The following is a 55686-nucleotide window of genomic DNA, read 5'->3' as shown; positions in this document are numbered from 1 at the left end:
CCCCCGTTCTCGAATACGACCCCGACTACGGTTACATCTCCGCTGCCGTCGACCTCCGCCTGCGTGCCGACGACCGCCTCGGCCGGTTCCTGGACCGCGGCGGACGATTCGAGGTCACCACCGTCGACCTCGACAACCTCGACGAGATCGCCGGGGCGGCCGACCTCACCCTCGTCGCCACCGGCAAGGGCGGACTGTCGACGCTGTTCCCGGTCGACGAGTCGCGCACCAAGTACCGCGAGCCGCAGCGTCGACTGCTGCAGGTCACGTTGACGGGCGTCGACCACGGACCGGACGTGTTCGCCTACCGCTCGCAGGCGGGCGGAGGTCACTCGCTGTACAACCTCGACAGCGAGAACGGTGAGCTGTTCGTCGGTCCGTTCCTGCACAAGGACGAGGGTGCGACCTGGTCGTTCATCGTCTTCGCGAAGCCTTGGGGCGCCTGGGCGGCGCGCATCGACGACGTCCACGACGCGGTGGGTGCCCGTCGTACCATCGCCGGCATCTTCGCAGAGTTCTTCCCGGAGGACGCGCCGGTCATCGAGCAGCTCGAGGTCATCGAGTCCGACCCGGTGTCGTGGCTCAAGGGTGCGGTCACCCCGACCGTGCGTCGGGCCGTCGCGACCACCAGCGGCGGTCACGCGGTCGCGGCCATCGGCGACACCGCGATCTCGTTCGACCCGGTCGCCGGTCAGGGTGCACAGAACGCGCTCATCCAGGTCGCCGAGCTGGTCAAGGCCGCGCGCGCCCACGACGGTGAGTTCACCGCGGACTGGCTGGCCGAGGAGTTCGAGAAGCATTGGGAGCGTCGTGGTCACGCGGCCACCGAGGTCACCCGCCTGTTCCTCGGCGACCCCGACTTCGCGACCCACCTGGAGCTGTCGTTTCCGGCTGCCGCCGTCGATCCGAACGTCGCGCAGGCACTGCTCGGCCTGCTGTCCGACCCGAATCCGCTCCTCGGTCTGCGGACCCGTGAGGATGTCGAGAACTTCATCACAGCTGTGGCGGGAGAGCCGTACGACCAGGTCCTCGCCAGGTTCGCGCCGGCCGGTCAGTTCAGCGGCGCCGCCCCAGCGCCCGTGACGGTCTGACCCTTTCGTCGCACGACCACCGGGTGCACCGCACCCCGACTGCGTTCTCCAGAACGCGGCCGGGGTGCGGTCGCGTGTGACACCCGAACCGGAACTGTCACATGAGATGTGATACGAACAACAGCGTCCGTTGTGCCGGAATCAGAGGGGGAGCGCGTGAAGACGGGTTGGACATTGGCCGACGCGCCTCCACAGACCGGGCGGGTCGCCGTGGTCACCGGAGCCAACGGGGGCATCGGCCGTGAAGCCGCCCGCGGGCTCGCCACTCTGGGCGCCACCGTGGTGCTGGCGTGCCGCAACGCCGAGACCGCCGCCGCCGCACGCGACGACATCGTCGCCGAGGTACCCGGCGCGGAGGTGGAGATCCTCGACCTCGATCTCGCCAGTCTCGACTCCGTCCGCGCAGCCGCCGAGGAGATCCGGCGATGCCATCCCCGCATCGACGTGCTGGTGAACAACGCCGGCGTCATGCGCGCTCAGCGCGACCTGACTCCCGACGGTTTCGAGATGGACTTCGGTACCAACTATCTCGGTCATTACGCGCTCACCGGGTTGCTGATGGACCGGTTGCTCGCCGCCGACGCCGCGCGGATCGTCACCGTCGGCAGTCACGCCCACCGCGCGGGCAACATCGATTTCTCAGACCTGCCCATGGACCGCACGTTCACCAGTGCCGGGGCGTACTCACGAGCCAAGCTCGCTCAGATGCTGTTCTCGCTGGAGCTCGATCGCCGGCTGAAAGCGGCTGGGGCCACGGCGATCTCGCTCGCCGCCCACCCCGGTGGCACGCGGACCGGGGTGATGCGCGAGCAGAACAAATTCCTGCAGTGGGCGTATCACGCGCCGTCGCTGCGGTGGCTCACCGATCGGTTCATCATGGATCCGCCCGAAGGGGCCCTGCCGATCCTTCGGGCAGCCACCGATCCGAAGGTCTCGGGCGGCCAGTATTACGGTCCGACAGGGAGTTTCGGCCTCGCCGGCCCGCCGATGCTCGTCGAGCCGTCGCCGAAGGCCAAGGATCGCGCGGTCGCCGAACGGCTGTGGGATATCGGCGCCGAGCTCACCGGCATCAGTATCGATCTCGGCTGAAGGGGATTCCCGAAGAGGCTTCTCGAGGGAGGGAACCCGAGGGTGGATTCACCCAGGTCGATACCGACACCGCGCCGGCTCAGCGCTTGAAGCGGCCGGCGAAGCTTCGTAGCGGGAGATCGGCACTGGTCACGATCCCGGGCGGGGCCGCGACCACCGATCGGATCGAGTTGAGTGCGGGCAGGCCCGTGACGGTCATGCCGATCGACGCGAAGTTCTCCGGGTTGGAGAGGTCGAATCCCTTGCGCGGGAAGATCATGTGCTTGGAGTAGATGTTGGGGTCGCCGGTCACCTGGGTGATGTAGCAGGCCTGAATGTTCCACGACGGGTCGGTGTGCGGTGTCATCTGCCATTCCAGATGCGATTCGACGCGCGGCACACCGTCGACCATTCCCTGGTACTTGATGTAACTACCGCCCAGCGACCCGGCGGGGAGCTGGTACCAACCGAGGTCGACGTCCTTGGTGCACGCACCCAGTTCGTAGGAGAACGCCACCTCGTCGAGTTCGAGATCGAAGGCGTCGGCCATGAGGTACACCGAGTCGGCGAAGACGGCGGTGTACTTGTAGAGCGAGTCCGGGATGGACGGGTCGTCGACCGGCAGGCCGTAGCCGACGGCCTTCCAGGTGTCGACCGAGTGGTGGCAGGAGACGTCCACCGACTCGGTGACCGTGACGTTCTCGATCTCGGCGACGTCGGCGGTGTGCACGATGCCGAGGATCTGTGCCAGACCGGGATTCATGCCGGTTCCGTAGAAGGTGGCACCGCCCTTCGTGCAGGCATCGGCGATGATCTCGCTGACCTTGCGGCCGGAGTGGTGCGGATGGTTGGTGTCCCGGTGGAAACCGGTGATCCAGTCGGCGGTGGTCACGATGTTGATCCCGGCTTCGAGGACCTGGACGTAGAGGTCCTCGTCGGGGAACACGCCGTGGAAGGTGAGCACGTCGGGTCGTGCGGCGATGATCTCCTCGACGGTGCCGGTCGCGATCACACCGACCGGTCCGATGCCGACGATCTCGCCGGCATCACGGCCGACCTTGTCCGGTGAATAGCAGTGCAGACCAACCAGTTCCAGGTCCGGATGATTGCGGATGCGGTCGATCATCTCGGTGCCGAGGTTGCCGGTGGCCACCTGGAAGACCCGGATCGGTTCGGGTGTGGTCATCGTTTGGTCCTTTCGGGACGGGCGTGGAGGTCAGGATTGCGCTGCCGCGCGAAGTGCGTCGAGCTCTGAGCGACGGATACGGACGAACTCGTCGGCTGACGCGCCGCCGTCGGGATAGAACTGTCGGGCCCATTGCCGCAGCGCGGTGAATCCGGCGTACTCCTTGCGGGACAGGGCGGGTGGATCGGAGTAGCGCTGGTGCGCCCAGATGTCGATGTCGGCGGCGAACTGTTCGATGACCAGGTCGGCCATGGTCTTTCCGTATCGGGTGATGTCGCCGGTCTCCTCGCCGGGCTTGCGGCCGATCCAGACGGTGAAGCGCACGTCCGAGGTGTGCTCGTCGACCGGTGTCACCGCGGGCATCGTCCGGTTGTCGACCATGCCCCAGCTCCGGGTGACCGAGCAGCCGAGGCCGGCGTTGATGGATTCGACACCGCTGGTGGCGTTTTCGAGGGTGGCGCCCTCGTCGAAGGCGATGGTGAAGTCGACGTAGGACACCGGACCGGAGAAGTCGTGCCGGGTAAAGTCCGGCATGAACGGTGTCTTGTGGACGAACTTGAAATGTGCGAAGTCGACGCCGTTCTCCATGATGTACTGCGGATGGATCTCCAGGCCCGGTCGGAAGAGCGTCGCGGCGGGCACCGGCGGGTAGTAGTCGTCGGCGGTGGCCTGCCCGTTGTCGCTGCCGAAGTCGGCGAAGATGTCCGGGACGTCGAAATGCGGTGACCGCCCGTCGACGTCGTGCCAGATCCAGACGGCTTCGTTGCGTTCGACCACGGGGTAGCTGCGGATGCGCCGACCCTTGTTGGGGTGGTTCTCGTAGGGGATGCAGACGTTGCGTCCCTCCTGGTTCCACTCCCAGCCGTGGAAGGGGCAGACCAGGTTCTCGCCCTCCACGTGACCTCCGTGGCCGAGGTGGGCGCCGAGATGTTCGCAGTAGGCGTCGAATACGGAGATCCGGCCGGACCGGGATCTCCAAGCGACCATGTCGCGACCGAAGTACTTCATCGTGTGCACGGTCCCGACGGCGATCTCGGTCGACCATGCGACCTGAAACCATCCGGTGGGTGTCATCGACAGCGGCGTTCGCGCCATGCGGTCACGGTAGGACGCGCCGGGCATGAATACAAGAGGGTTCTGTGAAAAGGTTCAAACCCGCGTTCAAATGGAGGTTTGAGGGGTGCCTCGACCGGTTACTCGGGTGTCCAACAATTTCCCTTCGAAACTGTTGGAACATTGAACGCCGGTTTGTATCATTGGACCGGTGCTGTGACGTGGCTTACAGCAATGACGCCGGGAGGCCGAGATGAACGCAGGTGGAGGGATCGGCGCTGCACGATTGGCGCTGACCGGACTGGTACGACCGGCTGAGGCCCGTCGCCGGCTGCGTAATCAGCAGTTCGAGAACGCGCTGTACAACTCGCGTGCGCCCGAACGCGCCTCCTGGGCCCTCACCGACGACGGTGCCCGGCTTCGGGTCCACCACTACGGTCCGGCCGATGCTCCGGTCCTGGTCCTGATCCACGGCTGGTCGTGCTGCATCGAGTACTGGAACCCGCAGATCAACGCCCTCGCCGAGCGTTACCACGTCATCGCCTATGACCAGCGGGGCCACGGGGAGAGCACGTGGGGCGGCCGCACGTTCGACGCCGACGTGCTGGCCGACGACCTCCAGTCGGTGGTCGACCAGTCCGTGCCGGTCGGGTCGAAGGCCGTGTTCGTCGGCCACAGCATGGGCGGCATCACCGTGCAGTCCTGGGCGTACCGTCACCGCGACCGGGTCGAGGAACACGCCTCCGCGCTGGTTCTCGCGAACACGACGTGGGGCGGGATCGTGGACGAGACGCGCGTCCTGCCGCTGCTCAACAACCTGTGGAAGGCGCCGGCATGGCTCCCGCAGGCAGCCCTCTCGGTGCCGTTCCCGCTGCCCGGCGGCCGGTTCGCCCGCAGCCTTGTCCGGACCCGCATCCTCAACGGCCGGTCCGCGACCGTCGACCACGCCGCCTTCGTCCTCGCGATGACACGCTCCTGCGACCCGGCCGCCCGCGCGAAGGCCGCGGTCGGGCTCACCCGGCTGGCTCTCGGACCCGTGGGTGCCGAGGCGATCACGGTGCCCACCACGGTCATCGGTGGACGCCATGACCTGTTGCTGCCGCACGCGATGACCCAGCGCATCGCCCACACGCTCTCGATCCGGGGCTACCTCGACCAGCTCGTCGTGCTCGACACCGGTCACGCCTCCAACGTCGAGGCGGCAGACGACTTCACCGCGGAGATCCATCGGGTCATGTACTCGGCATCGACACCTCCCCGGTTGGAGGGTGCCGCGAGCTGAGCGGCCGGGTCTCCGCGGAGCGGCAGGGTCGAGGGTGGGTTCGCAACGGATACCATCAGCGTCCATGCCACCCGTCGAAGCCGGTCGGCCGTCGGTTACTCCGGCGGCTGCCGCCCGCCGCGTGAACCGTCGCGGCCAGGCCACCCGCGACGCGATGCTCGACGCCGCGATCAGTTCGCTGGCCTCGGGTGACCCCGCGTCGGTGTCGGGCAACCGCATCGCCAAGGACATCGGCGCCACCTGGGGTGTGATCAAGTATCAGTTCGACGACATCGACGGCCTCTGGGCGGCGGTGCTGCACCGGACCGCCGAACAGCGTGGCGACCTACCTGTCAGTGTGAAACCCGAAGCGCCACTGGGCGAACGGGTGGAGGCGATCATCGAGCTCATGTACGAGGGACTGACCGCGCCGGAATCCCGCGCGATCGAGACCCTGCGGGCCGCCTTGCCGCGCGATCCCGACGAACTCCGGCGACTGTTCCCCAAGACCGCCGCAGAGTTCGCCTCGTGGGGGCCGTCCTGGACCGAATCCTGTCAGCGCGCCTTCGCCGACCTCGACGTCGACCCGGAACGTGTCCGGGAGGTCGCGGCGTTCCTGCCCGGCGCCATGCGAGGTCTGGTGTCGGAGAAGCAACTGGGCAGTTTTCAGGATCAGGTGCTGGCCCGCCGCGGTCTCGCGCGGGCGATCGTCGCACTCCTCGCCCCTGCCCGGTTCGGCTAGCCTCGCCAGGCGTCCGAGGTCCGCGAGACGACGGTCTCGACGGTGAGGATCACGACGCACAGCATGGCGACCGTGCCCGGGATGAAGACCAGCAGGAGGACGGCGAACACCGACAGGAGCACTCCGGGTCGTCGGGTGTGAGGTCACGCATGGCATCCATCGTCGCCCAGGTCGGGGCGGATCGGAGTGAGGCCGCGTGGCTCGTTTCAACCCGGCGTGAATTTAAGTACGACCTCGCTGGCGAACTCCGCATCCAACTGTATACAACTAAATGCAGTTGTCGCCGTGCGATCACCTGGCGTCGTGAAGCGGACATCCCAGACTGGATCAACCAAGGAGTGAAGGTGGAGATGGAGACGACGACCATCGAGTCGTCCGAGGTGAAGACAGCCATCGCACGCCTTCGGGAGAAGGCGCCGTTCGTCTACGGCCTCACCAACTACGTCGCGGCGAACCTCAGTGCCAACGTGCTCCTCGCGCTGGGTGCCGGCCCCGCCATCGGGTCAGCGCCCGGGTGGGCCGCTGCGTTCCCCGCCGGTGCCGGCGCCGTCTGGATCAACGGTGCGGCCCTGATGTCGTCGGTGACACCCGACGAGCTCGACGAGGCGGCCGCGACGGCGCACAAGGCCGGTACTCCATGGGTGCTCGATCCGGTGGCGATCGGTGCCGGTGCGAGCGAGTACGACGCGATCCTCGCGTCGCTCGCCCGGCGTCTCGACGCGGTCATCGCGGTGTCCGGTGAGGTCGACTATCTCTGCGACCCGGCGGGTCGCGCGACCGCCGTCCCCGGTGGCGACGCGAAGATGCCGCAGGTCACCGGGACCGGATGCAGTCTGGGTGCACTCAGTGCGGCATTCTGCGCGGTCGTCGATCCGTTCACTGCCGCGGCCGCCGCACATGTGGCGTTCGCAACCGCCGGCGAGCGGGCCGGTGAGCGTGCGACCGGCACCGCGTCCTTCGCCATCGCCTTCGTCGACGAACTCTCCCTCCTCTGACGCCGACCGCCTCCGACGTCTGCCGAACCGCCCATCGCCGATCACTCGCAAAGGAGCGAATGAGATGCCCAGCAGGAAGATTCATCTGGCCGCGTTCATGAACGCCGGCCCGCAGGGGACGGTCGGTTGGCGGCACCCGGACGCCGGTGACGGTTTCCTCACCGCCGAGCACTACCAGCACATCGCGCGGGTTCTCGAGGCGGCGCGCTTCGACATGGCGTTCGTGCCCGATGCGCTCGCCGTACCGCGCAGCCTGGGCGGCTCCTTCGCTCCGGCCGTCAGATTCGGTTCGGGCACACCGCGTCTGGACCCGATGACGGTTATCACGCTGATGAGTTCGGTGACCACGAAACTCGGGGTGGCCGCGACGATGTCGACCGGCTACCAGGAGCCCTACAACCTCGCTCGCAGCATGGGCACCCTCGATCACCTGAGTGGCGGTCGCGCCGGGTGGAATGTCGTGACCAGCTTCCAGGATGCGGAGGCGCAGAACTTCAACCAGGACAAGCTTCCCGACCGTGAGGAGCGCTACGCGCGAGCAGAGGAGTTCCTCGAGGTCACCACCCGATTGTGGGACTCCTGGTCCGACGACGCGTTGATCCGAGACAAGGCGTCGGGCCGCTTCGGTCATCCCGATCAGGTGGAGGCCATCGATCACAAGGGTCGGTTCTTCCGGGTTCAGGGACCGCTCGGCGTCCCGCGCCCGCCGCAGGGCTATCCGGTCATCGTCCAGGCCGGCGCGTCGCCGACGGGCCGTGACTTCGCCTCTCGCTGGGCCGATGTCGTGTTCTGCAGTCACGAGTCGCTCGACAGTGCGGTCGCCTTCTACCAGGACATGAAGCAGCGCGCGGCAGCCCACGGTCGAGATCCCGAGCAGCTCAAGATCCTGCCCGCCGCGACCACCGTCGTCGGCACCGACTACCGCGATGCGAAGGCCAAGCACGAGGCGTTCTTCGATCTCGTCGACCACGAGGCGGGCCTGTCGCGGCTGGCCTATCACGTCAACGTCGACCTCACGAAGTACGACCTCGACGGTCCGCTGCCTTCGCTCGAAGTGGTTGGTGTGGAAGGCCATTACCGCGAGGTCGTGGAGTTCGCCGAGCGGGAGAACCTGTCCGTCCGCGAGATCGGGCGCTGGTACGGCGCCCGCACCGAGGGCAACATGATCGGCTCGGCCACCGACATCGTCGACACGATGGAACAGTGGCTCGACGCCGGTGCGGCCGACGGTTTCATGATCCAGGCGACGCACGTCCCGGCAGCCTTCGAGGACTTCGCCACCCTCGTGGTGCCGGAACTACAGCGGCGCGGGCTGTTTCGCACCGAGTACGAGGGTGACACCCTGCGCGAGAATCTCGGTCTCGCGCGCCCCGAACGCGGTGAATGGCGCAACCGCGCCAGGAGCGTCGCCGACGCCGCAACTGGTGGGGCAGGTGCGTGACCGGTACCGAGAGCGCCCTCGTCTCCGCCGGATGGCTTCATCGCCGGCTGGATTCGACGATCGTCCTCGACGCGAGTGTCGAACGCTCGGTCGACGACAACGGGCAGACCGTGTTCGCCCCCGGTGGTGAGGTGTTCCGCACCGCCCACATCCCGGGAGCGCGGTTCGCCGACCTCTTCGCGGTCTTCTCCGATCCTGCGGCGGCGGTCCCCTTCACGCGGCCGACTGTGGCGCAGATGGCCTCGGCTGCACAGCAACTGGGCATCACGCCGTCGGACGAGATCGTGGTCTACGACCAGCTCAGCGGTGCGTATGCGGCGCGGGTGTGGCTGGTGCTGAGGTCCTTCGGCTTCGACCGGGCCAGGGTGCTCGACGGCGGGTTCGCCCAGTGGGTGGATCAGGGGTACCCGGTGGCCGATGGCGATGCATCGGGTGAGACCACCGAACCGCGCATCGAGGTCCACCTACGCGATCTCACCGGCCGGGCATTCATCGACCTGGACGAGGTCCGGGCGGTGGCCGTCGCCGAACAATCGTCCACGACGCTCGTGTGTGCGCTCCGCACCCCCGACTACACCGGTGAGTCCGGCGGCGCACGTCCCGGCCACATCCCCGGCAGCGTGAGCGTGCCCTACCCCGACCTGCTGAACGACGACGGCACGTTCTCGACCGAGCGAACCCGAAAGGCACTGCAGGCATCCGGGATCGACGCCGGTTCCGAGGTGATCCTCTATTGCGGCGGCGGGATCAACGCGGCCGGAGCCGCCTTGGCGTTTGCCGAGGCCGGATACCCGCTACCTCGTGTCTACGACGGATCGATGAGTGAGTGGCGCGCTCATCCCGAACTCCCGCTGGTGACGGGTCCGCATCCACGATGAGCCCTGTCGCGCCCGGACACGGTCACCGGCTGGGGGGCCCACCGCAACACGTGCGGTGTCACGGCCGGTCTGTCTGCGAGGATCGAGGGGTTCGTCTGCCCGCCCCGCACGACCCCACGGAAGGTGACCGCCGATGAAGAGCGCCCGCGACGCGGTCTACGAAGCGCTGCACGAGCGGCTGACGCACGGCCACTACCCGGCCGAAGCGACACTGATCCCGCAGGCGTTGAGCGAGGAGTTCGGGGTGTCGCGGACCCCTGTTCGGGAGGCGTTGGGGCTGCTCGAACGCAAGGGACTGCTGGTCGCGGCGTCGCGGGGTTTTGTCCTGCGTATCCGCGGCGACGAGGAGATGCTCGAGATCTTCGAGGTGCGGGCCATTCTCGAGTCGAGTGCGGCCGCGGCGGCCGCCGAGCGTCACACGCCGGTCGACATCGCACGACTCAAGGAAGCGTTGGCGCTGAGTTCGAACTACACCGAACCCGCCGATATTCGGCAGGCGCTCAACGTCTTCCACGACAGTGTGCTCCGCGCCGCACACAACCAGACGATCTACGACATGGAACGAGACCTGCGCGACCAGATCAAGGTCAGTGCACCGTGGTTCACCCCGACCGGTCGCGAGAGCTTCGAGAGTTCGGTCAGCGAACACGAGCAGATCCTGTCGGCGATCATCGGCGGATCGGCTGAGAAGGCTCGGTTGCTGATGCTCGAACACCTGAATCACGACAGGGACGTGCGTATCTCGCAGCTGGTCTCCCGGACGATGGGCGTCGTCGCGGGGGAGAGCTCCGCTCCCTGAGCGGCAGTCAGGCGCGTCGGGCGATGAAGCGCGCGGCGTCGAGCGTCATGCCGTTGACCGAGTAGAGCGTGTGCAGGGCGTTCGGGCCGCCGACCGGCGAGCCGTCGCAGATGGTGTCACCGGCGACGCAGTAGCGCACCGTCTTGCCGCGGTAGGGGGTCGACACCCGCACCGGGGGCGCCCCGATGTCGGTGATGAAGCGATCCGACGGGGCTCCGAAAAAGACGATCGCCGCAACGTTGCGCGAGAGGGACGCCGGCAGCGGCGGCGGGACGAAACGGTCGTAGGCGGCGTACTGCGCCGGCAGGTCCAGGCCGGCGTGGACCGCATACCCCGCGACGACGGCGCCCTGGGAGTAGCCGCCGAGAACGACCTTGGTGCCCGGGCACTTGGCCGACAAATACTTCACGCGGTTCTGGGTGGTACGAACCCCGTCTGCGACGGTTCGGGCGAACTTCAGGCGGTTGCCGAACTGGTCACTCGCCGGGTACGGGACGCCGTAGGCGGCCACCGACTTGCCCGGCAGCTGGCTCCGAACGGCCTCGACGAACGACAGACCGGTCAGCCCCAGCGGTGGCGCGGGCTCGATGGTCCCGCGTGCGAACACGACCTCTACGTCGGGGCAGCCCGGCCTGGCCTCGGCCGCCGGGCTCCCGGCGATCACCGACCCGGCGACGGCCGCGATCAGGGAGGCGGCGACGATGCCCAGTCTGGTGATCATGCCTGTCGGCCGGGTCGTTCGTGGGTTCGCGTCGTGGTTCATTCTGATCCCGTCGGTGGTGGAGTCGCTCGTCGTCGCGGTTCGCATGGGGTGGCCCCCGTAGTCGTGACCATTCCAGGTTCCCCGTCATGTGTGCCACCAAACGCGGAATACTGTTCGCCATGCGGAGTCGTCATGTGAGCACGGTGATCGGTGCGTCCGCCGACCTGGTGTACGACTTCGTCTCCGATCCCGACAATCTCCCGAAGTGGGCGGCCGGACTCGCGAGTTCCGAGGTCGTCCGACGCGGCGACGACCTCCTGGCCGAGTCGCCGATGGGCACCGTGACGATCCGGTTCGTTCCGCGGAACACTCTCGGGGTCGTCGACCACGACGTGATCCTCCCGAACGGCGACACCGTGCACAATCCGCTTCGCGTGCTGCCCCATCCGGAGGGGGCCGAGGTGGTGTTCACTCTGCGGCAGCTGGCGATGTCCGACGCGGAGTTCGACCAGGACACCCGCATGGTGGAGGAAGACCTGGAGCGCCTCAGGGCGCTGTTCTGAGAGCTTCCTGCCAGAATCTTGGTCCGGCCGAACGTATTTCGGGGGATTCCTCCCGATTTACCGATGTCGAATTGCCGTCTGACTACATCAACGACTAGATTCCCTCCAGTTATACGAATGTGATTCGGCCGTGATGGTCGGGGGCCTGAACGGGAGCGTCGTGAACAAGGTCGTACGGGTGTCGGTCTGCGCGGCGGTGACAGTTGTCGTCGCGCTCGGTTCGCTGGTCGGCGGGGGTTCGGCAACCGCCGACTCCCTCTCGCGGTATCTGAACCTGCCGCTGGTCAATCGTGATGCGTCGCAGGGGCCGGGCGGTGTGCACCCGGCGCTGCCGACGGATGCCAGCACTCTGCAGCGGTTGGTCGACCAGGCCCGCGATCGCGGACTCGACCCGTCGTCGTATGAGGCGTTGCTGTTCCAGTACTGGCTTGTCGAGACCACGACTCGCGCCGGCATCGACCTCGCATCGTGGAACCCGCGCGACGGCGTCGGCGCCAATCATCAGAATCTGCTGAAGTCCTACCGCTACTACGAGGATCTGCAGCTCGCGCATCGCGAACTGCAGTGGGCCGGGATGGGCGGCCTGGTCGGCGGCGACTTCGGCGGTGGCCTGCTCGACTACAAGGACGCCACCGAGATCTTCGAGTTCAGCCGGCTGCAGCCCGTCGCACACGCGATCGTGGCCCGCGCCAACGAACTCGCGGGACCGCAAGCGGTCAACAGTCTGCCGGGCGGACTGCGCGCGCTGGCTCGCGTGGGCGCACAGATCACCGCCGACGATCTGCGCCAGGTCCAGGGCCAGATCCTGGTGATGCAGAAGAACATCTTCTCCGACCTGATGCCGATGCATCGCGCGTACGTCGTGGGCGGCCTGCCGGCGCTCCGGGAGATGAACGCCGCGGGCCTCTTCGACGACGAGATCATGCGCGCCTGGGAGGGCATCGCCTCCAAGGAACCCGCCGCGGTCGCGGCCGGCAATGCCCGACTGCTGCAGCGTGAACAGGGCGAGGTCATCGCGAAGCAGTGGGACGCCACCCGCAACTACAAGGGCGACGTCGGCGAGGCGATGACCTACGGCAGCACCGTGGCGGCCGCGCCGTCGGTTGCCGGTGTGGTCCCGCCGCGCGACATCCGTCTGCTGACGGTGCCGGGCCGTGCGCCCGACGGCCGTAAGGTGATCGTGAGTCTGCCACTGCCGGAATGGAACTGGTCGGTCTACGAGGACCGCTGGGTCTACATCTCCACCGAGCTTCTGCCGAAGTACCGCAAGCAGGTCGAGTACAACTGGCCGGCACTGAGCGCAGCCATGAGGGCTCCGTACTTCGAGTAGATGGAAACGCACCGACCCACCCGTAATCTGCTGCCGCTGATGCAGTCGGTCCTGACCTCGATCAAGGTGACCTACCAGTGATCTCATCCTTCTCGCGCATCTCCCGACGCGCCCCGCTCGTGGCCGTGCTGGTTCTGGTCCTGTCGGGTATCGGATTGGTCGCACCGGCCACCGCCGCACCCAACCGGACGCCGGGCCTCGACGAGGTGTTGAACGGCTTCGTCGTCGGCGCGCTGCGCGACGGTCGTCTCGCCAGCCCTCAGGAGGTCATCGATCCGCTCGTCTCCGGCGACCCCTTCTACGCCGAGCCGCGCCTGACCGGCCGCGAAAAGCCCAGCATGGTCCGGTTCCTCACCAACCTCTACGGCTGGGGCACCGACCTGTTCGGCATGCAGACCGTGGACTGGCTGGCCGAGAAGCTGGCGAAGTAGCCGACCAAGGCGGGTGAGTGCCGGTGAGAAACCGCCTCGCGGCAGGTCCTTACCCGTATGACCCCACAACGACTGCTGTTCATCCACGGCGCAGGTGGTTTCACCGACGACCGCCGGATCGCCGACGGTCTCGGGGACGCCCTCGGCCTGCCGGTCGACATGCCGGAGTTCTCCAGTGACGACATGTCCTTGCAGGCCTGGGCGGATCCGCTGCGCACCCGGTTGTCGACGTTGGGCGCCGACGACCTGCTGGTCGCGCACTCGTTCGGCGCGACGATCCTGCTCCATGTGCTGGCCGAGCCGGGGTACGCCGGACCGAGACGCGCCGTCCTCCTGGCGATGCCGAACTGGGGGCCGGACGGATGGGACGTCGACGAGTACGACTTCGACGGACAACCGCCGCGCGGCGTCGCGCTGTCCCTGCACCACTGCGTCGACGACGAGGAGGTCCCGATCGGGCACCTGGACCTCAACGCGGCACTGCTCCCGGACGTGCAGCTGCACCGCCACGAGACCGGCGGTCACCAGTTCGTCGGGCAGGTGGACGCCGTCGCTGCCAACGTGCGATGACTTGCCGCCACCGGTCGACCTCACGTCGACTGCCAGACCTCGATCGAAGTCTGCCCGTCGAGCTGACGTCTGCCCGCGCCGGCGGTGGTTGCGCGTACGCGTTCCGGCCCCGACCCTGGTTAGACAGCGACCCGAGGCGTCGGGAAGGCAAGCATGACCGCGAACCGTCCGGCGGATGCAGTCCCAGGCGGGATACCGGCTGCGTCGACGGCGGGCCGATGGCTGATCGTCGCGGCGGTCCTGGGGTCCGGCGTCGCATTCCTCGACGGCACGGTCGTGAACGTCGCACTGCCGGCCATCGCACGTGACCTCGACACCGGACTCCGGGGACAACAGTGGGTGCTCGACGGCTATCTGCTGACCCTGAGCTCACTCCTGCTGCTGGGCGGCGTCGCCGGCGACCGCTATGGCCGTCGGCTGATCTTCACCGGCGGCCTGGCGATGTTCGCGGTGGCGACGATCGGCTGCGGAATGGCCCCGACCGTCGAATGGCTGGTGGTCGCCCGGCTCGTCCAGGGTGTCGCCGCGGCGGCCGTCGTGCCCGGCAGCCTGGCACTGATCAACGCGGAGATCGCGCCCTCGGATCGTGGTGCGGCGGTGGGGTTGTGGGCCGGGATGTCCGGTGCGACCAGTGCACTGGGGCCGTTCGTCGGCGGCTGGCTCGTCGACGCGGCGTCGTGGCGCTGGGCGTTCTTCCTGAGTGTGCCTCTGGCGTTGGGTGCGCTGGTCATCGCGATCAGACATGTGCCGGAGTCGCGCGATCCGTCTGCGCCGAGGCGGCTCGACGTCGCGGGAGCCGTGACGATGACCCTCGGTCTCGCAGGCGTCATCTACGCGCTGATCGAGGGCCCGTCGCGCGGGTGGTCGACCGGAACGATCGTCGCGGGCCTTGCGGGTGTGGCGGTGCTTCTCGCGTTCGCGGTCATCGAGACGCACGTGCGGTCACCGTTGTTGCCGCTGAGACTGTTCCGCTCGTCGCAGTTCACCGGCGCGAACCTGACGACGCTGCTGGTGTACGCAGCGCTGGGCGGAGCGCTGTTCCTGCTCGCTCTGCAACTGCAGCAGAGTCTGGGCTACTCGGCCTTCGAAGCGGGCGCGGCGATGTTCCCGAGTACGTTCATCATGCTGTTCGGGTCTCCACTCGTGGGAAGGCTCGCCCAGACCACCGGGCCGCGGCTGCCGATGACCGTCGGCCCGCTCATCGCCGCCGGCGGCTTCGCGTTGATGGCGCGCGTGCAACCGGGCACGGACTACCTGGCCCAGGTGCTGCCGGGCGTCCTGCTGTTCGGGCTCGGCATGACGGTGACCGTCGCGCCGCTGACCGCGGCCGCGCTGGGAGCGGTCGACGACGCCCTCGCCGGCACCGCGTCGGGCGTGAACAATGCGGTGGCTCGCGTCGCCGGGCTGCTGGCCGTGGCGGTGTTGCCCGCGGTGGCCGGGATCGACGCCGGGCCCGGCGAGCCGCTCGGCGACGGATTCCGGACAGCGATGTACATCTGCGCGGCCTTCTGTGCCGTCGGCGGGCTCGTCGCCGCGCTGACGATCAGCTCCGGTGCGGGCTTCCGGCCGCAGGTCCGGTCCGGGGTGGACACCGCCTGCCAGGACGCCTGCACCCGTGAACGCGCAGCCAACTCATAGCTCGAAACCGCGGTGACCGCGGCTTCGAGCTACAAGACGGTTAGTCAGAACGCTTCCCGGTTCCAGCCGCGATCGCCCACAGCACCAGTACGGGTTGGAAGAACAGACGCGTCAGGCGCTTCTGGTCGGAGTCGAGACCGAAGGCGTCGATGTGCTCGACGTACTGATGGATGTTGCCGGGGAACACCGCGACGAAGAACGCCGCCACGATCCACGAGACGATCTTGCGGTGCCGCGGCAGGGCGATGAGCGCCGCACCCAGCGCGATCTCCACCCCACCCGACGCCAGCACCACGAAGTCCTTGCTGAAGGGAACCCAGTCGGGGACCTGCGCCTGGAACTCCTCGCGCTGCGCGGTCAGATGACCGATGCCGGCGATCGCCAGGATCGCTCCGAGCGCGATCCGGGCGATCGCGCGCCCCAACGGCTGGCGGGCGGTGGTGGGGGACAGGACCGACATGCAGGCTCCTCGAATGGTGACGTGTGCGTTGCGTTCCCGGTGGTTCGTGGCCGTTGCGGTCAAGGACTGGCCGGGAGGGCGATTTGTCTGACTCATCCTTGGGCGGCGACAGTCGAAATTTAGTCGCGGTACCTAGTAAATGTGTGATACATATGTGATCCCGGACACTGTCGTCCGGGATATTTGTCCGCACGGAGGTCAGCCCATGCCCCTCGACTCGATGTCGGTCCGCCGACACCCGTCCATCGTCCACTCGTTCGCCACGACGCGCCTCGGAGAACGGTCATGACGCTGAAGTCGGTGTGGGATGCGCTGAAGGCTTCCGCGGGAGTGGTCATCACGGCGGCGGCGTTCGCCGTCGCGCTGGCGGTACTGGTCGTCGCTCAGGTCGTCGTGCTCGCGACCCGCCTCGTCGACCTTCCCGGCTGAGCGGCCCGCCTGCTGATCGGTCAGGAATCGAGAAGCGGAGGCAGTTCGACGCCCCATAGCGTCGAAGCATGACGAACATCAACGCACTCACCCTCGAAGTTCCCGACCTCAGCGCGGCGGAGGTCTTCTACGACAAGGCTTTCGGACTCGGCGACCGACTTCGGTTCCGAGTAGCCGAATCACCCAGCCAAGGCTTCCGCGGCTTCGTGATCTCGCTCGTGGTTGCCGACCCGACGGTCGTCGACTCCTTCCTCGAACCCGCGGTCGACGCCGGCGCCACCGTGCTCAAACCCGCCAGAAGGTCCTTCTGGGGCTACGGCGGCGTGGTCCAGGCGCCCGACGGCACGATCTGGAAGGTCGCCGGCTCGTCGAAGAAGCCGACCGGTGCACCCGCGCGCAGGGCCGACGACCTGGTCCTACTCCTCGGCGTAGACGACGTTGCCGCCACCAAGCAGTTCTACGTCGAGCGTGGATTCACGGTCGGGAAGAGTTACGGCCGCAAGTATGTCGAGTTCGAGGGCGACCCGAACTCGGTGAAGCTCGCGCTGTACGGCCGCAAGGCCGCGGCGAAGGACGCCGGCGTCGACCCTGCGGGGGCCGGGTCGCATCGGCTGGTGATCGGCGGCGACGCCGGGCAGTTCAGCGACCCGGACGGATTCACCTGGGAGTGTTGAGCCCTCGGTGGCATCACCACTGGGCGGCGCTCGCTCGTTGACCTCACCCCGTTCGCCCCTGGCATAAATCAGTCGGGAACAAACTTCCAGCCATCTCAGTTGAGCCGATCAGACTTAACTCTGGAGGTTTCATGTCGCAGACATATTCACTGCCGGTCCTCTTCGTCCCGGACGTCGTCGTCCTGCCCGGCATGGTCGTGCCGATCCCGCTCGACGATGCAGCTCAGGCCACCGTCGACGCCGCCCGGGCGAGTGAGAGCGGAAGACTGCTGGTCGCCCCACGCCTGGACGACCGCTACCCCACGTACGGGGTGATCGCCTCGATCGTGCAGGTCGGGCGCATCCCGGGCGGCGGTCTGGCAGCCGTCGTCAAGGGTGAGAAGCGCGCGCAGATCGGGGCGGGAACCCCCGGCCACGGCGCCGCGCTGTGGGTCGAGGCCACCGAGGTCACCGACCCCGAGGTCACCGACGAGGTGCGGACCCTGGCCGGCGAGTACAAGAAACTCGTGCTGGCCATGCTGCAGCGCCGCGAGGCGTGGCAGCTGATCGACGCCGTCAACAAGATGTCCGACCCGTCGAATCTCGCCGACACCTCGGGCTACGCGTCCTGGCTCACCGACGAGCAGAAGCGCGAACTCCTCGAGACGCCGGACACCGCCGCGCGGCTGCGGCTGTTGATCGAGTGGACCGGCGACCATCTCGCCGAGTCCGAGGTCAGCGAGAAGATCGCCGAAGACGTCCGCGCGGGGATGGACAAGCAGCAGAAGGAGTTCCTGCTCCGTCAGCAGCTCGCCGCCATCCGCAAGGAACTCGGTGAGGACGAGCCCGAGGGGGCGGACGACTACCGGTCGCGCGTCGACGAGGCCGACCTGCCCGAGAAGGTGCGCGAAGCCGCACTGCGCGAGGTGGGCAAGCTCGAGCGCGCCAGCGACCAGTCGCCCGAGACCGGGTGGATTCGCACCTGGCTCGACACCGTCCTCGACCTGCCGTGGAACACGCGCACCGAGGACTCCACGGACATCAAGGGTGCCCGCGAGATCCTCGACGCCGACCACCACGGCCTCGACGACGTGAAGGACCGGATCGTCGAATACCTGGCGGTGCGTGCTCGACGCGCCGAACGCGGCCTGCAGGTCGTCGGCGGACGCGGATCGGGTGCCGTCATGGTGCTCGCCGGCCCGCCCGGCGTCGGCAAGACGTCGCTCGGTGAGAGCGTCGCCCGGGCGTTGGGTCGCAAGTTCGTGCGCGTCGCCCTCGGCGGTGTGCGCGACGAGTCGGAGATCCGCGGTCACCGACGTACCTACGTCGGCGCACTGCCCGGCCGCATCGTGCGTGCCATCGGCGAGGCGGGATCGATGAATCCCGTTGTGCTGCTGGACGAGATCGACAAGGTGGGCTCGGACTACCGGGGCGACCCGGCCGCGGCGCTGCTCGAGGTCCTCGACCCCGCGCAGAACCACACCTTCCGCGACCACTATCTCGATCTCGACCTCGACCTGTCCGACGTCCTGTTCCTCGCGACCGCCAATGTCATCGAGAACATCCCGTCGGCCCTGCTCGACCGCATGGAGCTCGTCACCCTCGACGGTTACACCGAGGACGACAAGGTGGCCATCGCCCGCGACTACCTGCTGCCCAGGCAGGCCGAGCGTGCGGCACTCACCACCGACGAGGTGACCGTGACCGACGCGGCGCTCCGCGAGATCGCGGCGAACTACACCCGGGAACCCGGTGTGCGACAGTTCGAACGGTTACTCGCCAAGGCTTTGCGCAAGGCAGCCACCAACCTCGCTCAGGAGAGTGCCACGGCACCGATCACCATCGACGAGCCCGACCTGCGCGACTACCTCGGCCGGCCCCGGTTCACCCCGGAATCGGCCGAGCGGACCGCAGTGCCCGGTGTCGCAACGGGTCTCGCCGTCACGGGAATGGGTGGCGACGTCCTCTTCATCGAGGTCAACGCCACCGACGGCGAGCCCGGACTCAAGTTGACCGGCCAGCTCGGCGACGTGATGAAGGAGTCGGCGCAGATCGCGCTGTCGTACGTGCGGGCGCACGCCGAACAGCTCGGCGTCGACCCCGAGTCGCTCAACAAGACCGTCCACGTGCACGTTCCGGCCGGAGCGGTGCCCAAGGACGGTCCGAGTGCGGGCGTCACCATGGTCACCGCGCTGGTGTCGATGGCGACGGGTCGACGGGTGCGCGCCGAGGTCGGCATGACCGGAGAGGTCACGCTGAACGGTCGCGTCCTGCCGATCGGCGGGGTCAAGCAGAAATTGCTTGCCGCGCAACGCAACGGGCTGAAGACCGTCTTCATCCCGCAGCGGAACGAGCCCGACCTCGACGACGTGCCGGCCGAGGTCCTCGACGCCCTCGACGTGCGTCCGATGACCGACGTCGCCGAGATCGTCGCGCAGGCTCTGGAACCCGCAGCAGGAGAACAGGTCAACGCGGCCTGAGGCAGATACAGGAGCGGGGCATCGTTCGGAACAAGCCGGACGGTGCCTCGCTTCTCGTCATCGAAGCCCCACCGTGCGGGCGGTCCACTCCAGCACGCGATACACCACCCAGGCGAGACTCGTCACGGCAGCGGCAGGCACCAGCCATAACGCGCCGACGGCCGCGATGAGACTGGCGGCCCACTGCCGTCCCCACAGTGGCGCGGCGACGAAGATCATCAACAGCGCCACCACGAACGACCAGCCCGGCGACGACACCGGCCACGGCCGATCGAACAGAAGCGCGCCCGCAGAGCCGACGGTCGCGGCGATCCCCACCACGCTCAACAACAACCACAACACGATGCTCCAGCGACGGTAACCACCTGCAACCCAACGGGTCCGGAGTGCCACGGCCGACCACATGATCCAGCGCTTCAACCACGGGACCCCAGAGGTTCGCATCATCTCCCGGAAGAACCGGTCGGACAGGGTGTCGCTGCCGAGCGCGCCCGAATTGACGGTGTCGGTGATGAGTTCGTCGTGGATCAACGCAGCGAGGGAGTGCCTTCCGTACGAGTCCTCGAACCAGCGCATGAAACGCGGCACCGATGCCAGGTCTGTCGGATTGTCCTCGCGCGGAACGAACGTCCGGGCTTTGTCGATCGCCGCACGGGCCTCCGGTTCCTCCATGCCACCGCGAACCAGCTTGGTGAGCAGGTCGTTCTCGACGACCTCGTCCGAATATCGAAAGGTGTTGAGGACGACGAATTGTCGCTCGTTGATCTGGACGACACCGACGCTGCCTCTACCGGTCGGGTCGTCGACCTCGAATCCCGAGGCCGGTGCCACGCGCCAGGGCGCCCACCGTGTGACACTCGATGTGGTCTCACCCATCTCGACCTCCCGACATCGGAATATCCGACGGTAGCGCCGCATGAGACAGCTCTACCGGGAACCCGACGGACGGAGACCCAAGTGCAACCCGACGTTGCGGGATCCGCGACCCGGCGATCACCGTGGGGTGGGGCTCGACGTCCATTCGGCGACGGCATCGGTGTAGAACGCCATCCGTTCCCTGAGCGCGTCGGGCTCGATCCCGAACTCCTCGGGGCTGTACCGATGTCTGCCCTTCCCGTGACGCGGTTGTTCCGCGTTGTGCTCGGCGAGCATCGTCGCCACGTCTGGAGCATCGAGATCGGCTGCTGCATAAACCCGTTCGATGGTCTCTGCGGGCCGGGACACCAGGTCCTGGTAGTCGATGTCGACGACTGTCGCCGATCCGGCCGCGCGGGAGTCGCGGAACTCGAGCGCACGCCGGAACCACAACTCCGACTGCTCGATCTGGAATCGACCGACGTCATGGCCGTCGACCTCGTCGCTGTAGGTCGAGCGGTAGGTCGCGAACAGGCTCGCGCCCGACGCCACGGTCTCCACGACGTCGCGATGCAGATGGACGATGCAGACGCCGGGATATGTCTGGGCAAGGTCGACCAGCTCGGGCGTGTGGGCCGGTGCCTTCAGCAGCCAGCGTCGTCGAGAGCCGTCGTCGAGGATCTGCAGCATCGTCCGATGCGCTGCGTATTCACCGGCGAAGTCCTGGTCTGCCAGCCACCGGGAGTAGCTGTCGAGGCGCATCGTTGAGCTGAATGCCCAGTTGCGCAGGGTCGTTCCCATGCCGAGTACGCATTCCTCGGGGAGCGCCGGTCCGGAATCGTGGACCGCGGCCATCGCCGGATTCAGCAGGTGCAGCGGGTTGGGCTCGGCGGCCTGGGTCTCGATCAACCGTTCGCGTTCTTCCGGGGACAGCTTCGCGACCCGCCACGGGGCGTACAACTCCACGGGCCGCGGTGCGCGGAGCCGGGGGTCGCGGGCCATCAGCCGGTACAGGAACGTCGTCCCGGTGCGCCACCCGCCGATGATCACGATCGGCGGGAGCACCGCACGCTCGGCCACCTCCGGGTTCTCCACCAGGGTCTTGTCGAAGATGGAGCGCGCCCGTAGCTTCCCGATCACCGCGTCCTGCGCATTGCGGACGCCGACTGCGTTCAGACGCCCGTCCTCGGCTGCCGAAGCCAGGTACCGCTCCAAGCCAGGCCGCCACAGCGCCGGGTCGCCCAACCCCTCGACACCGTGCTCGGCAGTGGCCCGTTCGACGATCGCGTCGGTTGCCTCGACCCCCAGCCGGTACCGCTCGGGGCGGGCAAGCCGATCGGCTTCCGCGGCCGCGTAGATGTCCTCGGCGACCTCACTCCGCTGCGGCGGCGTCCACTTCACCATCACTCACCTCGCAGTTCGACGAGCGGGACAACCCGAGCGGACGGCAGGGGAGGGGGCGCGGCCGGCTGCAGGAAACGCATCACGATGATCCCGAAGTCGCGCCCCTCGGAATCGATCCAGTCGCCGACCTCGGGGCTCTCGGCGGCAATCACGAACCGATACCGGCCGTCGACGACGGTGGCGGTGGCACCCGTATACGACACCGGCCGGTACCGGAAGTCGAGGGAGTTCAGAAAACGACTGTAAGCCAGGATGTTCCAGTACCTGCACTCGACGACGTCGCCCTCGATCACCAGCGCCTGGCCCGGTTCGAGTTGCCAACCGCCGCGGACGTAATGGATTCCGGGTTCGGTGAAGACGGCACCACCGGCCATCTCCGACCAGTGCCGCAGGGCATTCGGTGGATCGAGATCGTCCTTGGTCGAGATCTCGAAGATCGTCGGCAGCATCGAGGTCGTGGCCGCGAGGGTGCCCAACGAGGTCGCGAACCTCCCCGGATCGATCGACGGTGGTACGGGTGTCTCGGCCACCGGTTCGATTCTGCACCAGCCCAATTCGTCCCGGTCGACGTCGTCGTGGAAGAACCGTACCCAGATGACACCGGACTTCTCCGGCAACTCCAGCCAGTCGCCGGCCCCCGGTGCGGTACCACCGAGGACGATCTCGAAGCCGCCGTCGTCGTCGAATCCGATGGCGTCGTTGTCGATGCGGGCGGTTGCCTCGGCGCCGAGGCCGCCCGTCCGCTGGTAGACGGTCACCGAGACGTACGACGCATCGCCGCGGTTACCGCGGATGCGGTAGGCGCGGTCACCACGAACCTCGCCGACCCAGTAGCGGAAATCGGGGTTGTCCATCAGGAACTTGTGTCGCCACCCGTTGAACGGCACGAGCTCCGGGCGTTCTCGATCGACCTCGAAGCGCGACAACTGATTCGACAACCCGCGCACCAGGGCGCGGAATCCGTCGGCCTGCTCGGCCGGGTCCAGGTCCGCGGTGTCGGCGGCGACCTTGTCGCCCGCGGAACGGAGTGCGTCGACCAGACCGTTCCACGCGGCGACCTCCGGCCGAGCGTCGTCGGTCACGAGCGCCGGACCCGGGCGTCTCGCCGGGCGCACACCACCCCGAAGGTGGGGTCGCCCACCTCTCCGGGAACCCAAACAGCGACGCGATGCGGACGCCGGTGTGGGGAGTGCGTGGTGCCCTTCGTCCGGGTGGGGCTGGTCTGCGGCATGGGCAGTCCTCGGGAACGGTGGAAGAGGAATCGCTTGTTTCCTGTTGGAGGAAATCTGCCCGGTGCGTACAGGTGTGTCAAGAGTTACGCCGGCTGGGGCCTCTTGAGTGAAATTCGCTCAACTTTTTCCCGCGATCCGGGAACAAAGGCCACCGGGGCCCCGTTACACACTTCGAGAAACCTGAGCGATCCAGACTCAAGTAGGTTTGACTCATCGCCCTGAATTCAGTAGGACATGAGTCGGACGCACTGAAGTTCGGTCCCGCTGGGTTTCGGACATCATCCCCGCGTCATCGAACCGCGGGGCCAAAGGACTTGGGTGCACACCCACAAACTAGGAGGAAGCCAAACATGTCTCGTGCTGTTGGAATCGACCTCGGCACCACCAACTCCGTGGTTTCGGTGCTCGAGGGTGGCGAAGCATCGGTCATCGCCAATGCCGAAGGGTCGCGGACCACGCCGTCCGTCGTCGCCTTCGCGCGTAACGGAGAGGTGCTCGTCGGTCAGCCGGCCAAGAACCAGGCGGTCACCAACGTCGACCGCACCATCCGCTCGGTCAAGCGCCACATGGGTGAAGGCAACTGGACGATCGAGATCGACGACAAGAAGTACACCCCGCAGGAGATCAGCGCGCGCACGCTCATGAAGCTCAAGCGCGACGCCGAGGCCTACCTCGGTGAAGACGTCACCGACGCCGTGATCACCGTCCCCGCATACTTCAACGACGCCCAGCGTCAGGCCACCAAGGAAGCCGGCCAGATCGCCGGCCTCAACGTGCTGCGCATCGTCAACGAACCGACCGCGGCCGCGCTGGCCTACGGACTCGACAAGGGCGAGAAGGAACAGACCATCCTGGTCTTCGACCTCGGTGGCGGTACCTTCGACGTCTCGCTGCTCGAGATCGGCGACGGTGTGGTCGAGGTCCGCGCGACCTCCGGTGACAACCACCTCGGTGGTGACGACTGGGATCAGCGTGTCGTCGACTGGCTCGTCGAGAAGTTCAAGGCGCAGAACGGCATCGATCTGACCAAGGACAAGATGGCTCTGCAGCGTCTGCGTGAGGCTGCCGAGAAGGCCAAGATCGAACTGTCGAGCTCGCAGAGCACCTCGATCAATCTGCCGTACATCACCGTCGACGCCGACAAGAACCCGCTGTTCCTCGACGAGCAGCTGTCGCGCAGCGAGTTCCAGCGGATCACCTCTGATCTGCTCGAGCGCACCCGCGCACCGTTCCAGGCCGTCATCAAAGATGCGGGCATCTCCGTCGGCGACATCGACCATGTCGTGCTCGTCGGTGGTTCGACCCGTATGCCGGCCGTCACCGACCTGGTGAAGGAACTGACCGGTGGCCGCGAGCCCAACAAGGGCGTCAACCCGGACGAGGTCGTCGCCGTCGGCGCTGCCCTGCAGGCCGGCGTCCTGCGCGGCGAGGTCAAGGACGTGCTGCTGCTCGACGTCACCCCGCTGTCCCTCGGCATCGAGACCAAGGGTGGCGTGATGCACAAGCTGATCGAGCGCAACACCACGATCCCGACCAAGCGCTCGGAGACCTACACCACGGCCGAGGACAACCAGCCGTCGGTGCAGATCCAGGTGTACCAGGGTGAGCGTGAGATCGCCTCGCACAACAAGCTGCTCGGCAGCTTCGAGCTGGGCGGCATCGCGCCTGCGCCGCAGGGTGTCCCGCAGATCGAGGTGACCTTCGACATCGACGCCAACGGCATCGTGCACGTCACCGCGAAGGACAAGGGCACCGGCAAGGAGAACTCGATCCGCATCCAGGACGGTTCCGGCCTGAGCAAGGACGAGATCGACCGCATGATCAAGGACGCCGAGGCACACGCCGACGAGGACCGCAAGCGTCGCGAGGAGGCGGAGACCCGCAACCAGGCGGAGTCCCTGGTCCACCAGACCGAGAAGTTCCTCAAGGACAACGAGGACAAGGTCCCGGCCGACGTGAAGGACAAGGTCGAGGCCGCGGTCAACGACGCCAAGGAAGCGCTCAAGGGCACCGACTCGGCTGCGATCAAGACCGCGATCGAGAAGCTCTCGGAGGAGTCGCAGGCTCTCGGCCAGGCGATCTACGCCAACGCCGCTGCGGAGTCCGCCGATGGCGAGGCCGGCGCTGCCGCCGACAGTGATCCCGATGTCGTCGACGCCGAGGTCGTGGACGACGCCGACACCAAGGAGAACAAGTGACCGCAGGATCCCATTCGACGAATGGGTCCGGCGAGGAGCCGGTGACGGTGACCGACCGTCGTCGCATCGACCCGGAAACGGGTGAGGTGCGCGACGAGCCGGCCGCCGGACCCGGCCCGGCCGACGCCGAACCCGTCGTGAACGAGTCCGAGAACGGGCAGCCGGCCGACGACGCGTCGTCGGATGCCCGGCTCGCCGAGCTGACGGCCGACCTGCAGCGGGAACGCGCCCAGTTCGCCAACTTCCGTCGGCGAGCTGCCGAGGAGAAGCAGGGATCGGTTGCCTACGGCAAGCAGATCCTGATCGACAAGCTCCTCCCGGTCCTCGACGACCTCGACCGTGCCCGTGAGCACGGCGATCTCGAGACCGGCCCGCTCCGGGCAGTCGCCGACAAACTGACCGCAGTGCTCAACGCGGAGGGCCTCGAGGCCTTCGGCGCCGCGGGTGAGGAGTTCAACCCCGAACTCCACGAAGCGGTTCAGCACGACGGCACCGGCGACCACCCGGTCATCGGCGCGGTGTACCGCTGCGGTTACCGACTGGGCGAGAAGGTGATCCGCACCGCCATGGTGACGGTCACCGATCCCGAGCCCGCCGGCGACCAGACCGGTGCACAATAAGGCAACAGTCGCCCGTGCATGACGGGCGATCCGACCACCGATCCCTGAGGTGCGAGGAGCGCAAGCGACGAGCCACGAAGGGCGACGAACCCTTCGTGGCTCGCTCCGCTCGCACCTCAGGGAGCGGGTGGGCTCGCTCCGCTCGCACCTCAGGGAGCGGGGGAACAACTGAAACATCCATCCAGACAATAGAAGAATTGAAGGAGGTGACGTCTGGTGGCTCCACAACGTGAGTGGTTGGAACACGACTTCTACAAGGACCTGGGCGTTGCTTCTGACGCTTCGGCTGAAGAGATCAAGAAGGCCTATCGCAAGCTCGCACGCGAGCTGCACCCGGATGCCAATCCCGGCGATTCCGCGGCCGAAGAGCGCTTCAAGCGGGTGTCCGAAGCCCATAGCGTCCTGAGCGATCCGGAGAAGCGCAAGGAGTACGACGAAACCCGTGCCATGTTCGCCGGCGGACGATTCCGCGGTGGCGGCAACGGCTTCCCGGGCGGTGGTTTCCCCGGCGGCGGGACGACGTACACGACCGGCGGCGACTTCGACCTCGGCGACCTGTTCGGCGGAGGTCAGGCCGGCGGTGCCGGCGGGTTCGGCGACATCTTCGACGGACTCTTCAACCGTGGCGGCGGATCCCAGCGCACGTCGACGGCCAGCCGTCCCCGTCGCGGCAAGGACCTCGAGACCGAGACCACGCTGTCCTTCAAGGACGCGGCGCTCGGCACGACGGTCCCGCTGCGGGTGACCAGCCCGTCCCCGTGCACCACCTGTCACGGGTCGGGTGCCAAGCCGGGCACCAGTCCGCGAGTGTGCCCGAACTGCAACGGCTCCGGCTTCGTCAGCCGCAACCAGGGCGCCTTCGGGTTCAGCGAACCCTGCCAGGACTGCCAGGGCACCGGCTCGCGGATCGACGATCCGTGCAGCGACTGCTCCGGCAGCGGAGTGAAGAACCGGACGCGCACGATCAACGTGCGGATCCCGGCCGGAGTCGAAGACGGACAGCGGATTCGGCTCGCCGGGCAGGGTGAGGCCGGACGACGCGGAGCGCCGTCGGGCGATCTCTACGTCGTTGTCCACGTCACCCCGCACAAGCAGTTCACGCGCAGCGGCAACGACCTTCGGGTACAGCTGCCGGTGCGGATCTCCGAACTCGTTCTCGGCGCGACGGTCTCGGTACCGACGCTCGAGGGCTCGGTCGGAGTCAAGATCCCGCCGAACACCACCGACGGCCGGACGCTGCGCGTGCGCGGCCGCGGCGTTCCCAAGCGGTCCGGCGGCGCCGGCGACCTGCTCGTCACCGTGAAGGTGGCGGTGCCGGACAAGCTCGACGACGCCGCGATCGAGGCGATGCGCGCCTACGATCAGGCCGAGCGGGCAAGCGGGTTCGATCCACGGGCGAACTGGGGGAGATGAGTCATGGCCGGCCAGAAGAACTTCGACGCCGACGGCGCGACCTTCATGATCTCGGTGGCCGCCGAGCTCGCCGGCATGCACGCCCAGACCCTGCGGACCTATGACCGCCTCGGTCTGGTCACCCCGCAGCGGACGAGTGGCGGCGGTCGTCGCTACTCGTCACGCGACGTCGACCTCCTGCGTGAGATCCAGCGTCTCTCGCAGGAGGAGGGTGTGAACCTCGCCGGGATCAAACGGATCATCGATCTGAGTAATCAGGTCGAGGCGCTGCAACAGCGGGTCCGTGAGCTCACCGACGAGGTCGCCGCGTCGCGGAACCGCCGCGGAGGCGAGCTCGTCCCGGTGCCCCGGACCAATGCCCTCGTCGTGTGGCAGCCGCGGCGCAGACGATCCGGCGACTGAACGGTCTGACTCGTTCCACGAGGGTGATCGGCAGGGCCCGCGTACGTTGGATGTATGGCTTCCGACACCGTCATCACCGTTGACACGGGCCCGCACCGCGTTTCACGGCGCATCGTCGTTGACGCGCCGGCCGCCGAGGTCTTCGCCCTCATCGCCAACCCGCATCGGCATCCCGAACTCGACGGTTCGGGGACGGTGCGCGACACACCCGTCAAGGGCCCGGAAAGACTCACCCCCGGTGCGCGATTCAGCGTCGGGATGAAGCAGTTCGGCGTCCCGTACACGATCACCTCCACCGCGACCGACGTCGACCCCGACCGGGTCGTCGAGTGGAAGCACCCCATGGGTCATCGCTGGCGCTGGGACCTCGTCGCCACGTCGCCGACGACCACGCAGGTCACCGAGACCTTCGACTACTCCACGCTCAAGGTCCCGAAGATCATGGAACTGATCGGCTACGACAGGAAGAACGGTCAGGGCATCGAGGGCACACTCCGGGCTCTCGCGAACCGCTTCGGCTGATACCACCGCCATCTTGCCGACATCGTGTCGGTAAGATGGCGGAGACCTATCGGACCCGAACCAGGAGTCGACGAGATGTTCGTGATCACCAACCGCATCGATGTCACCGAGAACGCCGAGGCCTTCGAGAAGGCATTCTCGGACTCGATGCGCACCACGCTGAAGGGTGTCCCCGGCCTGCACCGCGCGACACTGATGCGTCCGGAGGCCGAGGGCCTGCCCTACGTCTCCACCATGGAGTTCGACGCCAAGGACGACTTCCTGGCGTGGCTGAAGTCGGATTCGTTCCGCGCCTCGCACTCCGATGACCAGGCCCCGGGCATGCAGGCTCCGTCGGCCGTCGAGCAGCACACCCTGATCGAGACCTTCACCGCCTGACCAGGCCGTCCCAGGGCGGCCGCGAAAGGAAGCCCTCTCCATGGAGTTCGAGGACGATACGCCGACATCAGACGACGAAGCGGTGGTCGTCCTCGGAGTCGTGGCCGCCCCCGGGCAACCGATCGGGTTGGCGCGTAAGCTCGTCGACGCGAACCTGATCGAGCACGTCCAGACCAGCTTCCCCGGAGCCCGATGGCAGATCGAGATCGTCGAGGCATCCGTGGTGCAGCCGCCCGCGACCGATGCCCAGATCGTCGACGCCGCGAGAGACGTTCTCCTCGAACGTGAATGGGACCTGGTGGTCTGTCTGACGGATCTGCCCCTGCACGTGGGCCGGCGCCCTGTCGTCGCGCATGCGAACGCGGTGCACGGCGTCGCGGTCCTGTCGGTCCCCGCCCTCGGCCCGACCGGCCTACGTCAGCGGGCGCGGACCACGGTCACCGGTCTCGTCGGACAACTCCTCGGTGCCGACGCCGACGACCTCCGCGACCACGAGAAGTCCCCGTCGAAGTCGCCGCTGCGGCATCGTGTCCGCCAGCTCGGCACCGACACCGACGAGGCGGGCACCGCCTTCACCGCCCGGGTGCTGACCGGCAATCTCCGGCTCCTTTCGGGGATGGTGCGCGCCAACCGACCGTGGCGCCTCGCGCTCGGACTGACCCGGGCACTGACCGGCGCCATCGCCGCCGGTGTCTTCGCACTGGTCACCGCCGACATCTGGCTACTGGCCGACACCTTCGGCTGGGTCCGCCTCACCGGCGTCGCCGTCGGTTCGATCGTCGCCATCACCGCCACCCTGATCGTCGGCGCCAACCTGTGGGAACGGGGGTCGTCGCGGCAGTCGCGCGAACAGATCGTCCTGTTCAACACCGTCACCGTCATCACCGTCGTGCTGGGAGTCGCGGCGTTCTATGCCGCTCTCTTCGTCCTCGCGACCCTCGGGGCCCTGTGCCTCGTGGTCCCACAGGTCTTCGGCGACGCCCTCGGTCACGACCCCGGGATCACCGACTACTTGGAGGTCGCGTGGCTGACGTGTTCGCTCGCCACCGTCGGCGGTGCGCTCGGTGCCGGGCTCGAGACCGACGAGGCGGTGCGCGACGCCGCGTACACCCAACATCCCGCCGAGTCGGTTTGACGGGGTACCACCGACGGTCCGGCTGCCACGAATTCGGTCCAAGCCGTTAGGCTGCATGGGCAAACGTCGATGTGGAGGTGACGATGACCCAAGATCCGGCGAGTGGGGGACTGCCCGGATCCGTGGTTCTCGGGATATCCGTCGTGGACGATCAGATCGCGTCCGTGGTGCGCGACGCCGATGGCCACATCCTGGCCAGCAACCTCGTCGACCTGCCTGATCCGTCGGCACCCGCGGTCGAGGCCGCGATCATCGAGCTGGTCGATTCAGTGCCGGTCGTCGTCGATCAGATCGGCGTCTCGGTGTCACGCGAGGACGTCCGCAAGCACCTGGCGCAGGCCTTCGGGTCGAGCGGCGCCGGGGAGTCCTGGCACGACCGCGTCGTCGTCACCGGTTACGCCTCGGCACTCGCCGAGATCGCGTGCACCCATGCCACCCGGGGCGGCGTCGTCGCCGTCGTGGACCTCGACCGGGATGCCGCTCCGGCATCCGGTACGTCGGTGGCCACCGTCGACACGACCTCGGGTGCGGTCCTCGGGACCGCCGACTTCACCACCAACCGGCTCGCCCCCGTCACCGATCCGGACGGGGCGTCCGAGCTGGCGACGGCGGTGTCCAAGCTGCCGCGCGGCCGCGACATCACCTCGATCATCGTGGTGGGACCCGGCGCGGAGATGCCCGGTATCGCGCCCGCGTTCGAATACGCCGCACAGCGGCCCGTCACGGTCGCTGGCAACCCGCCACTGGCCTCGGCCATCGGCGCGGCCGACGCCGCCCTGGTGGCGTTGTCGACGCCGGCGGCGGCCCCGCGGGTGTCGACCGGGCGACGCTGGTGGTTCGTCGGCGCCGCGATCGGTGCGGCGATGTTCCTGGGCGCGGTCGGTCTGACCCTGCTGCTGTCCGCGGAGCGCAACACCACCGAACCCGCCCCCGTGACGGTCACCGAGACGCCCGCTGCCGTGACCGTCAGCGCGGACGCGAAGACGGTCACCGAGACCGAAACCCAGACGCAGCAGGCGCGCACGACGACGATCACCAGCACCCCGCGTCCGGTCACGAGGACGACCACGGTGACCGAGGAGATTCCGGGACCGTTCACGATCACCGAGACCGAGACGACCACGGTCGAGGTGCCGGCTCCGGGAGAGCCGGCTCCCTGACGCGGTGACCCGCGGGTCAGTACACCGGGTCGTGCTGGATACGGCTGGCGCGGACCCCGGCGATGATCAGTTTGCGTCGGGTCGCCTCGATCATCTGCGCCGACCCGGCGATGAGCACCTGGTGGTCCTCCCAGTTCCCGGCGCCGACGACCACGTCGGCGAGGGTGCCGATCTCGTGGTCGATCCCGAGTTCGGCCGGCGTCGCCACGGCGGTGATCCACCACGGGTCGCGCTCCTCCTCCGACACCGCGGTGACCTGCAACCACGGGTTGGTGGCGGCGATCCGCCGAAGGACACTCAGGTCGTAGAGCTCGCCGGGGTAGCGCATCCCGTAGAAGATGTGGGTCGGGGGCGAGTCCGCGCGTTTGGACATCTCGATGAGCAGGGCACGCAGTGGGGCGAGCCCGGTGCCGCCGGCGACCATCAGGACGGGCCGGTCCCGGTCGACGTGCAGGGTCCCGTGACTCTGCGACAGGGTCCAGACGTCTCCGACGCTGGTCTCGCTGACGATGGCCGAGCTGACCGTCCCACCCTGGATCGCCCGGACATGGAACTCCAGCTCACCGGCCGGGTTCGGCGGGATCGACGGCGAGAAATTGCGCCACTGCTTGGGCCACTGCGGGATGTGGACCTCGAGGTACTGGCCGACGTTGAACGTCAGCGGCGCATGTGCGATGAGTCGTACCACGGCGAGGTCGCGGCTGATTCGGTACTTCTCCACGACCTCTGCCGTCCACCGGGCCGGGTGGGTGGCGGTCTCGGCAGCCCCGCGCATCACACCGGTGACGAGCATCATCGCCTGCGAGACGGTCTGCTGCGCCTCTTCGTCCCAGTACCCCTCCATCAGACTGGCGAACTCGCCCATGAGCGCGGTGTACATCACGTGGTAGTGCTCGGGTTCGACCCCGAACTTGCGATGGTCGCGGCCGAGCTGGGCGAGGAACTCGACGAGGTCGGCGTGGCCGGACTCCGCAGGGATGGCTTCGAGGACGTGGTCGATCACGCGATGGAAGGCGATCTGCTGTGCGGCCATCGAGACGCCGAACAGATCCCGGAGGTCGGGATCGATCGCGAACATCCGGGTGTAGACGTTGGTCACGAACCGGTCGGGCTGCCGGTTCACCGCTGTTCGCAGGTGATGCAACGTGTGGCGTGAGTGGCTCGCCATTCTCTTAGGACAACCTCCGTCGGCGTTCGTCCCCCGCCTGTTCCGAGAGCTCAACACTAGCGGTCGACGGTACAGAATTCAGGATCCGTCATCGTATGTCGGACTGTGATCCGGTGTGGCAAGGTACCAACATGACGTCCCTCGACGGTGTCCTCCCGGCCATCGTCGACGCGCATGTGCAGCACTGGAATCCGCGGCGCACCCCATGGGCGGCAACCCGCTCGTCGCGGCTGTACGGGTTCGTCCCCCGATTGGGGGACCGAGCCTTCCCGCTCATCGCCTCGCGCGCCGACCGGGAGTTCGTGCTGACACCGCGAACCGTCGCGCGCCCGTACGAGCCGCGGCAGTACGCCACCGATGCCGCTCTCGTCTCGACGGTCGTCGGGGTGCCCATCGACACCGTGGTGCACGTCGAGTCGCATTGGCGCAAGGCACTACCCGCGGGAGAGCAGGCGGCGGCACACAGCACCGCCGTGGAGGAGACGCGCTATCTGGAGCACCTGCCGTTCGGCCACTCCGGCGCTCCGCGTCTGGGGGCGATCGTCGCCCACGGCGACCCGCGCGACCATGACTTCGCCGAGACGCTCGATCAGCAGTTCACGGTCTCGTCCCGTGTCCGGGGCATCCGGCTGGTGGCGACGCGCCATCCCGACCCGCGTGTCCGCGACGGCGGCGACTCCGACAACATCCTGGCGTCGGCCTCCTTTCTCGACGGTTTCGCCGAACTTGCCGCGCGCAAACTCGTGTTCGAGGCGGCGGTCTACTCCCACCAGCTCTACGACGTCATCGTGCTGGCGCGCGAGTATCCCGACACGGCGATCGTCCTCGACCACTTCGGGATACCCGCCGGGGTGTTCGGGCCGATCGGGACACGTACCGGCGCGACGGCCGCGGCGCGCGCCGACATCTGGCGGCTGTGGCGGGAACGGATGACCACCCTGGCGTCGTATCGCAATGTGGTGGTGAAGCTTTCCGGGCTGGCCATGCCGGTTCTCGGTTACGGCCACGAACGGTGGGGCAACATCGGGGGACAGGCGACGCTGGGCGAGATGATCGGTCCGTTCGTCGAACACGTCGTCACCCACTTCGGTTCGGACCGCATCATGTTCGGCTCCAACTATCCGATCGACCGCCCCAATGCGGCGATCGACGTCCTCGTCGGCGCGCTGGTCGACTGTGCGTCCCAGTGGGGAGACGAGGCGTTGCGACGCATCTTCCGCGACACCGCGGTCCGCGTGTACGGACTCGACGAGGGCTGATCCGCGACCGGTCGGTCACGGATGACGCGGACGTCCCCACCATCGTGAGCGGGTCGGCTCGGGGACGGGCACGTCACGCATGAGACGGACCAGGATGTCGACGAGAGCCGTACACGTCGGATAGCGGTTCTGCGGTGACTTGGCGAGCGCCTTGGCGAAGATCGAATCCATCGCCGACGGGAGCCACGGACGGCGCCGGGTGAGGCGCGGCGGTTCGTCGTTGATGTGTGCGTAGGTGATCGCGAAGGACGTGCGCCGCGGATACGGCGGTGTGCCGGTGAACAACTCGACGAGACTGCACGCGAAGGAGTAGTTGTCGCTGGCCGGCGAAAGGTGATGTGCCTGAAGCAGTTCGGGCGAGGCATACCCGATGGAGCCCTGGACCCGGCCGTTGCGTGCGAGTGGTCTTGTGTCATCGAGGAATTGGGCGATCCCGAAGTCGGAGAGGTAGGCGTCGACCGGTGCGGAGGAGCTGGGCGTGGGCCCCTCCGGGTCAGAGTCGAGAGGTCGGGAGAGCAGGATGTTGGCGGGCTTGACGTCGCGGTGGAGGATCTCCTGGCCGTGTGCGTGGTCGAGGGCACCGGCGATCTGCGCGGCGACCCGCAGGATCGCGTCCACGTCGGGTTCGGTGTCGTCGCCGGGAATGAGTGCGGTGGCCGCCGGGCCCGCGACGTACTGCATCGCCAGCCACATCGACGGCTGGTGGCGAGGGCCGAGAGAGCCGGGCGGCGCGGCGATCTCACCGTGGGCGCGCATCCGGACGATGTGCGGGTGGTGGAGAAGCGACGCAATCCCGAACTCGCGCTCGAACCGTTCACGGACCCGGGCGTGATCGGCGGCGTCAGGGTGCAGCACCTTGAGCGCGACCGGCCCGTTCCCGTCGTCGCGATGAGCCCGGAAGACGTCCGCGCTCGCACCACCGCCGACGAACTCGTCGATGGTGAAGCCGTCCACGCGGTCGCCAACCTCGAACACCCTGCCCAGAGTAGAGCGGCGTCGATCTGCGGGTGCGGTGCCGGACAAGGGTGTCGAGACCAGGGTGCCCGTATCAGGCTCGAGAGGTCAGGATCTCGGGGTCAGACGGAAGATCGGGAACTTCCGGCCCTGAGCGGTCTCGGTGTACTTGACGAACTGGTCGGTGAACGCCGTGAACTTCGCCCAGGCGGCGTCCCAGTCGTCATCGGTGATCTCGGCGACCTGCGTCTCGTGGTGTTCGATGCCCTCGGCTGCGGGGGCCTCGACGGCAACCGAGTTGGGGTGCGCGCGAAGGTTGTGGACCCAGGCCGGCGTCGTCGGCGAACCCGCGAAAGATCCGATGACAAGCCAGGAGCCGTCGTCGGCGAGACCGAACAACGGGCTGATTCGCGGCTCCCCGGATTTCGCGCCGACGGTGTGCAGCAGGACGAGGTTCTTCCCGAACCCCGCGGTCTCGACATGTCCGTTGTTGGTGCGGAACTCGTTGATGATGGTCGAATTGAAGTCAGTCACGATCTCCTTGATACGCCTGCGGAGCCCTGACCGGCAGGTGTGCCGAAGTGAAACCGCGGTGCGGGCCTCGAAGAATACGCTGAACGCATGAGTGCCGAAACGAGTTCGTTGGCCGCCGCCCTTCCCGACGGAATGGTGATCACCGACCCCGACATACTCGCCGGGTATCGCCAGGACCGCGCTTTCGACCCGGCCGCCGGTACCCCACTCGCACTGATCCGCCCGACTTCGACCGATCAGGTCCAGACGACGGTTCGGTGGTGTGCCGAGAACCGGATTCCGATCATCACCCGCGGTGCCGGCACCAGCCTGTCCGGCGGCTCGACCGCGGTGGACGGCGCCGTCATGATCTCCACCGAGAAGATGCGCGAGATCGCCGTTGACCCCGCGACGCGCTCCGCCGTCGTCCAGCCCGGGCTGTTCAACTCCGAGGTCAAGGCCGCGGCGGCGGCGGAGGGTCTCTGGTACCCGCCGGACCCGTCGTCGTTCGAGATCTGTTCGATCGGCGGCAACGTCGCCACCAATGCGGGTGGGCTGTGCTGCGTGAAGTACGGGGTCACCACCGATTACGTGCTCGGGCTGCAGGTGGTGCTCGCCGACGGTCGAGCGGTTCGGGTGGGCGGCAAGCAGCTGAAGGACTCCGCCGGGCTGCCGTTGACCAAGCTGTTCGTCGGCAGTGAGGGACTCCTCGGCATCATCACCGAGGTGACCTTGCGGCTGCTGCCGCCGCAGGGGCCGGCGAGCACGGTCGTCGGGGTCTTCGACTCGGTACACGACGCCAGCCGTGCCGTCCTCGCCGTCACCGGCGAGATCCGCCCGGCGATGCTGGAATTCATGGATTCGGTGGCGATCAACGCGGTCGAGGACATGCTGCGCATGGGACTCGACCGCGACGCGGGCGCACTGCTCGTCGCCCAGTCCGACGCACCCGGGGCCGCCGGTGCCCAGGAGGTCGAACTCATCCGGAACGCCTTCGAGTCGAACGGTGCCGGCGAGGTCTTCACCACCGACGACCCCGCCGAGGGCGAGGCGTTCACCGCTGCCCGGCGAGCAGCGATCCCGGCGGTGGAGAAGCTGGGTTCGCTGCTGCTGGAGGACGTCGGGGTCCCGTTGCCCTCGCTGCCCGACCTCATCGACGGCGTCGCCAAGATCGCCGCGGACAACCAGGTGATGATCTCGGTGATCGCACATGCCGGCGACGGCAACACGCACCCGCTGATCGTCTTCGATCCGGCCGACACGGCCGAGGCCGACCGTGCGCAGACGGCATTCGGCCAGATCATGGACCTCGCCATCGAACTCGGCGGCACCATCACCGGCGAGCACGGCGTGGGCCGGCTCAAGAAGGGCTGGCTGCCTGACCAGGTGGGTCCGGACGTGATGGAGCTGACCGCGCTCATCAAGAACGCTCTCGACCCGGACGGGCTCCTCAACCCGGGCGTGATCCTGTAGGCGTGGTCGGCACCACGGCATAGGTGCCGCGCCTCTTCGCCTTCGCCTCGAACAGGGCGTCGTCGGCGAGGGCGAAGTCGCGTCGAATGCGCTCGGTCGCATCCTCGTCGGTCATGTGCTCGCTGTGCAGGGGACCCACCGCGATGCCGAGACTGACGGTCGCCCACTCGCCGTCGCCGGCGTCGACCGGTTGGCCGCGGATGTCTTCGGCGACGGCACGCACCGCCTGTTCGTCGAGCCGCGCCGCGATCGCGAACTCATCGCCGCCGAGCCGGGCGACGACCGCAGGCTCGGGCACGGCGCCCTGGAGGATGTCGGCGACCTGCTGCAGGACGGCATCGCCCACGGCGTGCCCGTGGTCGTCGTTGATCCGTTTGAAGCGGTCGACGTCGGCGATGACCAGTGCGAACCGGTCACCGGGACCCCGACGCAACAGTGTGGTCGTGGCGAGGATGAATCCGCGGCGGTTCAGCAGTCCGGTGAGTGGATCGGTATTGGCCATCCGCAGTTGGTGTTTCAGGGATCGCTGGAGGTCGGAGGTGTAGCCCTGGTGCAGGGTGACCGTCCCGCTCACGGCGACGAGCAGAGCAAGGGTGGCGGCGAACGCGGGCACGGGCGGAGCGCCGTCCAGCCAGGCGAGAACTCCGAGTGTGCAGGTCACTGCGCTCGACAGGGCCAGGTGCAGGTACACGACGCGGGCACGTACGAAATGTGCGCTGTAGGAGCCGATCACGGCGAACAGTGCCGAGAAGTACAGCGCCAGGCGTGGATCGGCGACGGCGAACAGGCACACCGCCACACCGATGTCGGCGTAGGCGACGAAAGCGTCGTTGAACCCTCGGACGTGTGACTTCTTGGTCCACCACATCACGCCCAGATGGACCCGGCTCACCGCGATCGCGGTGGGGATGGTGGTGGCGGCAGCGGTACCGAGGATCAGCGACCGCCACAGCGAACCCTGCGCGCCGCTCGGCGTGAACAATCCGAGCGCGCCCACGACGCCGAAGATCAGCACCAGCCCGGCGATGGTGTACCGGATATGGCGTTCGCGCAGACGCAGCTGCCGGAGAACGTCGAGTGTTTCGTCGTAGAGCCCGCTGCGCCGTGCGATCTCCGCGGTGATCGAGTCGCGACCGAGCCCGCCGAACGGAGTAGATCTCGGCGAACGGCCGACCGTTTCTTCCACCTGATCGAGCTCCGGAAATGGGGGTTGGGGCGAACAATGCGAAGTCCAGATGAGCATTAGCGATGCTTCATCAGAGCAATTGATAGCCGCCGACGCCCGGTTGCGGCAGCGAAAACACCGAAATGTGAGAAAGAAGCACCTGCCGAGGTCCTCCCGTCCCCTCCGCGGGGGACCTCAGCAGGTAGCCCAAAACGCGAATGACATCTGAACACGATGCCATGCAGAAATGAGCATATTGGGTTGAAGGTCAACCTACAATCACATCAATCCGAATAACTGACAGGAGATGGTTGATGAATGGTTCTGGGGACGCCGGACTCCGCGATATAGACCTGCGCCGACTCCGAATGTTCGTCGTCGTCATGGAGGCTCCGAGCCTCCGCGTCGCCGCCGACAACCTGTTCATCAGCCAGCAGGCGTTGTCCTCGGCGATCCGTGAACTCGAGCGACAGCTGGGAGTCGAGCTCTTCTCCCGTTCGCGGCGCAGCCTGACGCCGACGCCGGCCGGGGAGGCGCTCTACCGCGGCGCGGTGCCGCTGCTGGCCGGCGGGGAACAGCTCGCCACGCAGGTCAGACGGGTCAACGCAGGGGCACCCGCACCGTTCGTCATCGGCCATGCACCCGACCTCGCGTCGTCGGAGGTCTTCCGGATCATCGAACCCGTGGTCCTCGCCGACCCCTCGGTGCCGATCACGGTGCGCCCGGTGTTCGCCGACTTCATGCGTGAGGAATTGCTGTCGGGCTCGATCGACCTGGCGCTGGGCCGTGGTGTGTCGGCGCCACCGGACATGGCGACCACGATCGCGACCGAACACGAGCTCCGCCTCGCGGTGCGCAGCGATCACCCGCTCGCCGCGCATGCCCGTGTCGACATGGCCGCCCTCGCCGGTTACGAGATCGTCGTGTGGGGGCCCGAGCACGAATACGAGTACACCGACATCCTCGTCGGGTTGTGCCGGCGTGCGGGATTCGAACCGCGCATCATCCTGTCGACGCTCCTCGGTACACCGCCGCACACGGCGGTCATCGCCCACCCCAAAGCCTGTGCGTTCGTCACCAACGAGCCCGGCTGGATCTACGCGAACTCCATCCGCATCGTCGAGTTCACCGATCCGCCGTTCGCCCCCGTCCGGGCGATGTGGCTGCCCAACACCGCCTCGACGCTGCGCCGGCAGATCCTGGCGGCGGCGGAAGGGGTGGTGTGAGAACGGAAGGCGGGGTGTCTCAGTGACGTTCGAGGATGGCGGCGAGATCGGCGCCGTCGGGGAGCGCGCCGTACTCGAAGCTGCGGTCGGGTCCGAGGCGGCTGGCGATGAACGCGTCGGCGACCGCCGACGGGCTGTGCCGCACCAGCAGTGACGCCTCGAGCGCCAGGGCCATCGACTCGACGGTCGACCGGGCTCGGCGCTGGGCGTCGGCCGGGGCGAGTCGCGACAGCTCGCCGAGTTGCTCCCGGAGTCGGTCGAGGTGCGTGTCGAGAGTCCGGTCGGCGCCGCGGGCGAGGCTGACCTCGGCGTCGAAGGCGGCGACCGATTCGGGTTCTCGGGTCATCGCGCGCAGGACGTCGAGGGCGATGACGTTGCCCGAGCCCTCCCATACGGCCATCACCGGCTGCTCGCGGTAGCGCATGGCGAGGGGGAAGTCCTCGGTGTATCCGTTGCCGCCGAGGCATTCCAGCGCCTCGTAGGCGTGGTGGGGGCCGCGCTTGCAGATCCAGTACTTGGCGACCGCGGTGGCGAGTCGGCGGAAGGCGCGCTCCTGCGGATCGGCATCCTCGTCGTGGGCGCGGGCGAGGCGGATCGCGGTGGTGGTCGCGGCCTCGGATTCCAGTGCGAGATCGGCCAATACGGCGGTCATCGCGGGTTGGTCGGCCAGCGTCGCGCCGAAGGCGGCACGATGCCGGGCGTGCCACACGGCCTCGGCGACGGCCTGGCGCATGCCCGCCGCGGAACCGAGAACGCAGTCGAGGCGGGTCTGCGCGACCATCTCTATGATCGTGCGCACGCCGCGTCCCGGCTCGCCGACCATGACGGCGACGGTGCCGTCGAGTTCGATCTCGCTGGAGGCGTTGGACTTGTTGCCGAGCTTGTCCTTGAGACGCTGGATGCGGAAGACGTTACGGGTGCCGTCGGGCAGGATGCGGGGGAGCAGGAAGCACGAAAGTCCTTCGCCGCCGGCGCCGTGCGCCTGCGCGAGAACGAGGAATGCGTCCGACATGGGCGCCGAGCAGAACCACTTGTGACCGGTGAGGAGGTACTCGGCACCCGGTCCGCCGGTTCCGGCGGGGACTGCGACGGTGGTGTTGGCGCGGACGTCGGAGCCGCCTTGCTTCTCGGTCATCGACATCCCGAAGATGGCCGACTCCTTGGTGGCGCTCAGATCAGGGGAATAGCTGCGGGACAACGCCTTCGGCACCCAGTTCGCGGCGACGTCGGGCTGGAGTTCGAGTGAGGGGATGACCGCGTGGGTCATCGACACCGGGCAGGCGTGGCCCGGTTCGATCTGGCCGAACAGCATGAACGCGGCCGCACGCACGACGTGCGACCCGGGTTGAGGATCGGACCAGCAGCGCGTGTGGGCGCCGTGGGCGATGGATTCGGAGATGATCCGGTGGTATGCCGGGTGGTATTCGACCTCGTCGATGCGGTGACCCCAGCGGTCGAACGTCCGCAACACCGGCGTGATGGTGTTCGCGAGATGGGCGTCGTGCTTGAAGGATTCGCTGCCGACGAGCGCCCCGATCTCGCGGAGTTCGGCGTCGCCCCAGGCGCCGTCGTGCCGCGCGACCGCCTCGGTGAGGACGACGTCGAGCTCGTACTCGTTGACGTCCAGTCGCGGAGCGGACTGGTTGAACACCTCGTGGGTGAGGTGCGGCTGCGGATGGATGTGCGTCGCGGACTGGGTCATCATGCCTCCTGAGGCGTGGGTACGAGTGGCCGGTCCAGAACCCGGTCCGGGATCTGCAGATTCGTGAAGATCACCGCGACCGCGTCCTCGAGTCGATAGCCGAAGTCGGCTCCGGTGGCGGCCTTCTGAACCGCGAGACCGAAGATCGCCGACCAGAACGCCTTCGCCTCGACATCGATCCCGGCACGCAGTTGCCAGCCGGTGCGCACCAGCGTCGACATCAGCGCCTGCTCGCCGCGTTCGTGAAGTGTGCGCAGGGTGTCGGTGATGTGCTCCCGCAGGTCGGTGCGGCGCGACGTCAGCAGCATGGCGGTGGTGAACAGTTCGACGTCCCGCGCGCAGGGACCGAGGAGGGTTCCGACGAGCGTGTTCGTGTAGTCACGGACGGTCGTGGTCTCGGCGGCGGCCTCTTCGGCTCGACGTCCGGCCCGCAGTACACCGGCGCACGCGACCTCGACGAAGAGTTGTTCCTTGGAGCCGAAGTAGTAGGTGACCTGGTTGGGGTAGGCGTCGGCGCGCTGGCAGATCTGAGCGACCGACGCCGCGTCACCGTGCTCGGCGAACACCTCGCCGGCGGCACGCAGCAGCGCCTGGCGGGTTGCCCTGCCGGCTTCCCGGCTCGCGCGTCCGGTGGTTGCCACAGTGGGTTCCGATCGTCGACGTCAGTGTTTGTATGGCAAACAATAAACGCCGGGTGGCGCGCGGGCAAGGGTTGATTTCAGAAACGTGAGTCGGCGTAGTTGTCGGACCAGTGCCCGACGAGCTGCCGGTAGATGTTGTCCTGGTCGACGATGAGGGGCGTCAGGTGTCCATCGCCGACGAGGCCGCCGACGTGCACATGGGACATCGCGGAGGTGGCCGAGTGGATGTCGTCGGGTCCGGCTCCCATGGAGTCGGAATCGGCCACCATCATCAGGGTCGGCACGGCGATCGATGCGAGATCGGCCGTCACATCGGGGCGATGCAACATCATCGATCGCATGGCGTGGAACATCGGTCGGCGATCTGCGTCGACGAATGCCCGCATGATCTCGCACGCCCGATCAGGATGTGCAACAGCTGTTCTCGGTCCGATCAGGGCGTTCTGGAGCTGTGTACGCAACCATCGGTTGGGTCCGGTCACGCGATAGATCTGCACCAGTGGCCAGCACATCGTCCAACGCTCCCGCGGGTTGATGGGCCGGAGGGGCGTCCCGATCGTGGTCAGTGTGCGGAGTCGGCGAGGGTGTCGCGCCGCCACCTTGATGCCGATGTGGCCTCCCCAGGCGTTGCCCACCCAGTCCACGGGACCGTGGAGGGCCAGGGCGTCCATCACCGCGACCGCGCAGTCGGCGACCTCGTCGAAGGTGAAGTCGTGCGTCAGGCCCTCGCTCCGGCCGTGGCACGGGCCGTCGATGGCGATCGCCCGGTGGTCCTCGCGGACCCGGTCGAACAATGGCCCCCACGACGCCGAGTCGACGAAGAGGCTGTGCCACAGGACGACTGGTGGACCGGAGCCTTCGTGTCGGACGTGGATTCGGCCGAGCTGAGTGGGAATCGAATCGGTGCTCATGATCAGGCGCCTGCCTTTCGGCGAGGGAAATGCTTCGGAAACCGAAACTTCGGTATCCGTAGTATCCTCCGTTCCCATGGGCGGGTCAAGAGTGTCCGACGTGGAACGGCAAGCCATCGGTCAGCTGTTGGTGAGGCTCCTCGCGGAGTTCCGTTCCGACCTCGCCGGACCCCGCGCGGAGGCGGGGTTCGGTGACGTTCGCGATGCGCATCTGCAGATCTTCGGGAACATCCGGATGGGCGGAGTGCGGCTCACCGAGCTTGCGTCACGCGCGCAGTTGAGCCTGTCGGCCACGTCGGAACTGGTGAACGACCTCGAGAACCTCGGCTATTTGGCGCGTGAACCGGATCCGTCCGATCGTCGCGCCAAGTTGATCGTCCTGAGCAAGCGCGGACAGTCGCTGATGGCTGCGGCCGGGGTTCGGGTCGCCGACATCGAGCGGAGATGGGCGGCGGTGGTCGGCGACGACGACTTCGCCCACATGTGCGCGACGATGCAGCTGCTCCTGGATCGCCTGAACGCGGCCGACTGAAGGCCCGGGTTGTCAGACCTCGCGGACAGCCCGACGGAGATGAGGTTGGCGCCAGAACAGGACCATGAGCGCGACCAGCGCGGTCACCCATACGTTGACCGACGGCCCACCAGTAGTTGGAGGGTAGACCCGCGAAACAAAGCGAATTCACCAGCCTGAATTGGCTGATCTGTGCAGGTCAGTCGGCGATCTCGGACGCCGGAGAGGACGCGGGACCAAATCACGACCCCGCGTTGTTGTGCACGGTGCCGCCGGACGAGCTCCGCCAGACCGACGAGCGGCCGGCGTCGACAGGAGGAATCGTGAGCAACGAATACCGCAAGACCCCCGAGGCCTTGAACCGCCTCACCGACGCGCAGTTCCGCGTCACCCAGCGCGACGGCACCGAGCGCGCCTTCGACAACGAGTACTGGGACAACCACGAGCCCGGCATCTACGTCGACGTCGTCTCAGGACAGCCGCTGTTCTCATCGACCGACAAGTACGACAGCGGCACCGGATGGCCGAGTTTCACCAGGCCCATCGACGACGCCGCGGTGACCACCAAGACCGATCGGACCCTGTGGATGCGCCGCACCGAGGTGCGTTCGTCGGGCGCCGACAGCCACCTCGGCCACGTCTTCGACGACGGTCCACGAGATGCCGGCGGACAGCGTTACTGCATGAATTCGGCTGCGCTGCGCTTCATCCCGGTTCGTGACCTCGAGGCCGAGGGATACGGCGAGTACACCGAGCTGTTCCCCACCACAACCCACACCGAAGAGGAGACCGCATGACCATCGACACCGGTCAGATCACCGTCCGTCCCGGCACCGAGACCGCAGTCCTCGCCGGCGGATGTTTCTGGGGGATGGAGGACCTGATCCGCAAGCAGCCGGGAGTCCTCGACACCCGCGTCGGCTACACCGGCGGACAGAACGACCACGCCACCTACCGCAACCATCCCGGCCATGCGGAGGCCGTCGAGATCGTCTTCGACCCGAACGAGACGACCTACCGGGACATCCTGGCCTTCTTCTTCCAGATCCACGATCCGACGACCCGCGATCGTCAGGGCAACGACGTCGGGACGAGCTACCGCTCGGCGATCTTCCCGTTGGGTCCGGAGCAGGAGCAGGTGGCCCGGGACACGATCGCCGACGTGGATGCGTCGGGTCTGTGGCCGGGGCCGGCCGTCACGACCATCGAACCGGCGGGTCCGTTCTGGGAGGCCGAACCCGAGCACCAGGACTACCTGCTCAACTACCCGAACGGCTACACCTGCCATTTCCCGCGTGCGGGCTGGGTGCTGCCGAAGCGAGGTGCGTCGACCACGCCGTGATCCACCAGGGCCGGTCGAGGCCGGTGGATCGGTGGAGATGACATGGATTGACAGGTGACGCGATGAGATGCGGGATCGACAGCAGATAGGCGACGAGGCGAGGTGCCACAATCGGGCCAGACGACCGGGCTGACCGAAGGAGCCGACATGACCGATGCCGACGCGGCGAAGTTGCTCGTGATCGGGGCCGTGAACGTCGACCTGGTCGTCGCAGCCGAACGACTCCCGGGGCCCGGGGAGACCGTCGTCGGGCCGGACGTGAGCAGTCACGGAGGCGGCAAGGGTGCCAATGCCGCGGTGGCGGCGGCGCGCGCCGGAGCCGTCGTCCGGTACTGCGGTGCGGTCGGTGACGACGAGATGGGTGCGGGCGCACTCGGTGAGTTGGCGGAGGAGGGCATCGACGTCACCGAGGTTTCCCGCATCGACGGCGTCTCCACCGGCGCGGCGCTGATCGTGGTCGACCCGTCCGGTGAGAACCAGATCGCGGTGGGGGCCGGAGCAAACGCCCGGGTCGCTGCGGATGATGTGCGTGCAGCCGTGGCCCGCGCGGCGGACTGGGGTGTCGGATGCGTCCTGACCAGTACCGAGATAACCCCCGACGCCGCGGTTGCCGCAGTGAAAGCTGCTGCAGAGCACGGCATCACATGTGTGGTGAATCCGGCGCCGGTCCTCGACGAACTCGTCGGGGTGCTCTCGGTTCCGGACATCCTCACGCCGAACTCCTCGGAACTGCGCGACCTGTACGCGCGAACCCTGTCCGAAGGTCGGCACGACCCCACCGAAGCCGAGATGGCCACGGCGCTGGCCGAACACCTCGACGTCACCGTCGTGGTCACGCTGGGTGCCGATGGAGTACTGGTCGTCGACCGTTCCGGCGCGACGTCGGTGCCGGCGGGTGAGGTCGAGTCGGTGGTCGACACGACCGGCGCCGGCGACACGTTCAACGGTGTACTGGCCGCTTCGCTGGCGGCCGGGCACGACCTCGTCACGGCCGCGCGGCGCAGTGCAGCAGCGGCGTCCCTGACGGTGGCTCACGTCGGAGCCCGAACCGGGATGCCGACCGCCGAGGCTCTCGAGCGCGCCCCGTCGGGAAGCTAGCGCGACAGGGGTTTCGGACGTTCCATGTAGCGGTGGTGATCATTGCTCGGCAGGAAGTAGTCACCCCGGCCGCCGGCGCGCAGCAGCGGGCGTGCACGGGCGGTGTCGTAGACCAGGTCGTCGCCGAGCAGCTCCGTCGCGATGTGCACCTTCACGACCTCGCCGAGAACCATCCAGGAGTCCACGGACTCTCCTGCGGCCGAACGCAATTGGAAGGTATCGGTGACCAGGCATTCGAACGTGACGGGGCTCTCGGCGACCCGGGCCGGGCGCACGAGTTCGGAGTCGAGGGCCGTGAGTCCGGCGTGCTCGAACTCATCGGTGTCCGCGGGGAGTGCGGCCGAGGTGGCGTTCATCTTCTCGCCGATCGAATCGGTCGCGAGGTTCCACACGAACTCGCCGGTCGACTTCGCGTTGGCGACAGTGTCTTTCCATCCGACGCTGGCGAATCCGATGATCGGCGGGGTGTAGTTGAACAGGTTGAAGAAGCTGTAGGGGGCGAGGTTTCGCACCCCGGCGTCGGACACCGTGGAGATCCAGCCGATCGGACGCGGCGCGATGATCGCGTTGAGAGGGTCGTGAGCGAGACGATGCCCCTCGGCGGGGGCGTACGAGTGGAACTGGACCATCGCTTCACCGTACGTGACCGGGGTACGGTGATCCGGACATGGACCGGACGAGACGATGGGGGCCGGAGTGACCTTCTCCACTGCTGGTGAGCGCGATTCCGACCGGGTTCGGCGTTCTCTCGCGAACATCCGCGACCTCGGTGGGCTGCCGCTCGTCTCCGGCGGAACGACCTCGCCCGGGGTTCTGATCCGCAGCGACGCGCCGTATCCGGACGACGACGATCCCGTCGGTGTGCCGTGGCCGCCGTCGACCGTGGTCGACCTGCGCGATCCGTCCGAGTCGGGTGCGGTGCGGGTGACGTGGCCGGCCGAGGTGCGGTTGGTGCACCGGCAGGTGTCCTCGGGGGCCCGCATTGACCGCCTCGCCGACACCGCGCTGACCGACATCTACACCGCCATGATGCAAACCGGCGGGGATCGGCTGACGGCGGCCCTCAACGCTTTCGACCCGGCCGGCCCGACCCTTGTCCACTGCGCGGCCGGTAAGGACCGCACGGGCGTGATCGTTGCGATCGCCGAACTCCTCGCCGGTGTCGAGGAAGCCGCGATCGTCGCCGATTATCAGCGGACCGAGCAGAACATCACCGGGGTCCTGGCGCGCCTGCAGCACCGCGACCGGGTACCGAGAGGCATGTCGCTCGATGCACCGATCCTGCGCACGCCGCGGGAGGCGATCGATCTCGTCGTCGACGCCGTGACCGGGCACCGGGGTGGCCCGTGGGGCTGGTTCGAGGCGAACGGCGGCGACGTCGGGCATTTCGAGGGCTGGGTGACGCGATTCGCGCCCGGCGCAGCACCCGGGTAGGACGATTCCGCAGTCGGCCCGTCGGGCGTCAAGGGGTGGGCGCCCGACGGGCCTGGCGGAGAAACGTCGGGGTGGTGCATTTCTCCGCGAGGCGTATGCCCGACGCTCAGCCGCGTCAAACACTCGAGATACCAATGAAGATCCAACGAATCGGAAAGCAGGTCCATATGCCCGGTCACGACGACGCACGGCCGTTCCCCGAGGACGTTGTCGCGGGAGTGCTCGCGCACATGAACGGCGACCACGCCGACGACTCGCTGGTCATCTGCAAGGCACTCGGCGAACGGCCGGATGCGATCGCTGCGGTGATGACCGGCTTCGACGACCGGGTCGCGATCTTCGACGTCACGGTCCCCGAAGGCGCCGTGGAGATGCGGTTCGAGTGGGATCGTCCCGTGAACGACCGGACCGACGTGCGGAAGGCCGTCGTGGCGATGTTCCGGGACGCGCAGGCCCGGCTCGGTATCAACCCGGCCTGATCACACCCGCTCGAAGATCGCGGTGAGCCCCTGCCCGCCGCCGATGCACATGGTCTCCAGGCCGAAACGTGCCTCACGACGGTCGAGTTCACGCAGCAGAGTCGTCAGAATCCGCACGCCCGTCGCGCCGACCGGATGACCGAGCGAGATTCCCGAACCGTTGACGTTGGTGCGCTCGAAATCGGCGTCGGTGAACTTCCACTCGCGGGTGACGGCCAGAGCCTGAGCAGCGAAGGCCTCGTTGAGTTCGATGAGGTCGATGTCGGAGAGGTCGAGGCCTGCGCGGATGAGTGCCTTGGCGGTGGACGGGACGGGGCCGATGCCCATCACCTCGGGTCCGACACCGGCGACCGCCCACGTGACCAGGCGCGCGAGGGGCTTGAGTCCGAGGCGTTCGGCGTTCGCACGCGTGGTCACCAGCGTGGCTGCGGCTCCGTCGTTCTGGCCGCTGGCGTTGCCTGCGGTGACGGTCGCGTCTGGATCGGACTTGCCCATGATCGGCCGGAGACGAGCCAGCGACTCCAGCGTGGTGTCGGCCCGGGGATGTTCGTCGCGGTCGACGATCTTGTCGTCGCCTTTGCGCTGCGGAACCGACACGGGGACGATCTCTTCCGCGAACTTGCCGCTGTCGATGGCGGCCACGGCGCGGCGATGCGATTCGGCGGCGAGCGCGTCCTGCTCCTGACGCGGGATCGAGTATTCGCGCCGAAGGTTCTCCGCGGTCTCAAGCATCCCGCCGGGAACCGGATGGTTCTTTCCGCCCGACGTGACGCGGCCACGCGCCAGGCGATCGTGCAGAGTTGCCGGCGCACCCTTGGCGCCCCACCGCATCGACTCGGTGTAATACTCTGCGCGACTCATGGATTCGACGCCACCGGCAATAACCAGGTCGGCGACCCCGGTCTGGATGCGCATCGCGGCGTCGAGAACCGCCTGCAGGCCCGAGCCGCAGCGGCGGTCGAGCTGCGATCCCGGCACGGTGATGGGGAGTCCCGCGTCGAGTGCGGCGACGCGCCCGATCGCCGGCGCCTCACCGTTCGGATAGCACTGACCGAAGATCACGTCGTCGATGCTCGACGGATCGATCTCGGTGCGTCGCAACAGCTCCGAGAGAACAGTCGCAGCCAGCTCGGTGGCGGGTACGTCGACGAACGATCCGCCGTACCGTCCCACGGGAGTGCGGAGCGGCTCACAGATGACGACGTCGTCGGCTGCGGGTGGTGGCGTGGTGACGGTCATGCGGGTGTTCCTTTGCGGTAGTCCACTTCCTGGCCGGACCATCGCTGCGCCCACTCGCGCAGTTCGACGGCCCGGATCTTGGTTCCGTTGCCGCCCAACGTGGTCGGCATCCGCTCGATGACGTGTACGGCTGCGGGCACTTTGAATGCGGCCAGGCGATCACGGCACCAGGTCTTCAACGACGAGGCGTCGAGGTCTGCGCCGTCATCGACCGGAACGACGAAGGCCACGGCCTCGGTGTAACCACCCGAACCGCTGATCCCCACGACCTTCGCGGTCTGTACGTTCTCGTGTTCGGCGAGGCGGTGCTCGATCTCGGCCGGGTCGACGAGGAAACCCCGCAGCCGCAGGACATCTCCCATGCGGCACACGTAGCGGAATCCGCCGGTGTCGAGTGCGCGTGCGAGATCGCCGCTGCGGAACCAGCCGTCCGCGGTGAACGCACGCGCGGCGGCATCCGGGTTGCCGAGATATGCGTCGACGACGTTGGGGCCGCGGAACTGCAGCTCACCCTCCTCGCCGGTGGCCAGGACACGGTCATCGAGCGGATCGACGACGCGTACCTCGATGGCGGACTCGACCGGACGGCCACCGCCGTTCCAGCGCACCGACTCCGGGTCGTCGGACGACCAGAGCAGCGCGAGGGCGAAGACCTCCGACGAGCCGAAGACGCCGGTCGTCTCGGCTTCGGCCTCGTCGCGTACCCAACGCGCGATGTCGTGGGAGCGGCCGAGGAAGTCGGCGATGCCCAGCCACCGCAACGTGGTCAAATCCGTTCGCCGGCCCTCATGCCAGGTGTCGTACAGGCGCCCGAAAAGATCGTCACCGCCGACGATGTGGGTGACACGCAGCGACTCCACCCTCTCCAGGGTGGCCGCGGCGTCGAAGACGGGCTCCATCAGGATGGCTGCGCCACCCGCGAGACCGGCCATGGCAGTGCTGAATCCGAAGACACCGGACACCGGAAGGACGCCGAGGATCACGTCGCCCTCGCGGACCCCCATGATCACGGAGTCGGCATGCGCATGCCGGACCACGGCCGAATCCCGGTGTGCGGCGAGCTTCGGTGTCCCGGTCGAGCCGGAGGTCGTGAACGCGACCGCGAGCTCGCCGGTGTCTGCGGCACGGTCGCCCGCCGAAGTCCAAGCCGTCGTCGACGGGGTCGCAGGTGCGGAAACGCCGGTGGTGTCGCCGCTTCCGGCGATCCAGGCCCCGGCGCCGAGGTCGAAGTCGGCCGCCGCTGCCCGTGGAGTCAGAGGCCCGGGAACGACCGCGATCGCCGGGACGGGGTCGGCCGTCGAGCTCGCCTCGCGCAGGGTGCCGAAGACGTCGAGTCCGTGGAACTCCGCGGGGACGGCGACCACCGCCGGTCGCGCCGAGGTGAGGATGTGCATGACCTCACCGACGTTGTACCGGGTGTTGACCCCGATGACATGCGCGCCGAGAGCTGATGCGGCGAACTGCCAGACCAGCGCGTCGGACCAGTTGGGCAGGTACACCGCCAGGCACTGGCCGCGGCGGACGCCGATGCGGGACAGCTCTTCCCGCAGCTGGTCGACACGGCGGCCGAGGTCGGCTCGGGTGAGGGTGATGACCTCGCCGCCGGCGACGTCCATCGCGACCGGACTGTCGGGGGACTCGTGGACGAGATCGGCGAGCATCCCGGCGAGCGTGGGATGGGTCGTGACGGTCATGACACGGCCTCCGGGGTGCGGGTGCCGGCCGGCAGGGATCGGAGCCAGGCGTCAGCGCGGGCACCGAAGTCGGGGAGCTCTTCCATCGGGTAGTGGCCGTACCCGGCCAGCTCGGTGAACTGCGCACGCGGACCGTCGAGTTCGTTGATCTCGTCGGCGGCGCGACGGACGGCGTCGACGCTGATCCACGGGTCGTCGGCGCCGCAGATCAGATGCAGCCCACAGGTGAGGTCGGTGAGCCGGTCGCGGACGTCGTGGCTGCCCCAGCCGATGAGGTCCGACGACGAGATCTCCGGGTCCTCGCGTTTGTGCATGAGGCCGATGAGATGTGCCTGTGCGGCGGGTACCGCCCGCCCGACGGACGCGAGACTGCCGAGGTACGTGCGCTCCGCACGCGCCGGTCCGGCCACATCCTCGAGTTCGCGTCGCAGGCCGGCGATCTTGACCCGGCCAGGCCCGGTCTCGGCGGCCATCGCGACGGCCCCGGCGAGCGGATAATCGGGCCGCGTCGCCAGTTCCAGTGTGAGTTTCCCGCCGATGGAGCAGCCGATCACAAAAGGACGCTCGATGCCCAGCTGCTGCAGGACGTCGGTCAACCAGTCCGCGTAGTCGACGAGGTTGGTGATCGGGCCCGTCGGGCAGGGTTCGGAACGGCCGTGGCCCGGCAGGTCCGGCACGACGACGCGGTACCCGCAGTCGGCGATGTCCTGTGCGGCACGGCGCCATTGGACGCCGCTCTGCCCCGCGGTGTGGATGCACAGCACGGTCGGGGTGTCGCCGTTGCATTCCCGGGGGGACGTGGAACCAGCGGTGACGATCTCGACGAACGCCAGGGCGCCTTGGATCTCGAGGTAGCGTGCCTCGATCATGAGTGCACCTCCCGTGCCAATGCGCGCGCGTTCTGGATGATCGCGTGCAACGGCTTGGTCAATCTCAGGTACTCGTAACCGTTTCCGGCGGAGGAGAACTCTCCTCGGAGAGCGCGGCGCATGAAGTCGTCCGAGTCGGACAGCAGGAGATCCACCCAGGTGGCGGGGGAGGTCTCGAAGGTGAAGGTGGCACCCAGCGGGGCGCGCCGTGTGACGTCGATGACCTGTCCCTTGTAGATGCGGAGGTGCACCTCGCGCTCGCCGCACCGCAGTCCGACGGTGCCGTCCCAGGTGGAGACCGACGAGGTGAACGCGGCGTCCCGGTGCAGGCGAGCGCGCAGTAGCTCACCCCACTCGACCGAGCAGAAGTCGAGGGAGGGCACCGACTCGGGACTGGCCTCGGTACGCCATGTCTCCGTGCCGGATTCGCGAACGCGTCCGGCGTCGTCGACCAGGCGGACCTCCCGGTCGATCCCGTCGGCACCGACTCTGGTCACCACGGTGGTCGCATGGACGTGGTCGGATTCCGCGATGGGGGCGGTTGCCGACCAGGTGATGGCGACACGTTCCGCGCACGGAACCGCGTCGGTCAGATACTCGGCGACGACCATCCCGAAAGACTGTGAACGAGAGGGGATGCGGAGTCCGTGACGGTCGAGGACATCGGCGACCAGACGGGTTCGGGTGGAGGTGCGGACTCCGACGCGGAGCGAGGCGATGGCGGTGGTCATGACCCGGCCCTGCCCAGCAGCTCGTCGGAGATGATCCGCATCTGGATCTCGCTGGTGCCCTCGAAGATCTTGGTGAGACGTGCGTCGCGCCAATGTCGTTCGACCTGGAAATCGGTGGTGTAGCCGGCGCCACCATGGATCTGGACGGCCTCACTCGTCACCCGTTCGGCCATCTCGGTGGCGACGAGCTTGCACATCGACGCCTCGAGCGAGCACCGCCGGCCGGTGTCGATGTCGGTGGCGACCGAGTACATGAGTTGCCGCGCCGCCTCGATGTCTGCGGCCATCGTGGCGATCTTGAAACGCAGGTGCTGGAAGTCCGCGAGTTCGTGGCCGAACTGCTTGCGGGTGTGCATGTAGGCGATGGAGTCCTCGAGTGCGGCGCGGGCCAGGCCGATGGCACGGGCGGCGGTGTGGGCACGCCCGACCTCCAGTCCGCTGACCGCGAGGTAGAAGCCCTTGCCCTCCTCGCCGAGCATCCGGTCGGCCGGGATGCGGAAGTCGTCGAAGGACAGTTCCCAGGTGCTCCAACCGAAGTAGCCGATCTTGCGGACCTTGGTGCCGGAGATGCCCTCGGGGAACTCGCCGCGTTCCTTCTCGACGAGGAAGGCGCTGATACCGCGGTGGGGCTTGGCCGGGTCCTTGTTCGGATCGGTGCGGGCGAACAGGACCAGGTAGTCGGCCTCGTCGGCGTAGGTGCACCACATCTTGGTGCCGTTGACGACCCACTCGTCGCCGTCGCGTGTCGCCCGGCACGAGATGTTGGCGACGTCCGACCCCGCCTCCGCCTCGGAAAGTGCATACGCGCCCAGGTATTCGCCGCGCGCCACGCGGGGCAGCATCGCGGCCTCCTGCTCAGGAGTGAAACCGCCGCCCATGCCGTTGCCGCGCGCCAGCAGGCCGGACACGCTCATCCACGCACGTGAGAGTTCCTCGGCGACAAGGCAGTACTCGAAGACTCCGAGGCCGAGGCCCCCGTACTCCTCCGGGATCATGATGCCGAAGAACCCGACCTCGGCCATCGCCTTCTTGAGCGTGTCGGGAATGGTGCCCTGGACGGGGTCGAGTTCGTTGGCAACCGGCAGGACCTGCTTCATCGCGAAGTCGCGGGCGAGGTCGCGGATCGCGATGCGCTCCTCGGTCAGGTAGCGCGGGCTGTCGGTCCGGGGCTGTGACGGCCGATGGGTCATGGCCTTCTCCTAGTGAATGCGGGCCGGAGTGATCGGGTCGGCCTGATCGCTCGTTAACGGTCGTTCACCATTTGGGCACCGGGTCAGGCCCGGGTCAATGGGTTGAGCGGGGTCCGGTATCCGACGAGGTTGAGTGCGTACTGCCCGTAGTCGTCGGCGACCTGGGTTGCGGTCCGGGGGCCGTCCGGTCGGAACCACACCGGGATGCCGGCGCACATCAGCAGTACGGCCGTAACCGCCTGATGGACTCTGTCGACGTGGAAAAGTCCCTGTTCGACCGCCCTTTCGGCGATGTCGACGAACTGCTGCTCCTGGGCGTCGCGGGACCCGACCACCCGCTTGCGATCGATCTCGCCCAGATAGCGCAGCTCCGTGTTCGCGACAAGGCACTCGCGCGGTCTCTGGGCGGTGTACAGCGCATGGGCGACGACCGCCGCGCGCCACTGTTCGGCGGGATCCTTGCCGGCCCGGCGGATCGCGTTGCGGGTCGCGGTGAACTGTTCGTCGCTCGCGGTTCGCAGGATCTCGACCAGCAGATCGGACTTGTTCTCGAAATGGTTGTAGACGTTGGCGGCGCTACAACCTGCACGATTGCCGATGGTTCGCATCGTCGCACCGTGAAAACCGGCCGTGTAGAACTCGTCGAGCGCGGCGTCGAGGATGCGGTCGCGGGATGCTGCGGTCGGCGAAGGCGATCGGGTGTTCATGTGCACAGACTAGGGCGATGCGGTTTCACCAGCAATGATGAAGGCAGGCCGCTCGATTGACCTGCCTATATCTCGCGCTTATGGTGTGGATCACGTGAACGAATGTTAATGGAGGAATCATGACCACCGAGTCCGAGCTGGCGTCGCGGCTCACCCGTCTGGAAGACATCGAGGCCATCCGCACGCTCGACGCCCGGTACTGCCGCCACCTCGACGACGGCAACTGGGACGAATTGATCGCACTGTTCACCGAAGACGGGGAGTTCGACGGCTTGTCGAACCCGCGGGGCAAGGCCGAGATGCGGGCGTTCTTCGCCGGCCTGGCCGACGGTGGCCTCACCTCGTTCTGGCACTTCATCACGAACCTCGAGATCGACATCGACGGTGACATGGCGACGGCGCGATCGTTCCTCTGGCAGCCGTGCGTTCTCGACGGCGTCGCCTCGATCGCCGCGGGCCGATACACCGACACGCTGGTCAAGCAGGACGGGCACTGGTTGTACCGGGTCAAGAAGGTCCGCTTCCACTTCTTCGGACCCCTCGCCGATGGCTGGGACGAGAACCTTTTCGCCCTCGAGTCCGCCCGCGCGGCCGCCGTCAATCCGTAGAGTCGCGCCGAGGGGGCCCGATCGGGTTCCGGCATCCGGCGGACAGGGAGTGGCATGGGACGGCTGGCAGACAAGGTCGCGTTCATCACCGGCGTTGCCCGGGGGCAGGGGCGGGCGCACGCGGTGCGAATGGCCTCGGAAGGGGCGCACATCGTCGGCGTCGACGTCGCCGGACCACTGCCGGGTGTGCCCTACGACTCGGCGACCGAGGATGATCTCGCCGAGACCCGGCGACTCGTCGAAGATCTGGGCGCCAAGGCGATTCTGACCCGGTGCGACACCCGCGATCTGGACGGACTCCGCGCGGCGGTCGGCGAGGGGGTGGAAGCACTCGGCGGACTCGACGTCGTGGTCGCCAACGCGGGGATCTGTATCCCCGAGACCTGGGACGAGGTGTCCCCGGAGAGCTTTCGCGACACCATGGACATCAACGTGACCGGCGTGTGGAACACGGTTACCGCGGCGGCTCCCCACCTCATCGACCGCGGCGGGGGATCGGTCATCCTGATCAGCTCCCTGGCGGGGAAGAAGCTGCAGCCGTTCATGGTCCACTACACGACAAGCAAACACGCCCTGGTCGGGATGTCGCGCGCCTTCGCTGCGGAGTTGGGGCAGTACGACATCCGCGTCAACACCGTGCATCCGGGTGCGGTCATCACGCCGATGGGCTCGGGCCGCATGGTCGAGCGGATCGAGGAGACCAACAAGGCCAACCCGCGCCTCGCCGGTATGGGGATGACCTTCCTGAACCAGTTCGCCGCAGAGGCGGGCGAGGTCGCGAACGCGGTGGCCTTCCTCGCGTCGGACGAGTCGAAATTCATCACCGCAGAGGAGATCTCGATCGACGGCGGCGCACAGCACTTCTAGCTGCTCCCGCGACTTCTAGGTGGTGCCGCGGACCACCAGCTCGACCGGCAGACGTCGCGACTCCACGTCACGTCCCGCCGTCAGATCCAAGAGTCCACGGACCGCGGTCTGGCCGATCTCCAGGGCGGGGGAGTGGATCGTCGTGAGCGGTACGGGAAGCTGCGCGGCGATCGGGATGTCGTTGTAGCCCACGAGTGCCAAGTCCTCGGGGATTCGCAGCCCGAGGTCGCGAGCGACGCCGAGGACGCCGACGGCGATGGTGTCGGACACCGCGAAGATCGCTCTCGGCCGGTCCGGTGCGTCGAGCAGAATCCGCCCCGCCTCGGTGCCCCCGCGCACCTCGAAACTGGACGGAACGATCCGATGGTCGGGGAGCTCGATCCCCGCCGCGGCGGTCTCGGACCGGAAGCCGGCCAGCCGATCCGTCGCCGTCGTGGCGTGGGCGGGGCCGGCGATCACCGCGAGGTCGGTGTACCCGCGATCGATCAGATGGCGTGCGGCAAGCGCGCCGCCGCGCACGTCGTCGCCGCCGACGAACGGGAGCCCGGCATCGGCGTGCCGGGTCAGCGTCATCATCGGCACGTCCCCGACGCGCAGGGACGCGATGAATTCCTTGCCCGGTCGGTGCAGCCCGCTGAGCAGGAGGCCGTCGACCTGACGTCCCACGAGCAGTTCGATGGCCGCGCGCTGGGCTTCCGGGTCGTCGGGCGGGCTGGACAGCAGCACCGAGTAGCCGGCCCGCGTCGCTTCCTCCTCGATGCCCTGATAGGTGGTGGCGACCACGCCGTCGGTCAGGCGGGTCATCACGACGCCGA

General features: G+C 67.7%; 56 protein-coding genes and 1 pseudogene (1 of these 57 only partly in view). 35 read left to right on the top strand and 22 right to left on the bottom strand.

The annotated features are described in order from the left end of the window. Positions 1–1091 carry the 3' portion of a styrene monooxygenase/indole monooxygenase family protein gene (locus GOALK_RS16080; protein ID WP_006359892.1) on the top strand. 268 nt of this gene lie to the left of the window's left edge, so the window shows 1091 of its 1359 coding nt (coding positions 269–1359); its start codon lies off the left edge, out of view; the stop codon is at positions 1089–1091. Positions 1092–1247: 156 nt separating this feature from the next. Then, the gene (locus GOALK_RS16075) at positions 1248–2180 is read left to right on the top strand and encodes an oxidoreductase (protein ID WP_035752931.1); all 933 of its coding nucleotides are present in this window, start codon (positions 1248–1250) and stop codon (positions 2178–2180) included. Between the two features lie 79 nt (positions 2181–2259). Here GOALK_RS16075 and GOALK_RS16070 read toward each other — a convergent pair whose 3' ends face one another. Further along, positions 2260–3345 (bottom strand): NAD(P)H-dependent amine dehydrogenase family protein, encoded by a 1086-nt coding sequence (locus GOALK_RS16070; RefSeq protein ID WP_006359890.1) that lies wholly within the window; start codon positions 3343–3345, stop codon positions 2260–2262. 30 nt (positions 3346–3375) lie between these two features. Then, the gene (locus GOALK_RS16065) at positions 3376–4440 is read right to left on the bottom strand and encodes a Rieske 2Fe-2S domain-containing protein (RefSeq protein ID WP_035752929.1); all 1065 of its coding nucleotides are present in this window, start codon (positions 4438–4440) and stop codon (positions 3376–3378) included. Positions 4441–4651: 211 nt separating this feature from the next. On the opposite strand from GOALK_RS16065, the gene GOALK_RS16060 reads away from it, so the two are divergent. From GOALK_RS16060 to GOALK_RS16035, 6 genes are all read left to right on the top strand, one after another. After that, positions 4652–5680, top strand: a complete 1029-nt coding sequence (locus tag GOALK_RS16060) for an alpha/beta fold hydrolase (RefSeq protein ID WP_006359888.1) — start codon at positions 4652–4654, stop codon at positions 5678–5680. Between the two features lie 64 nt (positions 5681–5744). Further along, positions 5745–6401 (top strand): TetR/AcrR family transcriptional regulator, encoded by a 657-nt coding sequence (locus GOALK_RS16055; RefSeq protein WP_006359887.1) that lies wholly within the window; start codon positions 5745–5747, stop codon positions 6399–6401. A gap of 350 nt (positions 6402–6751) precedes the next feature. Continuing rightward, positions 6752–7396 (top strand): hydroxyethylthiazole kinase, encoded by a 645-nt coding sequence (locus GOALK_RS16050; protein WP_040004270.1) that lies wholly within the window; start codon positions 6752–6754, stop codon positions 7394–7396. A gap of 64 nt (positions 7397–7460) precedes the next feature. Next, positions 7461–8837, top strand: coding sequence for an LLM class flavin-dependent oxidoreductase (locus GOALK_RS16045; protein ID WP_006359885.1), 1377 nt, complete (start codon positions 7461–7463; stop codon positions 8835–8837). Further along, on the top strand, positions 8834–9715 hold the full coding sequence (locus GOALK_RS16040; RefSeq protein WP_006359884.1) for a sulfurtransferase: 882 nt from the start codon (positions 8834–8836) through the stop codon (positions 9713–9715). Before GOALK_RS16045 ends, GOALK_RS16040 begins: the two co-directional genes overlap by 4 nt. Before the next feature lie 133 nt (positions 9716–9848). Beyond that, positions 9849–10514, top strand: coding sequence for a GntR family transcriptional regulator (locus tag GOALK_RS16035; RefSeq protein WP_006359883.1), 666 nt, complete (start codon positions 9849–9851; stop codon positions 10512–10514). A gap of 7 nt (positions 10515–10521) precedes the next feature. On the opposite strand, the gene GOALK_RS16030 is transcribed toward GOALK_RS16035, so the two are convergent. Next, entirely contained in the window at positions 10522–11235 is a 714-nt protein-coding gene (locus tag GOALK_RS16030) for a cutinase family protein (RefSeq protein WP_040004265.1), read from the bottom strand. 161 nt (positions 11236–11396) lie between these two features. Here GOALK_RS16030 and GOALK_RS16025 point away from each other — a divergent pair, with 161 nt between their 5' ends. The 5 genes and pseudogenes from GOALK_RS16025 (at position 11397) to GOALK_RS16005 (ending at position 15749) form a co-directional block, all read left to right on the top strand. Further along, on the top strand, positions 11397–11780 hold the full coding sequence (locus tag GOALK_RS16025) for an SRPBCC family protein (RefSeq protein WP_196222059.1): 384 nt from the start codon (positions 11397–11399) through the stop codon (positions 11778–11780). A 160-nt stretch (positions 11781–11940) separates the two neighbouring features. Further along, a pseudogene (locus GOALK_RS16020) lies at positions 11941–13191 on the top strand (hypothetical protein). Next, entirely contained in the window at positions 13188–13541 is a 354-nt protein-coding gene (locus GOALK_RS16015) for a hypothetical protein (RefSeq protein WP_006359878.1), read from the top strand. Before GOALK_RS16020 ends, GOALK_RS16015 begins: the two are co-directional and overlap by 4 nt. Positions 13542–13598: 57 nt before the next feature. After that, positions 13599–14111: an alpha/beta hydrolase gene (locus GOALK_RS16010; RefSeq protein ID WP_006359877.1), complete on the top strand. Its 513-nt coding sequence runs from the start codon at positions 13599–13601 to the stop codon at positions 14109–14111. A 153-nt stretch (positions 14112–14264) separates the two neighbouring features. Then, positions 14265–15749, top strand: a complete 1485-nt coding sequence (locus GOALK_RS16005; RefSeq protein WP_006359876.1) for a DHA2 family efflux MFS transporter permease subunit — start codon at positions 14265–14267, stop codon at positions 15747–15749. Between the two features lie 40 nt (positions 15750–15789). Here GOALK_RS16005 and GOALK_RS16000 read toward each other — a convergent pair whose 3' ends face one another. Further along, entirely contained in the window at positions 15790–16209 is a 420-nt protein-coding gene (locus GOALK_RS16000) for a DoxX family protein (RefSeq protein ID WP_006359875.1), read from the bottom strand. 285 nt (positions 16210–16494) lie between these two features. Here GOALK_RS16000 and GOALK_RS24055 point away from each other — a divergent pair, with 285 nt between their 5' ends. From GOALK_RS24055 to lon, 3 genes are all read left to right on the top strand, one after another. Next, positions 16495–16638, top strand: a complete 144-nt coding sequence (locus tag GOALK_RS24055) for a hypothetical protein (RefSeq protein WP_006359874.1) — start codon at positions 16495–16497, stop codon at positions 16636–16638. A gap of 68 nt (positions 16639–16706) precedes the next feature. Next, positions 16707–17312, top strand: a complete 606-nt coding sequence (locus GOALK_RS15995; RefSeq protein WP_006359873.1) for a VOC family protein — start codon at positions 16707–16709, stop codon at positions 17310–17312. A 131-nt stretch (positions 17313–17443) separates the two neighbouring features. Then, positions 17444–19771 carry an endopeptidase La gene (gene lon, locus GOALK_RS15990; RefSeq protein WP_006359872.1) on the top strand — a complete coding sequence of 776 codons (2328 nt, stop codon included), beginning with the start codon at positions 17444–17446 and terminating at the stop codon, positions 19769–19771. Between the two features lie 57 nt (positions 19772–19828). Here lon and GOALK_RS15985 read toward each other — a convergent pair whose 3' ends face one another. The 3 genes from GOALK_RS15985 to GOALK_RS15975 all read right to left on the bottom strand — a co-directional run bounded on the left by GOALK_RS15985 (position 19829) and on the right by GOALK_RS15975 (position 23112). Beyond that, positions 19829–20647 carry a DUF1353 domain-containing protein gene (locus tag GOALK_RS15985; protein ID WP_006359871.1) on the bottom strand — a complete coding sequence of 273 codons (819 nt, stop codon included), beginning with the start codon at positions 20645–20647 and terminating at the stop codon, positions 19829–19831. Between the two features lie 117 nt (positions 20648–20764). Next, on the bottom strand, positions 20765–22030 hold the full coding sequence (locus tag GOALK_RS15980) for a sulfotransferase (protein WP_006359870.1): 1266 nt from the start codon (positions 22028–22030) through the stop codon (positions 20765–20767). Beyond that, entirely contained in the window at positions 22030–23112 is a 1083-nt protein-coding gene (locus GOALK_RS15975) for a DUF1214 domain-containing protein (RefSeq protein WP_006359869.1), read from the bottom strand. The genes GOALK_RS15980 and GOALK_RS15975 overlap by 1 nt, the downstream gene beginning before the upstream one ends. 500 nt (positions 23113–23612) lie before the next feature. On the opposite strand from GOALK_RS15975, the gene dnaK reads away from it, so the two are divergent. From dnaK to GOALK_RS15935, 8 genes are all read left to right on the top strand, one after another. Further along, the gene (gene dnaK, locus GOALK_RS15970) at positions 23613–25460 is read left to right on the top strand and encodes a molecular chaperone DnaK (RefSeq protein ID WP_040004264.1); all 1848 of its coding nucleotides are present in this window, start codon (positions 23613–23615) and stop codon (positions 25458–25460) included. Further along, positions 25457–26080 carry a nucleotide exchange factor GrpE gene (grpE, locus tag GOALK_RS15965; protein ID WP_006359867.1) on the top strand — a complete coding sequence of 208 codons (624 nt, stop codon included), beginning with the start codon at positions 25457–25459 and terminating at the stop codon, positions 26078–26080. The genes dnaK and grpE overlap by 4 nt, the downstream gene beginning before the upstream one ends. Before the next feature lie 216 nt (positions 26081–26296). After that, entirely contained in the window at positions 26297–27493 is a 1197-nt protein-coding gene (gene dnaJ, locus GOALK_RS15960; protein ID WP_006359866.1) for a molecular chaperone DnaJ, read from the top strand. Between the two features lie 3 nt (positions 27494–27496). Then, on the top strand, positions 27497–27895 hold the full coding sequence (locus GOALK_RS15955; RefSeq protein WP_006359865.1) for a heat shock protein transcriptional repressor HspR: 399 nt from the start codon (positions 27497–27499) through the stop codon (positions 27893–27895). Positions 27896–27949: 54 nt separating this feature from the next. Then, complete coding sequence (locus tag GOALK_RS15950; RefSeq protein ID WP_006359864.1) at positions 27950–28417, top strand: SRPBCC family protein; 468 nt, start codon at positions 27950–27952, stop codon at positions 28415–28417. Between the two features lie 75 nt (positions 28418–28492). Next, positions 28493–28795, top strand: a complete 303-nt coding sequence (locus tag GOALK_RS15945; protein WP_006359863.1) for an antibiotic biosynthesis monooxygenase family protein — start codon at positions 28493–28495, stop codon at positions 28793–28795. Between the two features lie 40 nt (positions 28796–28835). Continuing rightward, the gene (locus GOALK_RS15940; RefSeq protein ID WP_006359862.1) at positions 28836–29930 is read left to right on the top strand and encodes a hypothetical protein; all 1095 of its coding nucleotides are present in this window, start codon (positions 28836–28838) and stop codon (positions 29928–29930) included. Positions 29931–30013: 83 nt separating this feature from the next. Continuing rightward, positions 30014–31090, top strand: a complete 1077-nt coding sequence (locus GOALK_RS15935) for a DUF7159 family protein (RefSeq protein WP_006359861.1) — start codon at positions 30014–30016, stop codon at positions 31088–31090. A gap of 16 nt (positions 31091–31106) precedes the next feature. Here GOALK_RS15935 and GOALK_RS15930 read toward each other — a convergent pair whose 3' ends face one another. Beyond that, entirely contained in the window at positions 31107–32258 is a 1152-nt protein-coding gene (locus tag GOALK_RS15930; protein WP_006359860.1) for an FAD-binding oxidoreductase, read from the bottom strand. A 131-nt stretch (positions 32259–32389) separates the two neighbouring features. On the opposite strand from GOALK_RS15930, the gene GOALK_RS15925 reads away from it, so the two are divergent. Beyond that, on the top strand, positions 32390–33517 hold the full coding sequence (locus GOALK_RS15925; RefSeq protein WP_040004269.1) for an amidohydrolase family protein: 1128 nt from the start codon (positions 32390–32392) through the stop codon (positions 33515–33517). Positions 33518–33532: 15 nt separating this feature from the next. On the opposite strand, the gene GOALK_RS15920 is transcribed toward GOALK_RS15925, so the two are convergent. Both GOALK_RS15920 and GOALK_RS15915 read right to left on the bottom strand, forming a co-directional pair. Beyond that, positions 33533–34492, bottom strand: coding sequence for a serine/threonine-protein kinase (locus GOALK_RS15920; protein ID WP_006359858.1), 960 nt, complete (start codon positions 34490–34492; stop codon positions 33533–33535). 87 nt (positions 34493–34579) lie between these two features. Continuing rightward, on the bottom strand, positions 34580–35005 hold the full coding sequence (locus GOALK_RS15915) for a nitroreductase/quinone reductase family protein (RefSeq protein WP_006359857.1): 426 nt from the start codon (positions 35003–35005) through the stop codon (positions 34580–34582). 87 nt (positions 35006–35092) lie between these two features. Here GOALK_RS15915 and GOALK_RS15910 point away from each other — a divergent pair, with 87 nt between their 5' ends. Then, the gene (locus tag GOALK_RS15910; protein WP_035752887.1) at positions 35093–36457 is read left to right on the top strand and encodes an FAD-binding oxidoreductase; all 1365 of its coding nucleotides are present in this window, start codon (positions 35093–35095) and stop codon (positions 36455–36457) included. Here the strand turns inward: GOALK_RS15910 and GOALK_RS15905 are convergent. Then, positions 36435–37643 carry a GGDEF domain-containing protein gene (locus GOALK_RS15905; protein ID WP_006359855.1) on the bottom strand — a complete coding sequence of 403 codons (1209 nt, stop codon included), beginning with the start codon at positions 37641–37643 and terminating at the stop codon, positions 36435–36437. The genes GOALK_RS15910 and GOALK_RS15905 overlap by 23 nt on opposite strands. A 293-nt stretch (positions 37644–37936) precedes the next feature. Between GOALK_RS15905 and GOALK_RS15900 the strand changes: the two genes are divergently transcribed. Then, complete coding sequence (locus GOALK_RS15900; RefSeq protein ID WP_035752884.1) at positions 37937–38848, top strand: LysR family transcriptional regulator; 912 nt, start codon at positions 37937–37939, stop codon at positions 38846–38848. Positions 38849–38867: 19 nt separating this feature from the next. Here GOALK_RS15900 and GOALK_RS15895 read toward each other — a convergent pair whose 3' ends face one another. The 3 genes from GOALK_RS15895 to GOALK_RS15885 all read right to left on the bottom strand — a co-directional run bounded on the left by GOALK_RS15895 (position 38868) and on the right by GOALK_RS15885 (position 42102). Continuing rightward, positions 38868–40550: an acyl-CoA dehydrogenase family protein gene (locus tag GOALK_RS15895; protein ID WP_006359853.1), complete on the bottom strand. Its 1683-nt coding sequence runs from the start codon at positions 40548–40550 to the stop codon at positions 38868–38870. Continuing rightward, a complete protein-coding gene (locus GOALK_RS15890; RefSeq protein WP_006359852.1) occupies positions 40550–41191 on the bottom strand; it encodes a TetR/AcrR family transcriptional regulator C-terminal domain-containing protein in 642 nt (213 codons plus the stop codon). Before GOALK_RS15890 ends, GOALK_RS15895 begins: the two co-directional genes overlap by 1 nt. Positions 41192–41268: 77 nt before the next feature. After that, on the bottom strand, positions 41269–42102 hold the full coding sequence (locus GOALK_RS15885) for an alpha/beta fold hydrolase (RefSeq protein ID WP_006359851.1): 834 nt from the start codon (positions 42100–42102) through the stop codon (positions 41269–41271). Between the two features lie 76 nt (positions 42103–42178). On the opposite strand from GOALK_RS15885, the gene GOALK_RS15880 reads away from it, so the two are divergent. The 4 genes from GOALK_RS15880 to GOALK_RS15865 all read left to right on the top strand — a co-directional run bounded on the left by GOALK_RS15880 (position 42179) and on the right by GOALK_RS15865 (position 45053). Next, on the top strand, positions 42179–42634 hold the full coding sequence (locus tag GOALK_RS15880) for a MarR family winged helix-turn-helix transcriptional regulator (protein WP_081474357.1): 456 nt from the start codon (positions 42179–42181) through the stop codon (positions 42632–42634). A 302-nt stretch (positions 42635–42936) separates the two neighbouring features. Then, positions 42937–43410, top strand: coding sequence for a peptide-methionine (R)-S-oxide reductase MsrB (gene msrB, locus GOALK_RS15875; protein WP_006359849.1), 474 nt, complete (start codon positions 42937–42939; stop codon positions 43408–43410). Further along, complete coding sequence (gene msrA, locus GOALK_RS15870) at positions 43407–43955, top strand: peptide-methionine (S)-S-oxide reductase MsrA (RefSeq protein ID WP_006359848.1); 549 nt, start codon at positions 43407–43409, stop codon at positions 43953–43955. Before msrB ends, msrA begins: the two co-directional genes overlap by 4 nt. Before the next feature lie 147 nt (positions 43956–44102). After that, positions 44103–45053, top strand: a complete 951-nt coding sequence (locus GOALK_RS15865) for a PfkB family carbohydrate kinase (RefSeq protein ID WP_006359847.1) — start codon at positions 44103–44105, stop codon at positions 45051–45053. On the opposite strand, the gene GOALK_RS15860 is transcribed toward GOALK_RS15865, so the two are convergent. Then, entirely contained in the window at positions 45050–45682 is a 633-nt protein-coding gene (locus GOALK_RS15860; protein ID WP_006359846.1) for a flavin reductase family protein, read from the bottom strand. The two genes, GOALK_RS15865 and GOALK_RS15860, sit on opposite strands and share 4 nt — an antisense overlap. A gap of 55 nt (positions 45683–45737) precedes the next feature. On the opposite strand from GOALK_RS15860, the gene GOALK_RS15855 reads away from it, so the two are divergent. After that, complete coding sequence (locus tag GOALK_RS15855) at positions 45738–46487, top strand: tyrosine-protein phosphatase (RefSeq protein ID WP_006359845.1); 750 nt, start codon at positions 45738–45740, stop codon at positions 46485–46487. A 134-nt stretch (positions 46488–46621) separates the two neighbouring features. Further along, a complete protein-coding gene (locus tag GOALK_RS15850; RefSeq protein ID WP_230461847.1) occupies positions 46622–46966 on the top strand; it encodes a DUF2470 domain-containing protein in 345 nt (114 codons plus the stop codon). On the opposite strand, the gene GOALK_RS15845 is transcribed toward GOALK_RS15850, so the two are convergent. The 6 genes from GOALK_RS15845 to GOALK_RS15820 form a co-directional block, all read right to left on the bottom strand. Then, positions 46967–48205, bottom strand: coding sequence for an acetyl-CoA C-acetyltransferase (locus GOALK_RS15845; RefSeq protein WP_006359843.1), 1239 nt, complete (start codon positions 48203–48205; stop codon positions 46967–46969). Continuing rightward, positions 48202–49899 carry an AMP-binding protein gene (locus GOALK_RS15840; protein WP_006359842.1) on the bottom strand — a complete coding sequence of 566 codons (1698 nt, stop codon included), beginning with the start codon at positions 49897–49899 and terminating at the stop codon, positions 48202–48204. The genes GOALK_RS15845 and GOALK_RS15840 overlap by 4 nt, the downstream gene beginning before the upstream one ends. Beyond that, positions 49896–50768, bottom strand: coding sequence for an alpha/beta fold hydrolase (locus GOALK_RS15835; protein ID WP_006359841.1), 873 nt, complete (start codon positions 50766–50768; stop codon positions 49896–49898). Before GOALK_RS15835 ends, GOALK_RS15840 begins: the two co-directional genes overlap by 4 nt. Then, positions 50765–51499, bottom strand: coding sequence for a hypothetical protein (locus GOALK_RS15830; RefSeq protein WP_006359840.1), 735 nt, complete (start codon positions 51497–51499; stop codon positions 50765–50767). Before GOALK_RS15830 ends, GOALK_RS15835 begins: the two co-directional genes overlap by 4 nt. Continuing rightward, complete coding sequence (locus GOALK_RS15825) at positions 51496–52689, bottom strand: acyl-CoA dehydrogenase family protein (protein ID WP_006359839.1); 1194 nt, start codon at positions 52687–52689, stop codon at positions 51496–51498. The genes GOALK_RS15830 and GOALK_RS15825 overlap by 4 nt, the downstream gene beginning before the upstream one ends. 83 nt (positions 52690–52772) lie before the next feature. Continuing rightward, a complete protein-coding gene (locus tag GOALK_RS15820; protein WP_035752851.1) occupies positions 52773–53396 on the bottom strand; it encodes a TetR/AcrR family transcriptional regulator in 624 nt (207 codons plus the stop codon). 119 nt (positions 53397–53515) lie between these two features. Here GOALK_RS15820 and GOALK_RS15815 point away from each other — a divergent pair, with 119 nt between their 5' ends. Both GOALK_RS15815 and GOALK_RS15810 read left to right on the top strand, forming a co-directional pair. Then, positions 53516–54004, top strand: coding sequence for a nuclear transport factor 2 family protein (locus tag GOALK_RS15815; protein ID WP_006359837.1), 489 nt, complete (start codon positions 53516–53518; stop codon positions 54002–54004). Between the two features lie 54 nt (positions 54005–54058). Continuing rightward, positions 54059–54871, top strand: coding sequence for a mycofactocin-coupled SDR family oxidoreductase (locus GOALK_RS15810; RefSeq protein ID WP_006359836.1), 813 nt, complete (start codon positions 54059–54061; stop codon positions 54869–54871). A gap of 15 nt (positions 54872–54886) precedes the next feature. Here GOALK_RS15810 and GOALK_RS15805 read toward each other — a convergent pair. Then, positions 54887–55686: LacI family DNA-binding transcriptional regulator (locus GOALK_RS15805; protein WP_006359835.1), on the bottom strand; the 800-nt coding region annotated here is incomplete at its 5' end.

This window comes from Gordonia alkanivorans NBRC 16433, from assembly GCF_000225505.1.
GTDB classification, from domain to species: Bacteria; Actinomycetota; Actinomycetes; order Mycobacteriales; family Mycobacteriaceae; genus Gordonia; species Gordonia alkanivorans.
This window is presented reverse-complemented; position numbering and strand designations above follow the sequence as displayed.

What these genes read in the sequence shown, in the direction of transcription:
- GOALK_RS16070 (WP_006359890.1), bottom strand. Translation starts at nt 3,345, where the DNA reads ATGACCACACCCGAACCGATCCGGGTCTTCCAGGTGGCCACCGGCAAC.
- GOALK_RS16065 (WP_035752929.1), bottom strand. Translation starts at nt 4,440, where the DNA reads ATGGCGCGAACGCCGCTGTCGATGACACCCACCGGATGGTTTCAGGTC.
- GOALK_RS16060 (WP_006359888.1), top strand. Translation starts at nt 4,652, where the DNA reads ATGAACGCAGGTGGAGGGATCGGCGCTGCACGATTGGCGCTGACCGGA.
- GOALK_RS16055 (WP_006359887.1), top strand. Translation starts at nt 5,745, where the DNA reads ATGCCACCCGTCGAAGCCGGTCGGCCGTCGGTTACTCCGGCGGCTGCC.
- GOALK_RS16050 (WP_040004270.1), top strand. Translation starts at nt 6,752, where the DNA reads ATGGAGACGACGACCATCGAGTCGTCCGAGGTGAAGACAGCCATCGCA.
- GOALK_RS16045 (WP_006359885.1), top strand. Translation starts at nt 7,461, where the DNA reads ATGCCCAGCAGGAAGATTCATCTGGCCGCGTTCATGAACGCCGGCCCG.
- GOALK_RS16035 (WP_006359883.1), top strand. Translation starts at nt 9,849, where the DNA reads ATGAAGAGCGCCCGCGACGCGGTCTACGAAGCGCTGCACGAGCGGCTG.
- GOALK_RS16030 (WP_040004265.1), bottom strand. Translation starts at nt 11,235, where the DNA reads ATGATCACCAGACTGGGCATCGTCGCCGCCTCCCTGATCGCGGCCGTC.
- GOALK_RS16025 (WP_196222059.1), top strand. Translation starts at nt 11,397, where the DNA reads ATGCGGAGTCGTCATGTGAGCACGGTGATCGGTGCGTCCGCCGACCTG.
- GOALK_RS16010 (WP_006359877.1), top strand. Translation starts at nt 13,599, where the DNA reads ATGACCCCACAACGACTGCTGTTCATCCACGGCGCAGGTGGTTTCACC.
- GOALK_RS16005 (WP_006359876.1), top strand. Translation starts at nt 14,265, where the DNA reads ATGACCGCGAACCGTCCGGCGGATGCAGTCCCAGGCGGGATACCGGCT.
- GOALK_RS16000 (WP_006359875.1), bottom strand. Translation starts at nt 16,209, where the DNA reads ATGTCGGTCCTGTCCCCCACCACCGCCCGCCAGCCGTTGGGGCGCGCG.
- GOALK_RS24055 (WP_006359874.1), top strand. Translation starts at nt 16,495, where the DNA reads ATGACGCTGAAGTCGGTGTGGGATGCGCTGAAGGCTTCCGCGGGAGTG.
- GOALK_RS15995 (WP_006359873.1), top strand. Translation starts at nt 16,707, where the DNA reads ATGACGAACATCAACGCACTCACCCTCGAAGTTCCCGACCTCAGCGCG.
- lon (WP_006359872.1), top strand. Translation starts at nt 17,444, where the DNA reads ATGTCGCAGACATATTCACTGCCGGTCCTCTTCGTCCCGGACGTCGTC.
- GOALK_RS15985 (WP_006359871.1), bottom strand. Translation starts at nt 20,647, where the DNA reads ATGGGTGAGACCACATCGAGTGTCACACGGTGGGCGCCCTGGCGCGTG.
- GOALK_RS15980 (WP_006359870.1), bottom strand. Translation starts at nt 22,030, where the DNA reads ATGGTGAAGTGGACGCCGCCGCAGCGGAGTGAGGTCGCCGAGGACATC.
- dnaK (WP_040004264.1), top strand. Translation starts at nt 23,613, where the DNA reads ATGTCTCGTGCTGTTGGAATCGACCTCGGCACCACCAACTCCGTGGTT.
- GOALK_RS15955 (WP_006359865.1), top strand. Translation starts at nt 27,497, where the DNA reads ATGGCCGGCCAGAAGAACTTCGACGCCGACGGCGCGACCTTCATGATC.
- GOALK_RS15950 (WP_006359864.1), top strand. Translation starts at nt 27,950, where the DNA reads ATGGCTTCCGACACCGTCATCACCGTTGACACGGGCCCGCACCGCGTT.
- GOALK_RS15945 (WP_006359863.1), top strand. Translation starts at nt 28,493, where the DNA reads ATGTTCGTGATCACCAACCGCATCGATGTCACCGAGAACGCCGAGGCC.
- GOALK_RS15940 (WP_006359862.1), top strand. Translation starts at nt 28,836, where the DNA reads ATGGAGTTCGAGGACGATACGCCGACATCAGACGACGAAGCGGTGGTC.
- GOALK_RS15935 (WP_006359861.1), top strand. Translation starts at nt 30,014, where the DNA reads ATGACCCAAGATCCGGCGAGTGGGGGACTGCCCGGATCCGTGGTTCTC.
- GOALK_RS15930 (WP_006359860.1), bottom strand. Translation starts at nt 32,258, where the DNA reads ATGGCGAGCCACTCACGCCACACGTTGCATCACCTGCGAACAGCGGTG.
- GOALK_RS15925 (WP_040004269.1), top strand. Translation starts at nt 32,390, where the DNA reads ATGACGTCCCTCGACGGTGTCCTCCCGGCCATCGTCGACGCGCATGTG.
- GOALK_RS15910 (WP_035752887.1), top strand. Translation starts at nt 35,093, where the DNA reads ATGAGTGCCGAAACGAGTTCGTTGGCCGCCGCCCTTCCCGACGGAATG.
- GOALK_RS15900 (WP_035752884.1), top strand. Translation starts at nt 37,937, where the DNA reads ATGAATGGTTCTGGGGACGCCGGACTCCGCGATATAGACCTGCGCCGA.
- GOALK_RS15895 (WP_006359853.1), bottom strand. Translation starts at nt 40,550, where the DNA reads ATGACCCAGTCCGCGACGCACATCCATCCGCAGCCGCACCTCACCCAC.
- GOALK_RS15885 (WP_006359851.1), bottom strand. Translation starts at nt 42,102, where the DNA reads ATGAGCACCGATTCGATTCCCACTCAGCTCGGCCGAATCCACGTCCGA.
- GOALK_RS15880 (WP_081474357.1), top strand. Translation starts at nt 42,179, where the DNA reads ATGGGCGGGTCAAGAGTGTCCGACGTGGAACGGCAAGCCATCGGTCAG.
- msrA (WP_006359848.1), top strand. Translation starts at nt 43,407, where the DNA reads ATGACCATCGACACCGGTCAGATCACCGTCCGTCCCGGCACCGAGACC.
- GOALK_RS15865 (WP_006359847.1), top strand. Translation starts at nt 44,103, where the DNA reads ATGACCGATGCCGACGCGGCGAAGTTGCTCGTGATCGGGGCCGTGAAC.
- GOALK_RS15860 (WP_006359846.1), bottom strand. Translation starts at nt 45,682, where the DNA reads ATGGTCCAGTTCCACTCGTACGCCCCCGCCGAGGGGCATCGTCTCGCT.
- GOALK_RS15855 (WP_006359845.1), top strand. Translation starts at nt 45,738, where the DNA reads ATGGGGGCCGGAGTGACCTTCTCCACTGCTGGTGAGCGCGATTCCGAC.
- GOALK_RS15850 (WP_230461847.1), top strand. Translation starts at nt 46,622, where the DNA reads ATGAAGATCCAACGAATCGGAAAGCAGGTCCATATGCCCGGTCACGAC.
- GOALK_RS15845 (WP_006359843.1), bottom strand. Translation starts at nt 48,205, where the DNA reads ATGACCGTCACCACGCCACCACCCGCAGCCGACGACGTCGTCATCTGT.
- GOALK_RS15840 (WP_006359842.1), bottom strand. Translation starts at nt 49,899, where the DNA reads ATGACCGTCACGACCCATCCCACGCTCGCCGGGATGCTCGCCGATCTC.
- GOALK_RS15835 (WP_006359841.1), bottom strand. Translation starts at nt 50,768, where the DNA reads ATGATCGAGGCACGCTACCTCGAGATCCAAGGCGCCCTGGCGTTCGTC.
- GOALK_RS15830 (WP_006359840.1), bottom strand. Translation starts at nt 51,499, where the DNA reads ATGACCACCGCCATCGCCTCGCTCCGCGTCGGAGTCCGCACCTCCACC.
- GOALK_RS15825 (WP_006359839.1), bottom strand. Translation starts at nt 52,689, where the DNA reads ATGACCCATCGGCCGTCACAGCCCCGGACCGACAGCCCGCGCTACCTG.
- GOALK_RS15820 (WP_035752851.1), bottom strand. Translation starts at nt 53,396, where the DNA reads ATGAACACCCGATCGCCTTCGCCGACCGCAGCATCCCGCGACCGCATC.
- GOALK_RS15815 (WP_006359837.1), top strand. Translation starts at nt 53,516, where the DNA reads ATGACCACCGAGTCCGAGCTGGCGTCGCGGCTCACCCGTCTGGAAGAC.
- GOALK_RS15810 (WP_006359836.1), top strand. Translation starts at nt 54,059, where the DNA reads ATGGGACGGCTGGCAGACAAGGTCGCGTTCATCACCGGCGTTGCCCGG.